This window comes from Flavobacterium sp. UM26, from assembly GCF_057922445.1.
In genome coordinates this window covers 229,830-272,610 of record NZ_JBVHCY010000004.1, presented here as the reverse complement: position 1 = coordinate 272,610, position 42,781 = coordinate 229,830, and the positions used below count along the sequence as shown (strand labels likewise).

37 protein-coding genes are annotated in these 42,781 nt (G+C 34.7%); 9 read left to right on the top strand and 28 right to left on the bottom strand.

Annotated elements, in window-relative coordinates:
- Positions 1 to 393: 393 nt before the first annotated feature.
- Together ACZ1AQ_RS07340 and ACZ1AQ_RS07335 are read right to left on the bottom strand one after the other, a co-directional pair.
- Positions 394 to 1,620 (bottom strand): ABC transporter permease, encoded by a 1,227-nt coding sequence (locus ACZ1AQ_RS07340; protein ID WP_489632276.1) that lies wholly within the window; start codon positions 1,618 to 1,620, stop codon positions 394 to 396.
- Positions 1,621 to 1,662: 42 nt separating this feature from the next.
- Positions 1,663 to 2,163, bottom strand: a complete 501-nt coding sequence (locus ACZ1AQ_RS07335; protein WP_489632275.1) for a YkgJ family cysteine cluster protein — start codon at positions 2,161 to 2,163, stop codon at positions 1,663 to 1,665.
- Positions 2,164 to 2,216: 53 nt separating this feature from the next.
- On the opposite strand from ACZ1AQ_RS07335, the gene ACZ1AQ_RS07330 reads away from it, so the two are divergent.
- Together ACZ1AQ_RS07330 and ACZ1AQ_RS07325 are read left to right on the top strand one after the other, a co-directional pair.
- Positions 2,217 to 2,921 carry a class I SAM-dependent methyltransferase gene (locus ACZ1AQ_RS07330; protein ID WP_489632274.1) on the top strand — a complete coding sequence of 235 codons (705 nt, stop codon included), beginning with the start codon at positions 2,217 to 2,219 and terminating at the stop codon, positions 2,919 to 2,921.
- A 3-nt stretch (positions 2,922 to 2,924) separates the two neighbouring features.
- Entirely contained in the window at positions 2,925 to 3,467 is a 543-nt protein-coding gene (locus ACZ1AQ_RS07325; RefSeq protein WP_489632273.1) for a YfiT family bacillithiol transferase, read from the top strand.
- A 20-nt stretch (positions 3,468 to 3,487) separates the two neighbouring features.
- Here ACZ1AQ_RS07325 and ACZ1AQ_RS07320 read toward each other — a convergent pair whose 3' ends face one another.
- From ACZ1AQ_RS07320 to ACZ1AQ_RS07285, 8 genes are all read right to left on the bottom strand, one after another.
- Entirely contained in the window at positions 3,488 to 3,883 is a 396-nt protein-coding gene (locus tag ACZ1AQ_RS07320; protein ID WP_489632272.1) for an energy transducer TonB, read from the bottom strand.
- Between the two features lie 255 nt (positions 3,884 to 4,138).
- Positions 4,139 to 4,771: a 7-carboxy-7-deazaguanine synthase QueE gene (locus ACZ1AQ_RS07315; RefSeq protein ID WP_489632271.1), complete on the bottom strand. Its 633-nt coding sequence runs from the start codon at positions 4,769 to 4,771 to the stop codon at positions 4,139 to 4,141.
- Positions 4,772 to 4,920: 149 nt separating this feature from the next.
- Positions 4,921 to 6,630 (bottom strand): tetratricopeptide repeat protein, encoded by a 1,710-nt coding sequence (locus ACZ1AQ_RS07310; RefSeq protein WP_489632270.1) that lies wholly within the window; start codon positions 6,628 to 6,630, stop codon positions 4,921 to 4,923.
- A complete protein-coding gene (locus ACZ1AQ_RS07305; protein ID WP_489632269.1) occupies positions 6,605 to 7,426 on the bottom strand; it encodes a PstS family phosphate ABC transporter substrate-binding protein in 822 nt (273 codons plus the stop codon). Before ACZ1AQ_RS07305 ends, ACZ1AQ_RS07310 begins: the two co-directional genes overlap by 26 nt.
- A 316-nt stretch (positions 7,427 to 7,742) precedes the next feature.
- A complete protein-coding gene (locus ACZ1AQ_RS07300) occupies positions 7,743 to 8,543 on the bottom strand; it encodes an energy transducer TonB (RefSeq protein ID WP_489632268.1) in 801 nt (266 codons plus the stop codon).
- 36 nt (positions 8,544 to 8,579) lie between these two features.
- Positions 8,580 to 9,140 carry an ExbD/TolR family protein gene (locus tag ACZ1AQ_RS07295; RefSeq protein ID WP_489632267.1) on the bottom strand — a complete coding sequence of 187 codons (561 nt, stop codon included), beginning with the start codon at positions 9,138 to 9,140 and terminating at the stop codon, positions 8,580 to 8,582.
- Positions 9,141 to 9,159: 19 nt separating this feature from the next.
- Entirely contained in the window at positions 9,160 to 9,777 is a 618-nt protein-coding gene (locus ACZ1AQ_RS07290; RefSeq protein ID WP_489632266.1) for an ExbD/TolR family protein, read from the bottom strand.
- Between the two features lie 62 nt (positions 9,778 to 9,839).
- Positions 9,840 to 10,667, bottom strand: a complete 828-nt coding sequence (locus ACZ1AQ_RS07285) for a MotA/TolQ/ExbB proton channel family protein (RefSeq protein WP_489632265.1) — start codon at positions 10,665 to 10,667, stop codon at positions 9,840 to 9,842.
- A gap of 367 nt (positions 10,668 to 11,034) precedes the next feature.
- On the opposite strand from ACZ1AQ_RS07285, the gene ACZ1AQ_RS07280 reads away from it, so the two are divergent.
- The 3 genes from ACZ1AQ_RS07280 (at position 11,035) to ACZ1AQ_RS07270 (ending at position 13,427) form a co-directional block, all read left to right on the top strand.
- Positions 11,035 to 12,552, top strand: a complete 1,518-nt coding sequence (locus ACZ1AQ_RS07280) for a helicase HerA-like domain-containing protein (protein WP_489632264.1) — start codon at positions 11,035 to 11,037, stop codon at positions 12,550 to 12,552.
- 3 nt (positions 12,553 to 12,555) lie between these two features.
- A complete protein-coding gene (locus tag ACZ1AQ_RS07275; protein WP_489632263.1) occupies positions 12,556 to 12,924 on the top strand; it encodes a DMT family protein in 369 nt (122 codons plus the stop codon).
- Between the two features lie 143 nt (positions 12,925 to 13,067).
- The gene (locus ACZ1AQ_RS07270; RefSeq protein WP_489632262.1) at positions 13,068 to 13,427 is read left to right on the top strand and encodes a cupin domain-containing protein; all 360 of its coding nucleotides are present in this window, start codon (positions 13,068 to 13,070) and stop codon (positions 13,425 to 13,427) included.
- A 191-nt stretch (positions 13,428 to 13,618) separates the two neighbouring features.
- On the opposite strand, the gene ACZ1AQ_RS07265 is transcribed toward ACZ1AQ_RS07270, so the two are convergent.
- Together ACZ1AQ_RS07265 and ACZ1AQ_RS07260 are read right to left on the bottom strand one after the other, a co-directional pair.
- A complete protein-coding gene (locus ACZ1AQ_RS07265) occupies positions 13,619 to 14,965 on the bottom strand; it encodes an FAD-dependent oxidoreductase (protein ID WP_489632261.1) in 1,347 nt (448 codons plus the stop codon).
- A 63-nt stretch (positions 14,966 to 15,028) separates the two neighbouring features.
- Positions 15,029 to 17,419, bottom strand: a complete 2,391-nt coding sequence (locus tag ACZ1AQ_RS07260; protein WP_489632260.1) for a penicillin acylase family protein — start codon at positions 17,417 to 17,419, stop codon at positions 15,029 to 15,031.
- A gap of 246 nt (positions 17,420 to 17,665) precedes the next feature.
- On the opposite strand from ACZ1AQ_RS07260, the gene ACZ1AQ_RS07255 reads away from it, so the two are divergent.
- The 3 genes from ACZ1AQ_RS07255 to ACZ1AQ_RS07245 all read left to right on the top strand — a co-directional run bounded on the left by ACZ1AQ_RS07255 (position 17,666) and on the right by ACZ1AQ_RS07245 (position 21,710).
- Positions 17,666 to 18,304, top strand: coding sequence for a flavin reductase family protein (locus tag ACZ1AQ_RS07255; RefSeq protein WP_489632282.1), 639 nt, complete (start codon positions 17,666 to 17,668; stop codon positions 18,302 to 18,304).
- A complete protein-coding gene (locus tag ACZ1AQ_RS07250) occupies positions 18,304 to 19,836 on the top strand; it encodes a cryptochrome/photolyase family protein (RefSeq protein WP_489632259.1) in 1,533 nt (510 codons plus the stop codon). The genes ACZ1AQ_RS07255 and ACZ1AQ_RS07250 overlap by 1 nt, the downstream gene beginning before the upstream one ends.
- A gap of 74 nt (positions 19,837 to 19,910) precedes the next feature.
- On the top strand, positions 19,911 to 21,710 hold the full coding sequence (locus tag ACZ1AQ_RS07245) for a hypothetical protein (RefSeq protein ID WP_489632258.1): 1,800 nt from the start codon (positions 19,911 to 19,913) through the stop codon (positions 21,708 to 21,710).
- A 206-nt stretch (positions 21,711 to 21,916) separates the two neighbouring features.
- On the opposite strand, the gene kynU is transcribed toward ACZ1AQ_RS07245, so the two are convergent.
- The 16 genes from kynU to ACZ1AQ_RS07165 all read right to left on the bottom strand — a co-directional run bounded on the left by kynU (position 21,917) and on the right by ACZ1AQ_RS07165 (position 41,683).
- Positions 21,917 to 23,209 (bottom strand): kynureninase, encoded by a 1,293-nt coding sequence (kynU, locus tag ACZ1AQ_RS07240; protein ID WP_489632257.1) that lies wholly within the window; start codon positions 23,207 to 23,209, stop codon positions 21,917 to 21,919.
- Positions 23,210 to 23,480: 271 nt separating this feature from the next.
- Positions 23,481 to 24,530: a tRNA preQ1(34) S-adenosylmethionine ribosyltransferase-isomerase QueA gene (gene queA / locus ACZ1AQ_RS07235; RefSeq protein WP_489632256.1), complete on the bottom strand. Its 1,050-nt coding sequence runs from the start codon at positions 24,528 to 24,530 to the stop codon at positions 23,481 to 23,483.
- 196 nt (positions 24,531 to 24,726) lie between these two features.
- Positions 24,727 to 25,971, bottom strand: a complete 1,245-nt coding sequence (gene aroA, locus ACZ1AQ_RS07230) for a 3-phosphoshikimate 1-carboxyvinyltransferase (protein ID WP_489632255.1) — start codon at positions 25,969 to 25,971, stop codon at positions 24,727 to 24,729.
- Positions 25,972 to 26,077: 106 nt separating this feature from the next.
- Positions 26,078 to 26,404: a nucleotide pyrophosphohydrolase gene (locus ACZ1AQ_RS07225; protein WP_298300343.1), complete on the bottom strand. Its 327-nt coding sequence runs from the start codon at positions 26,402 to 26,404 to the stop codon at positions 26,078 to 26,080.
- 61 nt (positions 26,405 to 26,465) lie between these two features.
- Entirely contained in the window at positions 26,466 to 28,457 is a 1,992-nt protein-coding gene (locus ACZ1AQ_RS07220; RefSeq protein ID WP_489632254.1) for a DUF3858 domain-containing protein, read from the bottom strand.
- The gene (locus ACZ1AQ_RS07215) at positions 28,457 to 30,442 is read right to left on the bottom strand and encodes a transglutaminase family protein (RefSeq protein WP_489632253.1); all 1,986 of its coding nucleotides are present in this window, start codon (positions 30,440 to 30,442) and stop codon (positions 28,457 to 28,459) included. The genes ACZ1AQ_RS07220 and ACZ1AQ_RS07215 overlap by 1 nt, the downstream gene beginning before the upstream one ends.
- A 5-nt stretch (positions 30,443 to 30,447) precedes the next feature.
- Positions 30,448 to 32,361, bottom strand: coding sequence for a DUF3858 domain-containing protein (locus ACZ1AQ_RS07210; protein ID WP_489632252.1), 1,914 nt, complete (start codon positions 32,359 to 32,361; stop codon positions 30,448 to 30,450).
- Positions 32,362 to 32,497: 136 nt separating this feature from the next.
- Positions 32,498 to 32,950: a D-aminoacyl-tRNA deacylase gene (gene dtd, locus ACZ1AQ_RS07205; protein ID WP_489632251.1), complete on the bottom strand. Its 453-nt coding sequence runs from the start codon at positions 32,948 to 32,950 to the stop codon at positions 32,498 to 32,500.
- 156 nt (positions 32,951 to 33,106) lie between these two features.
- Positions 33,107 to 34,084, bottom strand: a complete 978-nt coding sequence (rsgA, locus tag ACZ1AQ_RS07200; protein WP_489632250.1) for a ribosome small subunit-dependent GTPase A — start codon at positions 34,082 to 34,084, stop codon at positions 33,107 to 33,109.
- Positions 34,085 to 34,213: 129 nt separating this feature from the next.
- The gene (locus tag ACZ1AQ_RS07195) at positions 34,214 to 35,296 is read right to left on the bottom strand and encodes a bifunctional 3-deoxy-7-phosphoheptulonate synthase/chorismate mutase type II (RefSeq protein WP_078212664.1); all 1,083 of its coding nucleotides are present in this window, start codon (positions 35,294 to 35,296) and stop codon (positions 34,214 to 34,216) included.
- Between the two features lie 64 nt (positions 35,297 to 35,360).
- Positions 35,361 to 36,218: a prephenate dehydrogenase gene (locus ACZ1AQ_RS07190; protein WP_489632249.1), complete on the bottom strand. Its 858-nt coding sequence runs from the start codon at positions 36,216 to 36,218 to the stop codon at positions 35,361 to 35,363.
- Between the two features lie 162 nt (positions 36,219 to 36,380).
- Positions 36,381 to 37,526, bottom strand: a complete 1,146-nt coding sequence (locus ACZ1AQ_RS07185; RefSeq protein WP_489632248.1) for an aminotransferase class I/II-fold pyridoxal phosphate-dependent enzyme — start codon at positions 37,524 to 37,526, stop codon at positions 36,381 to 36,383.
- A gap of 38 nt (positions 37,527 to 37,564) precedes the next feature.
- Positions 37,565 to 38,410, bottom strand: coding sequence for a prephenate dehydratase (locus ACZ1AQ_RS07180; RefSeq protein WP_489632247.1), 846 nt, complete (start codon positions 38,408 to 38,410; stop codon positions 37,565 to 37,567).
- Positions 38,411 to 38,751: 341 nt separating this feature from the next.
- Entirely contained in the window at positions 38,752 to 39,678 is a 927-nt protein-coding gene (locus ACZ1AQ_RS07175) for a M28 family peptidase (protein WP_489632246.1), read from the bottom strand.
- Between the two features lie 17 nt (positions 39,679 to 39,695).
- Positions 39,696 to 40,946 carry a dicarboxylate/amino acid:cation symporter gene (locus ACZ1AQ_RS07170; RefSeq protein WP_489632245.1) on the bottom strand — a complete coding sequence of 417 codons (1,251 nt, stop codon included), beginning with the start codon at positions 40,944 to 40,946 and terminating at the stop codon, positions 39,696 to 39,698.
- A 146-nt stretch (positions 40,947 to 41,092) separates the two neighbouring features.
- Positions 41,093 to 41,683: an outer membrane beta-barrel protein gene (locus tag ACZ1AQ_RS07165; RefSeq protein ID WP_489632244.1), complete on the bottom strand. Its 591-nt coding sequence runs from the start codon at positions 41,681 to 41,683 to the stop codon at positions 41,093 to 41,095.
- Between the two features lie 174 nt (positions 41,684 to 41,857).
- Here ACZ1AQ_RS07165 and gldA point away from each other — a divergent pair, with 174 nt between their 5' ends.
- The gene (gene gldA / locus ACZ1AQ_RS07160) at positions 41,858 to 42,754 is read left to right on the top strand and encodes a gliding motility-associated ABC transporter ATP-binding subunit GldA (RefSeq protein ID WP_489632243.1); all 897 of its coding nucleotides are present in this window, start codon (positions 41,858 to 41,860) and stop codon (positions 42,752 to 42,754) included.
- Positions 42,755 to 42,781 lie beyond the last annotated feature (27 nt).

Genomic DNA, 42,781 nt, shown 5'->3' with positions numbered 1-42,781 from the left:
TTCTTTTATATCAATCGCTTGTCAGTATTTAAATGAACGTTGCCGTTGTTGCGGGTGCAAAAGTAACACCTTTTTCCGTTTTAACAAGCCTTTTTTAAAGCTTTTTTTGATTTATTTTTTAATACTTTAATAGTCTGCTGTTTATACTTTCTTTTTTTATGATTTCCCAAAAAAAACACATGCCAAAATATGGATTCATTAAAATTGAAACCCTAAAACAACCAAATATTACCATATATTCTTCAAATGCGTTAAAGATAGCAGTGAAAAGCCCATAGCTCCAACTTTTCGGCATGAAGACTTGTAACGGATTACCCAGCTACTTATAGATAGCTTAAAATTTCAAGTTTTAGAGGAAAATATTCTGTTACATATAAGGAGAACGCCCAAATACTACTCATAACGAATAGCCCTTACAGGAGAAATACGCGTTATTATATATGACGGCAACAGTAAAACAAAGAAACAAACCACAACAGTCATGATATTGAGTATTAGCATATAAATCAAGTTAAAATATACTGGAGCTTGGTTTACATAATAATTTTCTGGATTAAGTTTAATAACTCCAAAATAGTGCTGAACAAAAAGTATAGCAACACCAATCAAATTACCCCAGAACAAGCCCCTAATGATTAAATAGAAAGCATTATAAAGGAATATTTTCCTAATAGACCAGTTGTCTGCACCAAGCGCTTTTAATATACCAATCATTTGGGTACGCTCTAATATTAGAACTAATAATGCTACTACCATATTAATAGTTGCAACAAGAATCATAACGATTAGAATGACAATAATGTTTACGTCAAACAATTTTAACCAGTCAAAAATATAACTATACTTTTCTACAATCGTTTTACTATCTAAGGTAGATGAAGTTTCTTGATAAACTTTTTCACCTATACTTTCGATTTCATTAAAATTATTCACAAATACTTCAAAAGCACCGATTTGATTAGCTGTCCATTTATTTAATCGCTGCACATGCCTTAAATCACCAATAATATAAGAAGCATCAAATTCTTGAAACCCCGAATTAAAAATTCCAACAATTTTAAAACTCCTAACATTATACCCGTTGGATTTCATAAAATAAGCATGAAAAGAATCTCCCAACTTTAATTGCAATCTTGAAGCAATAAATTCTGAAACTACCACTTCTTGATTAAGATTACCCCTAACAATAGGCAACCGACCCTTTACCATGTATTCTTGAATATATTTCCAATCATAATCCACACCCACTCCTTTGAACATAATCCCTTCAAAAGCAGTTTCAGTCCTTATTATCCCAGCTTTTACCGCAACAGCCTGAATATGATTTACTTCAGGAATTTCTTTGAAATTTGGATAAAATGACTGCCTTAAATCAATAGGAACTAGAGTTGCCTCTGATTGATTACTATCAAAATTAGCAATTACAATATGCCCATTAAAAGCAGCAATTTTTTCCCTGATTTTTTGCTGCAAACCAATACCTGTTGCCACAGAAACCATCATCATAATGATACCAATTGCAATTGCTGCAATAGCAATGTTAATTATAGGAGCAGAAATACTACTTTTATAATCCTTGGAAGTAACTAATCGTTTGGCGATAAAATATTCTAATTTCAAGATAACGAAGGTTTAAATTAAAACAAATATTGAATTTGTTAACTACAAAGAGATTCTTTTTTTCATTTCCTCCACAATATTATATACTGCCGGACAAATAGGAATGTTTTTCAAAGTAATATTAGAAATTTGTTGAAACTTCTTTCGATCTGTGTGCGGAAATTCCCGACATGCCTTAGGACGCACATCATAAATAAAACAAGTATTATCTTGATCCAAGAAAGAACAAGGCACAGTTTGCAAGACATAATCTTGATCTTCATCTATCCGAAGATACTGAGCTATAAATTGCTGAGGCTTTAATCTCAAATGTTTTGAAATCCTCTCTATATCGGCTGATGTAAACAAAGGACCAGTTGTTTTACAGCAATTAGCACAATCCAAACAATTGGTTTTTTTAAATTCATTATCATGCATCTCTTGCATTAAATAATCAATATTTTTTGGCGCTTTCTTTTTTAGCTTATCGAAATACTTTTTGTTTTCGTTATGCTTATCTTTGGCGAGTTTCTTTATTTCTGATAAATCAGGCTTCAACTGCATGGCTTTTGGTTAAAACACAAAAGTAAACTTAAATCACTAAAAAAACGACAAAAATGAAAGACCTTTTTGGACAAGCTATATATGATTTTTATTTCAATAACTCCCCAGAAAATATAATAACTGAAACCTCTATTTCTGAAGAAGATGAAATGGACGTAAGCTATTTATTTAGAGATTACAGAAACATGCCTGAAATAGAACAAAAAGCACTAGATTTATCAAGGGGAAAAATACTTGATGTAGGTTGTGGAGCTGGAAGCCATAGTTTAGTTTTACAAAAAAATCATCTAGATATCACAGCTATTGATATATCTAAAAAAGCCATAGAAACATGTAAAGCCAGAGGCATCAAACAAACTAAAGTTTGTCATATTCTAGATTTGGAGGAAAACACAAAATACGATACCATATTATTGTTAATGAACGGTACGGGTATTTTTCAAACACTAAACGAAACAAAAAAGTACCTAACAAAACTAAAAAAACTCCTCAATAGTGGTGGACAAATTCTTATTGACTCTTCAGACATCATTTATATGTTTGATGAAGATGAGGATGGAGGGAAATGGATATCTGGTTCGAACTACTATGGTGAATTAACTTTCAAATTAAGTTACAAAAACCAAATAGAAGATGAATTCCCTTGGCTTTACATCGATTATAATACATTACAAAATATTGCTCATGCCAACCAATTAAAATGCGAATTAGTAATGGAAGGTAAGCATTTTGATTATTTAGCCCAACTAACCCTTTAAGCTATGAACCATAAAGAACTCGAAAAACTTCAATATCCTATTGGAAAATTTAAAGCCCCAGATCAATACACCAAAACTTATTTAAAAGAAAAAATAGAAGAGATAGAACTTTTTGTTGAACAAATAAAAAACGAAGTCTCTGAATTAAACGACGAACAATTGAACACACCTTATCGCCCAGAGGGATGGACTATAAGACAAGTAGTTCACCATTGCGCAGACAGTCATATGAATTGTTTCATTAGAATTAAATGGGCACTGACAGAAAACAAACCAACCATTAAATATTATGAAGAGGGTTTGTGGGGAGAAGGTTTTGACAACAAAACAATGCCAATTACTCCTACTTTGGAATTACTAAAAGGACTACACTTTCGATTAGGCTACCTATTAAAAAATTTAAAAGAAGAAGAATTAAACAAAACATTTATTCACCCTGAACACGACAAAACCTTTTCTATAAAAGAAATAATAGGCACATACGCTTGGCATTGTAAACATCATCTTGCACACATTACTGAATTAAAAAAGAGGGAAAAATGGTAATCATTTTTTCCTCTTTTCTTTTAACTTTGACTCATTAACTTCAAAGAAAACTCATAATAAACTCTCACTGGTTTTCCATTATGTTCGCCTGGTTTCCATTGAGGACACTTAGCCATAACTTTTTTTATTTCAGCCGAAGATGTAGTATCAAGGTTTTTTAACACCTTGACATTAGAAACCAATCCATTTGTCTCAATTACAAAGCCAACTTTTAAAACACCTGTAGGTCCTTCATAATCTGGTAAAGAAAAGTTTTTTGATATAAAATCCATAAAATTAGAATAAGTACCGGGAAATTCAGGCCTTATATCAACTGTATTATACTCAACAATTTCATCGTTTGCCATACTAAGATCTTGCGCAACGATATTTTGAAACGAAAAAAAACAAAACAAACAAAATAAAATTCTTTTCATATATCAGGAATTACATTTAACAAAAAAACATTTTTTTAGGCATAGTATAATTGTAAATATATCTAAAAAGAGGCTAAAAATAACAGATATAGCAAAAAAATAATGCTTTTTTTTCGTACTTCGTAAAACAAGAAAATCAAAATCCTGAATAACTGACACTTATGAATTTATAAAAAAGAATATTCTTAATAAATGTCAAATAGTGAAACAAAAAAAAGGCTGTGAGCCTTTTTGTAATTATATTAAAACTATTCATTATGGAATATTAAGATACTTATGCGTTTGTAAAGAGACACGCCATTTTGGATTATTCATTACGTAATCAACAATCAAAGGAGTCATCTCTTCTTTTTTACTCCATTCTGGTTGAAGAAAAAGTAAAGCACTACTATTCACTTTTGCAGCTTGTTCTTCTGCAAAAATAAAATCATGTTTATTAAAAATAATCACCTTTAACTCATGAGCATTATCATAGACTGTTTGTGTAGGTAATTTGTTTTTTTTGGGAGATAAACAAATCCAATCCCAAACTCCAGTCAAAGGATATGCACCAGAAGTTTCTATATGTAATTTCAAACCATGCTGTTTGAGTTTTGAAGTAAGAATACTCATGTCCCAAGTCAAAGGCTCACCACCAGTAACTACAACTGTATCAGCATATTTTACAGCATTAGCCACTATTTGATCTACAGAAGTAGGCGGATGAAGTTCAGCGTTCCAGCTTTCCTTAACATCGCACCAATGACAGCCAACATCACAACCTCCTATACGAATAAAATAAGCAGCCGTTCCTGTGTGGCATCCCTCACCTTGAATTGTATAGAACTCCTCCATCAAAGGCAACATTGTACCTTTGTTTACTTCCAACTGAATTTCTTTTGACAACATTCTTTTCTATTAAAGTCGCAAAGATACTATTTTAAACAGTATCGATCCACAAAAGGCTAAAAACTTGAATTTAAAGTAAAATAGAAATACAAAAAAAGCGACAATCATCAATAGTGATTATCGCTTTTTTATTTTTTAAAAAAGATATACTATTTTAAGGTAGCTAATGATTTTGTCGCATAATCATTAGTTGGATCAATAGATAATGTTTTATTCAAATACTCAATTGCTTTAGCTTTGTCTTTGTTTGCATAACTAGCTGCAAGATTATTATAACTCTCAACAACTTTTGTCTTATGATTAGCATTTGCTAACTCACCTTTTTCCGTAAGCTTTGCAATATAGGACTCGTAGTTCTTAATAATAAACTCTTCGTTCTCAGCTAACCTATTTACTCTAGCTTTGTATAAAAATGCATCTTGATATGATGGTGCGGCAACAATAACTTTATCCAGAGCAGCATCAGCATTTTTAAGCTCATTTACATCAGCTTTAACATCTTTTTTGCTGTTTGCATAAAAAATTGATAAAGCATAATAAATATTGTCATCAACATAGTTTTTATCCTCAGTATTTTTAGTTCCTAATTCAAAAATAGGCGCAGCTTCTTTATAAAACTTCTTAGAAAATAATTTCTTCCCAATGTCATTTAAATCTTCAGTAGCCAAAGGTTCTAACTCAAGTGCTTTTTTCAAATCAGCAAAACCTCCAGTATATAAAAACTGATCCATAGACAACCCATCAGCAGCAATGGCTTTTTTAAACTTAATTTCAGCCAAATAAATATAATCTTTAGCAATTACTTTACTATTTGGATTTGAAATAAAACTTTCCAAAGATTTTAAAGCTACATCAACATTTCCATTTTCGAATGCAGAGTAAGCCAAATAACGATAAATTCTTGGGTTTACTTTATCCAATTCAATCATTTTGTTAGCTTCTTTCTCAAGTTCAGGCCAGTTTTTTAATAAAACTAAGAAGTCAGCTCTTCTCATTCTTGATGCTAGTGAATAATCTGTTAATGACATATATTTGTCATAATTAGAAATTGCTAATTGCATGTTTTCAGCAGCTTTAGAAGGCTTATTTCTTCCCCATTTGTAATAGGTTTCAGCCAACTCTCTGTAAACAGGTCCGTAATTTGGATTAATAGCAATAACTTCATTAAATGCATTAATAGCTAAATCATATGATTTGGCACCTTTTAACAAAACACCTAATTGCATCTTGGCTCTCAACATTGTTGGATCTATTTGAAATGCATTACGGTATGATGAATACGCTTCATTTTGTTTGTTTTCTAGGTAATAAGCATCACCTAATGCTAACAATAGCTCAGCATTTTGAGGACTATCTACTTTTGCTCTTTCAAGAATAGCAATTGCATTTTTATACTCAGGCTTAGAAATATTCATGTAAGCACGAGCAATGTAAGTAGGTACCGTAGCATCTTTACGCTTAGCATCCTTAATTGCAATATCAAAATTAGCTTGAGCCGCTGATTGATTTTTAGCTTCTAAATCCAATTGACCCAACCCAATATAATTAAGTTTAGCTCCATCGGAACCATTGATACCCTTTTGATAATATATTTTTGCAGAATCCATTTCTTTTTGAGTCATATAGATATTCCCTAGCAAAAAGGAAGCTGTACCATTCGAAGGTTTAGCTTGCAAAACAGACTTCAATATCGATTTGGCTTTTTCAAACTGCTCTGCATCTATTGCTTTTTTTGCTTGATCAATATCTTGTGCATTCACAAGAGACACTGCAGCAAAAAAAGCAACACTAAAAATTTTAAATTTATTCATCTTCTTTACAATTAATTTATATTTATTCTTTTGCATTCTCAATTTCATTTCTAACATTAAGTTTTCTGCCAGGCACTCTAACTGGCAAAAGTCCAGATTTAAGCACTATTCTTTGACCAACATCACCTGCTATAAAAGATGCAAATCCCATTCCGAGACCTGAGTACCCTTGACAATTAACAATGTACAAATCCCGTGCCAACGGATAAGTACCTTCAGCAATGTTATTTTGTGTAGGACTCACAAATGATGTACTGTTTAAAGCTTTAACACTTAAAACATTTATATTGTTCAAAAAAGGAATCATCTTAGTAGATGGTTCAGAAATCCAATTCACACCAATAACCCCAATCATCCCGTTGTTTTCTGAAACGAATTTGATTACTTCTTCATTCGATTTAAAGGAATAGACACCGTTTTCTGGCAAAACTTCAACATTGGCCAAATTCTTTATAAAACTAACCGTACTTGAGTTAGGATTATCAAAAACCAAACCTTTAATAGCGTTATTAGAATTCCCTTTCATAAAATCTATAACATCTTTTAAAGCTAATAACGTATCATTCGAGGATTTATTTTTCACAAAAGCAATTGCATCAATCGCAAAATTAGTGATTTTTGGTATAATCTTTTTTTGAGAAAAGTTAATTTTTTCTTTTTCTGATAAATTTCTAGTTAAAACAGCAACACCAGTTTTACTATTAAACAGATCATTTAATGCTTCTGCTTCAGATTTAGGCACTAATTTTATGGTTGCATCATACTTGCTTTGAAAAACATCAGCTTGTGCTTCTAGTAAAGGCAAAACAGTTTCATCAACTGTAATAGCAACATTACCTTTCAAAATAGTCTCTTCGTTTTTATCATATTTACAAGAATACAAAACTATGCTAGACAAAAAAAACAACAATAAACTAACTCTATTCATGACGACTATTTATTAGAATTATAAAATCTAAGAAAACGTATAATAGCATATACTATTAACACAACACCTAAAGCAATTCGATACTTAAATTCCATTTGCAAAGGGAATTCTTTACAAAAAATTACAGCCATACCAAGAACCAAATAGACTAAAAAAAACAATAAGCCTATAACGAGAAGAAATCGCTCTTTAGGCGATTTCTTCTTCATATTATCAACTAAATTTGCAATCATTACTCAGCTGATTGAATAGTAATTGGTAGTGAGTATAATACCCTAACTTTTTTACCATTTTGTTCACCAGGTATCCATTTTGGACATTTGTTCAGAACTCTAATTGCTTCTTTTCCTGTTCCATATCCAATATCTCTCAATACTTTGATATCAGTTAACGAACCATCTTTTTCAACAACAAAAGTTACATAAACTTTTCCTTTCAAGCCTTCTTCTTCAGGAGCTTGATAGTTGTTTCCTACGAATTTGTAGAATTTTTCCATACCTCCTGGAAACTCAGGTTTTTGCTCAATACCGGCAGTGTTGTATACAGTATTATCCTCTTCAACAACAGCAGCTGTTCCAGTACCAACTGGCTCATCAACTGTTAAAATTGCATCTGGATCACCTTTAATTGTCTCAGCACCAATATTCTTGTCTTTGATTTGTTTAACCTCAACAATCTCTTCTACAACTTCTTCTGCTTTCGCCACAACTGGCTTAACAAATTTCACTTGATCCACTTTTGGTTTTGGTGGAGGTGGTGGTGGAAGATCTGGTTTCTTCTCTTCTTGTTTTTTTGGTGGTAATTTTACCGCCGTGATTTTCACATCAAGATTTTCATCTTCATCAGAAGAGCTAGGTAATAAACTTGCGATAAGAGGCGCGCTAACCGCTAAACTGAAAACAATAGCACCAAAAATAAGGGCTCTCATTGAAGTCTTACGATTAGATTTTCTTAACTCATAAGCTCCATACAATTTATTACGTCCTTCAAAAACGATATCAAGCCATTGATTTTTTAATATATCTAATTTCATTTTTATTAATTATTAGGTTATAGACAAATTAGATAACTATTTTGTCTCTAACAATTTTTGTTCTTCTGGCGAAAACTCGTTTACTATAGCATAAGTAGGTACGTCTACTATAGCCATCTCATCTAATATATCCACCAAGTTACGATATGTTGCTTTTTTACTTGGTTTAATAATTACAATAATTCCGTTTTTAGGCTTTCCTTTTGCAGCGGAATATTCTAATACTGATTGTCTTCTGGATAGTAATTCTTTACGGATACCATCTTTACCATAAGCAAAGTCTTTAGGAGCAGCAAGTGGTGCACTTATCATACCCATGTACGATACTAACTTTCCATTCTCTCCGAGTAAGATAGTCATCGTACGATTTTCATCCACTTTAATATCTTTCTCCTGCTCATTATCTTTTGCTTTATCTGGCAACCCCAAATTCATCGATTGAGGTTTTGATAGCGTTGTAGTCAACATAAAGAAGGTAATCAATAAGAAAGCCAAATCCACCATGGCAGTTAAATCTACCTTTGAGTTTTGTTTTTTACTTCTTACTTTTCCACCACCTTTTTTGCCTCCACCGCCACCGGTATTTAATTCAGCCATTATAGTGTGTCTTTATTAATTAAAAATTCTTTCCTCTTAAACCAGTAACCAAACTAAAGTTGTTGATTTTTTGATCTTGCAAAATATCCATTACTTGTTTAATTGTAGCGTATTCTTCTTTAGCATCTCCTTTGATTGCTATTTCCAACTCTTTATTGTTAATATCAATATTAGCTCTTCTTGAATTTAAAAGCCATTCTTTCAATTGGTTATCTAAAGAATCTTTTGGAATACCTGGTTGACCTGCTTTAGCTCTATCTGACGCCTTCATATCCAAAATTTGTTTTAAATTTTGAATTGGCACACCAAAACTTTCCATCAATGCAAATTTGTTTGTATCATCATCCGAAAAGTCTAATTCGTATTTGTCACCCATTAATTCAAGGGTTTTTTTACGAACTTCTCTTCCTTTTAAGTCAAAAAACACTTTCCCTTTACCAATAGTGATTGTAGCCAAATTATCTGTAGGCAATTTAGTTTGCACTGTAGATTGTGGCGTATCCACTGGTAAAACTTCAGGAGCTTTAGCTGTAGCAGTCAAAATAAAGAACGTTAGCAAAAGGAACGCAACATCACACATCGCGGTCATATCAATGGATGTGGATTTTTTTCCTCCTTTAGTATTTAATTCTGCCATTTTCTTTGTTTTATTTTAAATTAACCTAGAGTTGTAATTCTATAACTCTAATTTAATATTAATTATTGTTTTAAGCTACCTCTAAATTTTCTGTAAGTGTTAACGATAGTAGTACCAGCCTCATCGATAGAGTAAGTTAAATCGTCAATTTTAGAAGTAAAGAAGTTGTAAGAGATAATTGCCAACACTGAAGTAGAGATACCTGTAGCTGTATTGATAAGTGCCTCAGAGATACCATTTGCAAGAGCAGCTTGGTCAGGAGTACCTGCAGTTGCTAACGCACCAAACGCTTTAATCATACCTGTTACTGTTCCTAACAAACCAGCAAGAGTTCCTAAAGATACTAATGAAGAAATGATAGTCATGTTTTTCTCTAACATTGGCATTTCTAATGAAGTAGCCTCTTCGATTTCTTTGTGGATAGTTTCAGAAGCTTCTTCAGAATTGAATCCTTCTTTTTTAACGTCTTGGTATTTTACCAAAGCAGATTTAATAGCATTTGCTACAGAACCTTGTTGTTTATCACAAGCAACGATAGCTTCATCAATTTTACCTTCTTTGATATCTCCTTGTACTTTTTTCATAAAAGTATCTAAGTTACCTTTTCCAGCAGCTTTTGTGATTACCATGTATCTTTCGAAAGAAAATACAATCACCATTAATAATAATCCCATCAAAACTGGAACGATAGGACCTCCTTTATAAACCATTGCTAAGTAATTCCCTGGTAGTGGGTGACCTGTATTTACGCCTCCTTCAAAGTTAGCACCGTCTCCCATAATAAAAGTCCATACTAACCATCCTACAAAAATACATGATGCGATAATAATTCCTGAAACCATTCCTCCTCCATTTGAAGTGCTTTCTTTTTTTGCTTTAACGTTTGCCATTTTTTTTAATTTTAAAAATTTTAAATAATTTATTTTTTGTTATAATAAACTTGTAGAAAGGCAAATTTATATGTTTAGTTTAAATAAAAAAATTTTTTTGGGTCTAAAATTCAGGGTTATGATTTGAAAAACAAGCCGTCAAAATGCATTTTTAGAATTATTCTCAATAAAAAAGACTTTTTAACATTTTATTCTCCGAAAGACACTAAAAAACAAATCTAAATATAAGAATCTATCAACATTAAAAAAGCGTTAAAAAAAACAGGATTCCTACAAATTTATGACTAATGCCCCCAATATCATTAAAAATCTAAATTGAAAATTTTGAAAAAAAACTATACCTTGCAAGTACAAAAAAACGTCTAAAATGAATAGAGAATCTAAATTCAAAACCGACATAAACGAGGGGTATTCTACTAAGGGAGAAAGCATTGTATTGGGCAGCGCCATGTTAAATGGACAAACTATTGCAGATGCTTTTGTAAAAATTCCCTTAAAAACTTTGAATCGCCATGGTTTAATTGCAGGAGCTACTGGAACAGGAAAAACAAAGACAATTCAAGTGCTTTCTGAGCAATTATCCTCTAAAGGAATTCCTGTTTTGATGATGGACATAAAAGGTGACTTTAGTGGAATAGCTATGCCTGGAGAAGAAAAGTCTTTCATAACAGAACGTCATCAAAAAATAAACATTCCATTTAGCCCCTCAAGTTACCCTGTAGAACTACTTTCACTGTCTGACCAAAGTGGTGTTCGGCTAAGAGCTACGATATCTGAATTTGGTCCCGTTCTTTTCTCTAGAATACTTGATTTGAATGATACTCAAGCAGGTGTAGTTTCGGTAATTTTTAAATACTGTGATGACAATCAGATGCCGCTTTTGGACTTGAAAGACATCAAAAAAGTCATCAATTACATTACCGAAGAAGGAAAAGAAGAAATTGCCAATGCCTACGGGAAAATTTCAACAGCAACAACTGGAACTATCCTCAGAAAAATCATCGAATTAGAACAACAAGGCGCTGATTTGTTTTTTGGAGAAAAATCTTTTGAGATTGATGATTTAATGCGAATTGACGAAACTGGAAAAGGCTACATCAACATCATTCGCCTCAATGACATTCAGGATAAACCCAAATTATTCTCCACTTTTATGCTTAGCCTTTTAGCAGAAATTTACCAACAGATGCCCGAAAAAGGAGATTCGGAACAACCAGAATTGGTTTTATTCATCGACGAGGCACATTTAATTTTTAATGAAGCCAGTAAAGCGCTTTTGGACCAAATAGAAACTATTGTAAAACTAATTCGTTCTAAAGGAATAGGAATATACTTTATCACCCAAAACCCAATGGATATTCCAAGTGGCGTTTTAGCACAATTGGGTTTGAAAATTCAACATGCTTTGAGAGCCTTTACCGCCAACGACCGTAAATCTATAAAACAAACCGCAGACAATTATCCTTCTAGCGAGTTTTACAATACGGAAGAACTCTTAACCAGTTTGGGAATCGGAGAAGCTTTGGTCACTGCTTTGAACGAAAAAGGGATCCCTACTCCACTTGCAGCAACCATGATGCGAGCTCCGACAAGCCGTATGGATGTATTGACCGAAAGCGAAATACAAGCTATAAATTCTAAATCCAAATTAGTCAAAAAATACAGCGAACTCATTGATAGAGAAAGCGCTTACGAATTGCTTACTCAAAAAATAAATGCCGCACAAGAACAAGCGACACAAGAAGCAACTGAAACTAAGGAAGAAAAAACGACTTCAGGACCAAGTACAACAGAAGTCGTTACAAAATCCGTTTTGAAAGTGGTAACAAGTGCTACCTTCATTCGCGGAGCCTTTGGTATCTTATCGAAATTATTCAAAAAATAGTCTATGAAAGGCGCACTAACAATCGGTTTGTTAATTTTGTCGAATATATTTATGACGTTAGCTTGGTATGGACATTTGAAATTTAAGGAACTCAAGTGGTTTGAAAACGCAGGACTTATCACCATCATTTTCATAAGTTGGGGGCTTGCACTTTTTGAATATTTCTTTCAAGTACCTGCCAACAAAATTGGCTATCAAGAAAACGGAGGACCATTTAGTTTGATGCAGTTAAAAGTAATTCAAGAAGTCATCACTTTGGTTATTTTCGTTTTATTTTCATTGCTTTTTTTCAAAAACGAAACCTTTCGATGGAATCATGCTGTTGGCTTTTTGTTTCTAGTGCTAGCCGTTTATTTTATCTTTAAAAAGTAAATTATAATAATTAGGGCGTGACCCCATTTACAAAAAGAGGCAACTAGCAATAGTATTATTCGCCCCTTTCTGTAAATGCGGTCGGGCTATCCATGCTACTTCGGTAGCTTATTCCTATCCCTCACGCAAAAAAAAAATACAAAATGAAAAAATACACTTTACAAAAAACACCTTTTATTGTTCCTACGACCGACGGGAAACTAATCGAAGAACATCACGGCATCCCAACTACTCAAAATAGAGACGTTTCTATTGCGCATATGATTGCGCCTCCTAAATGGAGTGAACCTTTTCAAACCCCAGAGTTTGATGAATACACGTATATCATCAAAGGGAAAAAGCAATTTATAATCGAAGGAGAAACGGTAATTCTGGAAGCTGGACAATCGATACACATTCAAAAAAACACTCGTGTTCAATATTCGAATCCATTTGAGGAGCCTTGTGAATATATCGCTATTTGCACTCCCGCTTTTGATTTTAATAAAGTCCACCGCGAATAACACCAGTTATTATTGAACCATATAAGACATTGAAGGGCATGTAAATTTGGTTGGAAAATTTTTAATCATTGGAGACCTAAACGAGATTTAAGAAAAAGAACAAAATTGAAATAAATAGTATCTAACATTTATTTCCAAATCGAATAAAACAAAATCCCAAATCTAGCATCAAGTTTAGATTTGGGATTCTTTTATTTTACATTCAATAACTGAATAATTTTTTCTTCTACTTCTGGGCTGTCCCATTTTTGGGCAATATCAGGAAACTGCATGATTTCCTCCATAATTTTATTTTGAAAATCACCAATAGCCAAAGCTTCAGCATAAGGTTGCAAACTAAACGTTACGCGGCTGTACAAGGGCATCCATTTATCTGGATGCTTATCCGAAAACCATTTCTCGATTTTCTTTTGCAGTAAAAATTTGGGGTCAGCAGTTTTGGAGCTCATTTCTTCAAAATTTCGTCTTGAAAGTTCGGCAATAGCATCTGCATTGGGTTTTCTTGACTTTTGATATTCAGAAAAAATAGTTTTCCAATCGTCGCCATATTTCGAAATCATTTCATTCAGCGTGGTAATATCTTCAAAACCTGCATTCATTCCATGTCCGTAAAAAGGAACTATCGCATGAGCCGAATCTCCAATTAATGCGACTTTATCGCTGTGCGTCCAAGGAAAACATTTGGTCATCACCAAATAGCTAGTTGGGTTTCTAAAAAAATCTTCGACTAAATCTGGAATTACATCTTTAGTATCTGGAAAGTATTCTGCAAAAAAATCAACTAAAGTCCTTTCGTCTTTTAAATTTTCAAACGAGTTTTCACCTTCAAAAGGCATGAACAACGTACAAGTAAAACTTCCATCTAAATTGGCCAAGCCCATCAACATAAAATTGCCACGAGGCCAAATGTGCAGTGAGTTTTTATCGATTTTATGAGTTCCGTCTTCATTCGCTGGAATATGCAATTCCTTATAGCCAATCTTCATGAACTCTTGAGAATAATCAAATTGAGATTGACGCTGCATACGATGACGTACTCTTGAAAAAGCGCCATCGGCTCCAAAAACTATATCATACTTTAATTCCTTCCATTCCCCTTGTTCGGTTTCTCCTTCATAAAGGGAGGCATTCGCCAAAGAAACATCCCAAATTTTTCTATTAAAAAAGAATTCAGCTCCAGCTTCTTCCGCTAAATCAATCATTTTTCTGTTGAGAACTCCTCTGGAAAGCGAAAAGATGGACTCCCCTTCTTTTCCGTAAAATTGTGTGGTAAAAGTTCCATCTTTGAGATGAATCCCTCTTTTGTCTACTTGAATACCGATTTTTTTTATTTCTTCTTCAAGACCAATATCCTGAAGTGTTTTCCAACCGCGATTAGACATCACTAAATTAATAGAACGTCCAGAAAACTCAACAGTTCTGATGTCTGGACTTCTGTCATAGACATGCACTGTGTGCCCTAATTTTTTCAGGTAAATTGCCAATAAAGTTCCAACTAAACCAGAACCTACAACGGCTATTTTTTGAGGTGTTTGCATTCAAAGGATATAAAAAAGTTAAGCAAAATTAGGGATTAATATGGGTAACCCCTTTATAAAAATCTATTTTTTAATGGGATTAAAGATTAATTTTGTTGAAGTTGTAACGATTTCTGCTTTATTCATTTTCATTTTCCTGAATTTACCTTCATTATACATTTGCGTTTGGTCGGCATAATGAGCACTCATTGGGTTCCCTGATTGGCCAGTAGGAATGATACTCCAACTATTTTCTACATCCGAAAAATCGATAATTCTTCTGGTAGAAGGGCCTCCAGTTACTTTATAATTACCTGAAGCATTCAGACCAAACATCAAATTGTTAATCACTTCGTTAGTTCCCGCAATTTCGAAAGGCCCCACATTGAAAATTGGCTTCAAAGCACTGACCTTACCTAATGGATGTTGGTGTTCTACAGTATGCACTTTGTTCCAAGTCCAAGATGCAACGGTAGTACCTAATTGCTTCTCAAGAGCAGCTATAGCTTCTTTATAGGACTTTTTGAAAATAAAAGCTTGCGTTTCTTTGGTTCCTTTTGTAGTGCTATCATCCCACCAAATTGAGTTAGGATTCGCAATTAACTTTGTAGCTACTTGTTTCCCGATATGTGTTCCTAAAAACTGCTCGAATTTGTCTTTACCTAATTCATCTTCAAAGGTGTTTTTCAAATACAAATAAAGCCATTTGTTGTAAATTGTTGGAGCCACTTGATTAAGATTACTATCCCCTTTCCAATCCTTTAAGATAGTAAAAGCTTGTTTTTGATTTTCTGAAAGTGATTCCGAAGCAATAGAACCCAGCATCACTTTAAGCGTCTCTGTTACTGTTGAAGAAGTATTATCAACTATCATTTGACTTACGGCTTGTTTGTTCCATTTTTGTTTGGCATCTAAAAGCGTTGTAATTCGCTTGGCTCTATCTTCTGGTAAATAATACCCTGGATATAGGAAACCATCAACAGCTTCGGGTTGGTTATTGGCCGAATAGACATAATTCCAAGATGGATTTACAGCGGATGGATTTTTAGAAAAATCCAAATACTCAGCAATATCTTCCCTCCCTGATGCACCATTCAAAATAAAATTAGGATTTACTCCGGGCTGGTGTTTGTACAGTTTACCTGTGGCCCACCAAGCCACATTTCCTTTGGCATCACCATACATAACGTTCAATCCTGGAGCGGCTATTAATGCCACACCTTTCTGAAAATCAGTTATGTTTTGGGCGTGAGACAATCGATACACTGCATCTAAAATCTGAATGGGTTGTTGCGTATAAATCCAAGAAAGCGCAATAGGTTGCTTGGTATTCACTCCTTTGATTAAATCATTTACAATAGGCCCGTGACGGCTAATCTTGACTTTGAAATTGACCGAAGAGGAATCTTTGACTTGAATAGTTTTATTACGAATTTGGTAATTCACATATCCTTTTGGACTCAAATAGCTATTGGCATCATCAGCTTTGTTTTCTTCTTTATACAAATCCAAATCATCATTTTCGAACATCGTTAACCCATAAGCATACTTCCTGTTATGTCCTAAAAGCGGATAAGGTGTTCCAGCTAAATAATAACCGTATAATTCATAATCAGGTGTAACGATGTGGGCTTCATACCAAGTAGCTGGCTGAGAAAATCCAATATGAGGGTCGTTGGCAAAAATAACTTTACCATTCTCTGTTTTTGGAGGCGCAATAACCCAACTATTACTTCCAATAAAAGGTGGAATTGGAGATTGATCAAGCAATGCCGTTACTGATTTTGCTATAGCTGAATACTCCTTTATTTTTTCTTTCGAATTTTTGATTCTCGTAGTCCCCAAAGAACCGTCCAAACCAAAATCTTTCAGATATTCTGGTCCTAATTGATCACGAATATCAGTCAATAATGGGTCTGTTTTTTGTGCCATAGCAAAGCTGAATGACATGTATCCAAAAATATTATAGACATCTTTCAACGTAAATTTTTGTTTCTTCACTCCTACCAAATGAAACTCGATAGGTGTTTTGCCCTCTTCCAAATATTGATTAATTCCGTCTAAATAAGCCATTGCCAATTGGTAATCTTTCCCGTTTTTATCCAATTTGGCAATTGCAATCTCAGAAGCTTCTTCGATACCTAAACCCGCAAAAAACATGTCATTTTTCAATGCAACAGTACCGAAAATCTCAGATAATCGCCCTGGTGCAATGCGTCGCATCAATTCCATTTGCCATAAACGGTCTTGCGCATGCACATAACCCAAAGCTACCATCGCATCTTTTTGACTATTAGCATAAATATGAGGCACACCAAAATCATCGAAATAAACAGTGGTGGTCTTCTCTATATTTTTCAGAGCAAGTTCGCCATCATATTTAGGTTTGGTGTAAAAAGCATAGCCTACTAAAGCCAATACTAAAACAATTAAAAACAAGAAAAGAAATAGGGCAATTTTTTTAACTACTCTCATGGTGTGAATTTTATTATAGGCTATGATTTAATTGTGTTATCCTAATTGATGTCAAGCATCAAGAAAGACATTTGCAATTCATTTTTAACAAATTAGAAAAACAAATATAAAGGAATCCTAATGACATTCATCAAAGAAACAAACGAACAAAGGAATCTTTTGTCAAAAAAATCATAAATATATGCAAATTTTGTTTAATAAATATTCAAAATAGATAAACAAAAATTATCTTTGACAAAAAAAGCCATGAAGCATTTAAGCAAAGAAAATATTGTACAAATGGATAAGATTTCTAAACTAAACCTTATCAATTCGTGTACTGGTTATAAATCTGCCAATTTGATTGCCACCAAATCTATAGATGGAGACACTAATGTGGCTGTATTTAGCAGCATCACACATTTAGGGAGTAGTCCTGCTTTAATTGGTTTTATCATGCGCCCGACGACAGTTCCTAGAGACACTTACAAAAACATTATGGAGACCGGATACTTTACAGTAAATCATATAACAATAGATATGATAGCCGACGCGCACCATACTTCTGCCAACTATGATACAGGTGTTTCAGAATTTGACAAAACCAATCTCATCGAAGAATACAAAGAAAACTTTCCGATTCCTTTTGTAAAAGGGAGTCCAGTACAATTATACTGCAAATTTGTGAATGAATACTTCATTAAAGAAAATGACACCATTCATGTAATTGCCTCCATCGAGCATTTATTTTTTGAGGAAGAATTGCAACACAAAGACAGTTGGTTACAACTAGACAAAGCAAACGTAATTACACTAAATGGTTTGGATGGCTATTGTCTTCCAAAATTAGTTGATCGCTTCAAATATGCCAGAAAAGACCAACCCACTACCTCTTTTTTTGAATAATGACAAAACTACGACTCATTTTAGGGGATCAACTCAATGAACAACACTCTTGGTATACTACTCCAGAAAGCGATTGTATCTATCTGATGGCCGAAATGCTTCAGGAAACCAATTATGTAAAACATCACATTCAAAAAGTAGTCGCTTTTTTCCTTTCGATGCGTAATTTTTCAGAAGGATTACAAGCCAAAGGATACCAAGTAAAATACTATACCATCAACGACCCAGAAAATTTACAAGACTTAGATAAAATAATCAACCAGTGTATTAATCAATTTGGTATTAAAAAATTTGAATACCAATTGCCTGATGAATACCGTTTAGACCAACAACTAAAAACTATTTGTGAAGGTTTAAAAATACCATCCGAAGCATTCGATACCGAACATTTTCAAACTTCAAGAGAAGAATTAGATGCTTTTTTTCATGGTAAAAAAACACTTTTAATGGAATCGTTTTATCGCTATATGCGAAAAAAACACGATATTTTGATGAATGGAGAAACTCCCGTTGGCAATCAATGGAATTTTGACCATGAAAATCGCAAAAAATACGGTGGTGAGGTTCCTATTCCAGAAAACATTCAGTTTCAAAAAGAGGTAACTCAAGTCATTGAAGAAATCAATCGAGCAGGCGCAAGCACTTTTGGCTTCATTGATTCTGAAAAATTTGTGTGGCCGACCTCAAGAACAGAATGTCTCGAAATGCTGCAGTATTTTTGCAACCAACTGCTGAGCCATTTTGGCGATTATGAAGATGCGATGCATACCCAAGAAAAGTTTTTATTTCATTCTAGATTATCGTTTGCATTAAATAGTAAAATGCTTTCACCAAAGGAAGTAATTCAAACGGCGGTATCCTATTATCATAAAAACCAAGACACCATTAGTCTATCACAAATAGAAGGATTTGTTCGTCAAATTTTGGGTTGGCGTGAATATGTTCGGGGTATTTACTGGAAAGAAATGCCAAACTATTCATCATTAAATAAACTAGAAAACTTCAATCCTTTACCGAATTTCTTCTGGAATGGACAGACAAAAATGAACTGTATGCAGCATGCGATTCACCAAAGTTTAGAAGATGCCTATGCTCACCATATCCAACGATTAATGGTTATTGGCAATTTCTGTCTACTTACCCAAACCCACCCAGACGAAGTGGACGCTTGGTATTTGGGTGTTTACATAGATGCAATCGAATGGGTAGAATTACCTAATACCCGAGGTATGTCTCAATACGCTGATGGCGGAATACTGGCGACCAAACCCTATGTTTCCTCAGGAAATTACATCAACAAAATGAGTAACTATTGTGGAAAATGTCATTATAACGTAAAACAAAAAATAGAAGACAAAGCTTGCCCATTCAATGCTTTGTATTGGAACTTTCTTGATGTTAAAAAAGAATACTTCAAGGGCAACCAAAGAATGGCCATGATGCTAAACTTATTGAATAAAACAAACCCAGAAGAATTGTACCAAATCAAGCAAAAAGCACAAGACATCATCACCAATATCAATGATTATTAGAAGGGTATGATATTTATCAGTTTTTTAACCAATGCAATTGACAATATTTGCAGGGAATAAAATGCTATAAATAGATGACTAACACAAAATCACCACATACTTTTCACATTCCTGTGATGGGATTGGCTTATACGATAGACAGTCCTATTCGCGTAGCTCATTATGGAATTTCTTCGGTAATTTCTATTGCGGATGATGAATTGATTGAAAAAATGAATGCTTTTTACAGCGAGAAATTTGAAATCCCTTATAAAGAAATCACACAAAAAATCCATGACTACAGAGCTGAGCGAATCACATCGTATCTCAATCTTGTTGACCGTATTGTAAAGAAAAAATTTGAAGACTTCAAGACAGAATTAGTTGAGAGCAAACAGACATTGGACAATTACATCGCGCAGCTACCCAATACATCTGACCTAAAAAAAGGTTTTTTACAATTGATGGATGAAGGTATTGCTTTTAAAGAAAACCTAAAACATTATATTGAGAATCAGCTAACACCAGGTGCCATTGATGTAAATATCATGACCAAACTAGACAAGGACAATTCTGTAGGCAAAGAACAATTACCTGTTGAGTTTAATGATGCTCATGCGGCCCTTAGAGGTTTTGCAAATAGCAATTTAGCTTCTTCAGTTGTTTTAAGTGCAGGAATGAATCCAAGATTGTACAGCTATTTCGAGAACTTTTCTTGTTTCTTTCCTGATTTGAATAATACCCTAAAGAAGAAGATAACGCTAAAAGTTAGCGATTTCCGTTCCGCGATGATACAAGGTAATTTTCTAGCTAAAAAAGGCCTTTGGGTTTCAGAATATCGTATTGAATCTGGATTAAATTGTGGAGGTCATGCTTTTGCCACCGATGGTTTTTTATTAGGTCCCATTTTGGAAGAATTCAAACAAAAGAAAGAGCAACTCATCCAATCAGCACACGATTTAATGGTTAAAGCATTAGGACAAAAAGAACTTCCAGTACCAGAATCACCATTAGAATTAAAAATTACGGTTCAAGGTGGTGTAGGAACAGCCGCGGAACATAACTTTTTATTAGAGCATTATCAAGTAGACTCTGTAGGATGGGGTTCCCCATTTTTATTGGTTCCAGAAGCTACTTCTGTAGATAAAAACACGAGAAAATTATTGGCTGAAGCCAAAGAAAATGATTTTTATTTGAGCCACATTTCACCTTTAGGCGTACCGTTCAATACTTTAAGAGGCACAACCAATGAAATAGTAAGAGAAAAACGAATTCAAGCCAATAAAGCAGGCAGTTCGTGTCCAAAGAAATTCTTGGCTTTGCATAAAGACGCAGGAGGCAACGGCATTTGTACCGCTTCGAAAAAATTCCAAGACGAGAAATTGGCTACTCTTGAAGAGAAAAAGCAAACGCTCAGCCTAGAACAATATGAAAGTTGCAAAAACAGCATTACCGAAAAATCTTGCCTTTGTGTTGGATTAGCCAATGCTTCATACTTGGAGAACAACATTCCAATAAAAGGGCAAGACCAAGGAATTGTAGTATGTCCTGGACCGAATTTAGCTTATTTTGACCAAGAGGTTTCTTTGAAAAAAATGATTCAACACATTTATGGAAATGATACTGTACTTCGAGTGACTAATCGTCCAAACGTGTTCATCAAAGAGCTAAAGATGTACTTGGATTATTTCAAAAATGAATGCAAAACTGTAGCTTCAGAATCAACTGCGGCACAAGTAAAAAAACTGCAATCATTCAAGAAAAATATGTTAGAAGGAATTAGTTATTATCAAAATCTGTTGCCAAAAACAAGCTATTTTGAATCGATTACTAAAGAACTAGAAATGCAATTACACGCGTTTCAACAAGAATTAAATTTTATAGAAGTAAAATAAAGAATAGTAGAATTAGCAGCATTTGAGACAAATGAATGCTACTCAAAACACTTTTTAGTATGTACCTGTACTAGATTTTATGAGTATAGAAGCGCCTGAATTAGTTATAAGCTTCTCCCTATATTTTGTCGTTCCTGTTCATTTTATTACATAAAAAAAGTCGGCTAGATTATTCTAGCCGACTTTTGGATTTTGTGGGTATACCATTATTTTTTCTCTAAAATACCACGCTTGAGGATTTGTCCAAAATGGTACATATCTTCATAAGAAGTATACAAAGGAACAGGTGCTAAACGAATCACGTTGGGTTCTCTCCAATCTGTGATTACACCATTTTTCATCAAATAATCGAACAAACTGCGTCCTTCCCCATGTAAAAAAACAGACAATTGTGAAGCGCGTTCCTCAGGATTACTTGGAGTAATTATTTCAAAAGTGCTGTCTACTTCTTTATCTATTTCGTGCAAAATAAATTCTAAATAAGAAGTTATATGGTCACGCTTTGCAATCAATGCCTCCATCCCCACTTCGTCAAATAAATGAACCGAAGCCAAATAAGGCGCTAAGGATAAAATAGGTAAATTACTGATTTGCCAACCATCGGCTCCGTGAACAGGGTCAAATTGAGGTTCCATTTTGAAACGTCTTTCTTTGTTATGTCCCCACCAGCCTGCGAATCTAGACAGGGTACTGTCGTTGTGATGTTTTTGATGTACAAAACACCCCGAAGCATTTCCCGGACCTGAGTTCATGTATTTGTAACTGCACCAAGCGGCAAAATCCACATTCCAATCGTGTAGTTCTAGTTTGATATTTCCTGCTGCGTGTGCTAGGTCCCATCCTACTTTTGCTCCTACTTTATGACCAGCAGCAGTGATGGTTTTAATATCAAAAACTTGGCCGGTGTAATAGTTCACTCCTCCGATTAAAACCAACGCTAGCTCATCGCCTACTTCGTTTATTTTGCTAATAATGTCTTCGAGGCGAATGTTGTGTTCTCCTTCGCGACGCTTAATTTCGACTATGGCATCGTTTGCATTGATCCCGTTGTTTTGAGCGTGAAATTGCACTTGACTCTGAAACATGTATTGGTCTGAAGGAAAGGCTTTTTCTTCGCAAATGATTTTATACCTTTTAGCCGTAGGCTTATAAAAAGAAACCATCAATAAGTGAAGATTGACCGTTAGGGTATTCATCACTGTTACTTCGCTAGGTAAGGCTCCTACAATTTTACTTAATGGTGCTGAAAAGCGTTCGTGGTAATCCCACCAAGGTTTGTCGGCGTAGAAATGACCTTCAACGGCAAGATTGGCCCAATCGTTCATTACTTCATCAACATAGGTTTTGGTTCTTTTGGGTTGCAAACCAAGAGAGTTTCCAGTAAAATAAATTACTTTTTGGTTATTGACTTGCGGAAAAATAAATTCGTTTTGATAGCTTCTCAACGAATCTTGTGCATCTAATTGCTGTGCAAATTCGAGCGTATTTTTGAAATTCATAAGTATTGTTTTGAGGGGTAAATGTAGTAAAAAAAGGTTAGCTACAAATTGCAAAAATGTCTTTTGAAAAGGAGTTGCGTTAGGGATGGTAATGGAAATAAATAGTGCTGGCACTAACTATTGCCCTAACGAGGAAGCGACCAACGGAAGCTCCCGCAGTAGGAGCAATAGTTAGTGCCAGCACTATTTATTGTAATGTACAGCCCGTAATACGCCCAAAAAAAAATCTCGCCATTGCTGACGAGATTAATTGAATATGTTTTTATACGATTTAAAGAATCAACATAGCGTCTCCGTAGGAATAGAATCTGTATCCTTCTTTGATGGCTTCGTCATATGCTTTGCGCATTAGATCGTGACCACAAAAAGCAGAAATCATCATCAATAATGTTGATTTTGGCGTATGAAAATTGGTAATCATACACGACGCGATGCTAAAGTCGTAAGGTGGAAAGATAAACTTGTTGGTCCAACCATCGTATGGGTTTAAGGTGTTTTGAGAAGAAACAGAGCTTTCTATAGCACGCATACAGGTGGTTCCTACGGCACAAATTCTTTTTTTCTTTGCTTTTGCTTCGTTTACGATATCACAGGCTTCTTGTGTAATTTTTAACTCTTCAGAATCCATTTTGTGTTTGGATAAATCTTCTACCTCTACAGGGTTGAAGGTTCCTAAACCTACGTGAAGTGTAACTTCGGCAAATTTAGCGCCTTTGATTTCTAAACGTTTTAAAAGGTGTTTTGAGAAGTGTAATCCTGCAGTTGGTGCAGCGACAGCTCCTTCTTCTTTTGCGTAAATGGTTTGGTAACGCTCAGCATCTTCTGGAGTTACCTCTCTGTTGATGTATTTTGGGATTGGAGTTTCTCCTAACTCAGTCAATTTGTTTCTGAACTCTTCATAAGAACCATCATACAAGAAACGAAGGGTTCTACCACGAGAAGTAGTATTGTCAATCACCTCAGCTACTAATGAATCATCGTCACCAAAATACAATTTGTTTCCGATACGGATTTTACGCGCTGGGTCTACCAATACATCCCATAATCTTTGCTCAGCATTCAATTCTCTCAACAAGAAAACTTCGATTCTAGCTCCAGTTTTTTCTTTGTTTCCATACAAACGTGCAGGAAAAACTTTGGTATTATTTAAGATTAAAACATCGCCATCATCAAAATAATCAATCACATCTTTGAACATTTTGTGTTCGATGGTTTGTGTTTTTCTATCGATTACCATTAAACGAGATTCGTCTCTGTTTTCTGCTGGAAACTCGGCTAAAAGTTCTTTGGGTAAATTGAAGTTAAAGTGTGATAATTTCATATTTGAGTATTAAGATATTAGAATTAAGTATTAAGACTTGCTGACTTAATAAAAATCTGGCTGCAAATATACAACTGCGAGATAGGCGTTGTCAAGTGTTTTGGCGTTTATTTTGTTTATTACCACAACGACGGGCGTTTACAAGCCTTTTATCTATACCAAAGCTTGCACAAAAAATAAGAAAATGGAGTTGCAACTAAATTTGTGCAGATTGAAATCCTAAACTTTTTAAATCTGACCAAAAATCGGGATACGATTTAGAAACGACCTCAGCGTTGTTAATGATAATTGGAACACGCAAAGCCAAAGGAGCAAAAGCCATAGCCATACGATGGTCGTTATAGGTATCTATGGCAATATTAGGCAAAATGGATGTAGAAGGTTCTAAAGTCAAACTATCATTTGTAACAGTAATGGCTGCGCCTAATTTTGTTAGTTCTATACGAAGTGCTTCTAGTCTATCTGTTTCTTTAATCTTTAAGGTATGCAATCCTGTTAAATGACAACCGATACCCAATCCCAAACAAGTAACTACAATGGTTTGCGCAATATCTGGCGTGTTATTCAAATCGAAAGTAACCGATTGATACTCGAAGTTAGGCTGTTTAACCAAAGTCAGTTTGTTTGCTTCAAAGCTAGCTTCGACTCCCATTTTGGCGTAGATTTCAACTAAAGCCGAATCGCCTTGCAAACTTGATTCTTTATAGCTGCTCAATTCGATAGTAGCTTCGTTCGACAAAGCTGCCAAACTAAAAAAGTAAGACGCAGAACTCCAATCGGATTCGACTGTTACCGTTTGTTGTTTTGAGTTTGTTGTTAAAGGTTTGACTGTGATGACATTTTCTTCGAATTTAGTTTCTACACCTATTTCGTTAAGCAAAGCCAAGGTCATTTTGATATAAGGAACAGAAGTGATTTCGCCAACCAATGTCAATTCGATTCCGTTTTCTAGTTTTGGAGCTACCAACAAAAGAGCCGAAATGTATTGACTACTCACATTGGCAGGAATACTAACTTTGGATTGGGTTATTTTTTGGCCTTTGATTCGGATAGGCGGGAATCCAGGTTCATTTTCGTAAGCTATTTGGGCGCCTAATTGTTGCAAGGCTTCAACCAATACTTTTATGGGTCGCTCCGTCATGCGCTGAGAGCCTGTCAAAACCACTTCTTTTCCTTCGCTTACTGCAAAAAAAGCTGTTAAGAAACGCATGGCAGTTCCAGCGTGATGAATATCTATAAGTTGGGAATCCGAATTTGAAAATTGTGTATTCTGCAACGCTTTGGTCATCACTTCCGAATCATCAGAGTTAGAAGTGTTTTCTAGAACAAGATTGGGATATAATGCTTGCAACAATAACAATCTGTTGGTTTCGCTTTTGGAGCCTGTGATTGAGATAGTAGCATTAAGATTATAAATTGCAGATTGTAGTTGTAAATTCATAACTGTATAAAAGGTGTTGTGAGCTGTGAATTGTCTTGCCGCTCCAATAATTTAGGGGTGCAATTTACAATTCACAACTCACAATTCACAATTTAGCCTACACTAATTACTTCAGTTTTTCGTTGTTTTTGTGACGATTTTTATCTCGAACAGATTTCAAATCCATTTTTTTATCAAAAGCGGCTTGCAAATCAATTCCTGTTTGATTGGCTAAACACAATACAACAAAAACAACATCGGCCAATTCTTCGCCTAAGTCTTTATTTTTATCGCTTTCTTTCTCGGACTGTTCTCCATAACGGCGAGCGATGATTCGGGCTACCTCGCCTACTTCTTCGGTGAGTTGTGCCATATTGGTCAATTCATTAAAATAGCGAACGCCGTGTTCTTTAATCCAATTGTCTACGTCTAGTTGCGCGTTTTTTAGGTTCATAGTTTAAAATTTAATGAATGACAAAGGTAGCCAAGTCCTCCTAAAATTGCCTATAGTTGCACTATGATTTGACTTTAGATATCACAATATTTTCATTCAATTTATCGATAGATTGCTGAAAAAAACTTTTAACAACTTCATAATATGCACTATCCACTTTCACTTTATTCAATTGATTGGTGATGATGACCTGTATCGTATTTCCCTCTTGTTTAGAAAGATAAGAGAACGAAGCTATGTTGTCCTGAGCATTAATGACTATTGACTTCGGCAAATTTTCCACAGTATAGCCTTCTGGAATTTCAATATTAACAATAAAACGCTCCGTTTCGACAGGACCAAAATAGACGGGTAATTTTCGTTCCTGTTCAGTAAAAGGATTTTTTAAAGACCTTAAAAACAGTAACGGTTTTACATACCACTTTCCTTGGATGACATCAAAAGCATGTTCGTATTCAAAATCATAACTTTCGGTTACTGGCTTTGTATTATCACCTTTACCATTGATCAACACATAATTGTTGATCGTTATGCCTTTTAATCGACTTTCAATCCGATCTATATTAGCTTCGTGATTCAAGTCGGCATATCTTTCTCTGAAGTCAAGTGCGGCGAAATCCGTTTTTTGACTTTTATAATTTCCATGTATTTTTCCTTCAGGTTCCAATTTTACAACTAGTGCTACTAAATTTTTCGATTGAGAGATGTCGGTCATTTGCACCTCTTCTGAATTTCCGTCTTCTTTTATTAATCTGCCGGTCCAATTGAGCAATTTAGTCGAAAAAACAGTAGTTGTAGTGAATTTATTAGCAGCATCTAGCAAATAGCGTTTTCCATCAATATTTACCAAAGCGATTACATAATTGAAGCCCGTACGACCTGGAAAATAAGGAATGCCGTGACTGATTGTACTTACCAAAACTGGATTGGCGTTCAACCCTTCTATTTTGAGCATGTTCAACAACACAAAATTGATTTCGGCTGCATTCCCAGTAGCTGATTCATAGGCTTTTTCCACCGTTTGATCGGCATACACCCCGTTTTCTCCATTCCAACTCATACGGTCTTGCACATGCTTAAAAATGGCTTCCATTTTTTCAGTTTGTGTCGTTTTACCATGAACACAGCTGCTAACATAAGGCACAAAATACTTGCCTTTTTGCAGTTCAGCTCCAAATTCTTTCTCCTTATAAATAGTCTTAGCTACACCTTCCCAGGTGATGGAATAATCTTTGTCGGGTTTATCCGTATAGCGAATACGCTCGAGTTCTTGCTGAATTTTGGAAGTATAATTACTAAGGTTATCTACAAAATATTCTTCTTTGATAGCAGGAATATCTTTTGCTTTATAAGTTGTGATGAATTTCCTAAGTGAAATGGTTCGATGATGTAAAGAATAAGCATAATAAGTGATTATATCTTTAGCAAGTATGCTATTTGATTCTACCTCATGATACCCTCTTAAAATAGTTTTATAAATATACATCTCTGGAATGTGAGTAGCATATTCAAAAGAATTCACAGGAATATCATATTGAAAATCCATATCAGGTAATTTAAAAAAATTATCCGATGTGTGTACATATTTAAATTCAATTACAGAACCTACAGCTACGCTGGGTAAAGTGATTTTTCCCACTTTCCAATTTTTATCCACTTTTTGAATAAAAGTACCTTCGCTTTCCAATTTTGTTTTTACGATTTTACCGTTTTGTAAATTGTAAGTAACCGCATCTGAAAATTTAAGCTTGTCTGGCTCCAACTCATCATACCCAATATAGTATGGCACTTCAAAATTGGCCCATTTGAGCCCTTCCTTTTTATAAATTTTGATGCGATAGGTCACTTCGTGTACTGCAAAAAAACCATTTTCTTTATAATCGAAAGATGTTTTGGCTTTTTTAAACAAAATAGCAGCCACAGCAGCCGAATCTTTGGGATGTTGAACTTCCTTTAGTTCAGCAATTGAAACTTTTCCCAATTGAAAGTCTTGAGCTTTACCATTTATTGCAAAACTCAAGACAAATAATAATGTGACTATTTTTCTTATCATTAAGCTTTTTTCAAGACGATTTTTTCGTTTTCCTTTTCAATCATTTTTCTGTAGTATTCTTTAAGCATTTCATAATAGTCAGAAGCTACAATTGGCACTTTTATTTGATGCTGCACTGAAAGTTGAATAGTGTTTCCTACCACATTAGTCAAAAACTTGAATCCTCCTAAATCGTCTTGCATCACCACATTTACTGGTGCTGGAACACTTTCTACAACATATCCCTCAGGAATTTGAATATTTACTGCATATCGATCCATAAATGGAAAACCATAATCTATAGGATATTCTCTTGTTTCTTGCTTAAATGGATTTTCTTTGTAGGTGTAAAACAACAAAGGATTGATATAAATTTTATCCTGAATGACTTCACATAAATTAGAACCCGTAAAAGAGAAAACTTCACCTACAGGAGCATTTAATTCTTTTTCATTATGTCTTTTATAATCTTCAATTTCTATTTTGCCATTTTCGTTTTCTAATTTCTCTAAATAAGTCTCTTGATTTTCACCGATTACACGGTTTCTATACAACATCGCATTATGCTGTGTTAATTGTCGCTGCATTTTGCCACTAACTCTTCCAGTAGGCTCTACAGCATAACTCATCGTTACGACATCATTAGACAATGTTTTTGGCATCAAGTCTACTTCTGAAGAAGAACCGTCTTTTCTTATTAAACGTCCAAACCAATTTAAATCACGAGTTGGAAGTACATTTGGTATCGAATTAGCCTCTGTAGCATCTAGCAAAATCAATCCGTTGGAGCTCTCGATCGCAGCAATTACATAATCAAAAGCAGTTCTACTTGGGAATAAAGCAATACCATTATCTCTTGTACTCACCAAGACTGGATTGGCTTCTATCCCTGCAAAACGTAACATAGCCGTAAGCATCAAGTTAATATCTCCAACATTGCCTGTTTTATTTTTAAAAGCAGTTCTTACACCTTGCTCACAATAGAATCCATAAAGACCATTCCATTTTACATTATTCTTTACATAAGTAAAAATTGCCGTAATCTTTTCTTCTGGAGAATTCAAAGGAGCAATTAAGGCTTTAATTTCATCTTCAAAATAGCCTGTTTTTTTTAATTCTGGGCCAAAGTCATCATATTCATAAATTGTCTTAACCACAGAATTCCAATTGGTTGCATAAGATTTAATGGGTTCACTTGGGAATTGAATAGTTGCTAATTCTTGAACCAAACTACTTGTGTAATTATCAATATTATTGACGAAACTCTCATTTTTCATTGCTGGAAGATGTTCTGTTACATAAGTAGTAACAGTTTCCATATATGTATAAGTGTTATTTGAAAAATTCGTTTTTGATGTAAGTACTATAGACTTATTATTCTTTACTGAATTTGTTTTGGGAGTAACAAAACCTTTTGTGGTGGTGTTATAACTATAGTATTCTGGAATTGAGATCTTATACTCACAATAGTTTACTGGAATAGCAGTTTGAAAATCCCAATCTCTTGGATGCACTTTATTGGGCGTCCTAATAGTATACTCATATTCTACCACAGAACCTTCCTTCACATTAGGCATTGTGATTTTTTTTCTATTCCAATACTTATTGATTTTTTCAACAAAAATACCATCGCTTTTTAATTTTGTTTTCTCAATTTTTCCATTAACCAAATTATAAGTCACCGCATCTGAAAAATCTAATGACTCTTTGGGCGACGAATCTATTGAATAATTTATTGCTTTGTTAGCCCAATCATATCCTTCTTTTTTATAAATCTTAATCCTAACCTTTACAACAGTTTGCAACATAAAACCATTCTCTTGCGAATACTCAAAAGAAGTTTTCCCCTTTTTAAACAACATGGCTGCTACTGCCGATGTATCTTTTGGATGATGTTTTTCTTCAAGCTCAGCTATAGAAACTTTTCCTAATTCAAAGTTTTGCGCTAAACAAGTAAGATTGAGTAAGAAAACAAATGAATAGATAATAATTTTGGTAATTTTCATAAAAATTAAAGGGTTTTGGTTAGGACAATTTTGTTGTTATCGTTTTGACTCACTTTTTCCATAAAAAGACGGTATTCATCATACTCTTTGTTGGTATATTTTCCAGTATTGACCAATAAAACTCTTTTATAGATCAAAGTATGCTCCTCTTTTTTGGTTAAAGAAATGGAGTAAGTTCCAAATTTGGTTTTACTTTCAAAGGCTGGTGGAATAAATTCTAAAGCGAAATCTGAAGGTAAATGGATGGTAATTTCATCCTCATCATAAAAACCACGCGCAATTTCGAAAGGCGTTTTTCGATTTCTGATTCGTTTTACACCACTTGAAATACGATTAAAAGCATTTACAGTTACCATCATTTTATCGGCAGTAAATGTCCCATATTTTGTGGCAGATAACTTAGCAATTTGCGTAAAACGAATCTCCTGTTTATTGTTCTCATGGGTAATTTTATCAATTTTTAAATTATTGATATCGTCCCAGAATTCTTTGTAATGCTTTTCTTTTTGATCGGGTTGCAAGTGCTCTACTTGCTCTTTATCGCCATACTGGGTTCCTTGAGAGACGATTTGAATTTCGCCCGAAAAATCTCCATTAGAGGCTATCGTATAAGAACCTTTACTCAATTGCGAATTCTCATTGGCTGGATATATTTTGGTGTGAACAATTTGCCCCCCATCAGGTTTGATAATCAAAACATCTCGGTCATCTGTAAAATCGGCTTGATATCCAAAGGGCGTGGTTTGACTAGTACATTCTAACCAAGTATATTGATTGCCAACAGGAATCGTCAAAATAATGTGATTGCCTTGCATTGAAACAAAATCGGCATCGATATTAATTCGCTTTCTATCGCCGTACAAAATGGTGTAATAAGAAGGCACATCTACTGCTTTTAACAAGGCTTGAGTATAGTTGGTCAAAGCTTTACAATCCCCATATCCTAAGCGATCTACATCCGAAGCTAGCATAGGTTTCCATCCTCCAATTCCGACTTGAATACTGATATAACGTACTTTTTGCTGTACAAATTCATATACAATTTTGGCCTTTTTTATAGGGTCTTGCTCTGTTCCTACTAACTCTTTTATTTTAGCAACAGTTGTCGAGGGTAAATCAATTGTTCCTGATAAAATTTTACTAGAATACCACTTAGCAAAATCCTCCCACGTTTTGGCATTACCATCAACTCCTTCTAGATGAAAAGATTCTAATCCCATAATTACTCTTGGCAAAATATCGTAAAAATAAGGACTATAATCCTCTTGTTTCATTGCCATCAAATTGGCAGCAGTATAACTCAGTTGAGTGGCTGTGTCGAGTGTTTTTTGGATATTCTTGTTCGAAAAATTACTTTCTTTTTTCTTAAACCCTAAGTTATTTGGGAAGGTTACATTCAAAACACTTTTTTCAACACCCAATAAATAATCGGGTAAAGGAAACCATTGCGGAATAAAAGCAGTAGTAGAAGTTTCTGTTTCGCATTCAAAAACCATTGTAAACGGATAATTGATAGGTGTATACTCTAAATACAACACTCTGTTGTCCGAAAAAATTGTACCACCATCAACTGCGCTATGATCTTTGAAATCTTTTCTTTTGAACTTTTTTAGTTCATTTCCTGTAGCATCTACTATCCTTGCTTGTATGCTAGAAATACTCGTCGATTTATCATAATGAGCATAGGCATCCAAAGCACTCATTCCCGCTTCATTCAGCACAGTTACTACTCGCTTGGTTTTAATCAGCATTTTTCTTTGAGAAAGAATATCAATCGTAAGTTCGCTTAATCGAAGTACTGCATTCGCATTGGTTTTTAAACTATCAGGAATGGACGATACCTCATATTTAGCTTCTTGGGCTCGTACACAAAATGAGAAAAGGAACAAAAAAACAAACAAAAATAACTTACGATTCATAAAATCAGATGGGGTTAACAAATTAATTTAAAAATAAAAAGCCTCAACTATTTACAGCTGAAGCAATTGAATTTGTTTTTCTGATTTTAATTTGTGGTACTCAAATATATTGTAATTCTCTTAATAAAAAAATAAATTATTCTTTATTTTTTGAATCAATTTGGATAGTTACTGGCCCATCATTTAACAATAAAACCTTCATATCCGCACCAAAAATACCAGTGGGCACTTTTTTTCCTAATTTACTCTCTAAGGCTTTTACAAAACGCTCATACATAGGAATGGCGATATCGGGTTTTGCGGCTTTTATATACGAAGGGCGATTCCCTTTTTTGGTAGCCGCGTGAAGTGTAAACTGACTAACCACAAGCACATCGCCACCAATATCTTGAATAGAAAGGTTCATTACCTCATTTTCATCATTAAATATTCGAAGCTGCGTAATTTTGGTCACTAGCCAATCTAAATCTTCTTGGGTATCGGCTTCTTCTATGCCCACAAAAATCAATAGCCCTTTTTGGATTTCGGCTACTACTTTGCTCTCAACTGTTACTGAGGCATTCGTTACTCTTTGGATTACGACTCTCATAGCCCCCTAACCCCCAAAGGGGGAATTAAAGTTGCACTTACAAGTACAACTTGATTATTATTCATATAATGATTCATTTCTAAAATATTAAAAAAAATACTCAGCAAAGCGCATTTTCACAAAGATTAAAGTCCCTCCTTTTGGGGGCAGAGGGCTTTACTCCCTCGTTTTATCGCTAGCTTTTCTATCTTCATCGTACACATCGGTGCGGTAATGTTCGTCGTCGCCTTCAAGGATTTTAAGGTAACTATTATAACGTGACCAAGCGATTTCATCTTTTTCCAAAGCTGCTTTTATAGCACAATGTGGTTCTTCTTTATGCAAACAATTGTTGAACTTGCATTGTTCTTTCAATCTAAAAAACTCAGGGAAATAATCACTAATTTCCTGAGGCTCCATATCTACAATTCCAAATCCTTTGATACCTGGAGTGTCAATAATACTAGCATTAAAAGACAAATCATACATCTCTGCAAAAGTGGTGGTATGCTGACCTTGCTTGCTTTGCTCGGAGATATTCTTGGTTTTCAAATCCAAGCTCGGCTCCAAAGCATTAACCAAAGTCGATTTACCTACACCTGAATGCCCCGAGAACATACTTGTTTTCCCAATCATTAATTCCTTCAACGCTTCGACCCCTTTACCTTCAGCAGCCGAAACGCGCAAACATTGATACCCTATTTCCTGATAAACGTGTTGCATATACAATTGATCATCTAAGGTAACATCGTCTAAAGTATCAATTTTATTAAAAACCAAAATAGTCTCAATACCATAGGCTTCGGCGGTAACCAAAAATCTATCGATAAAACTAAACGTGGTTGGAGGATTGTTGATGGTAATCAACAGAAAAACACGGTCGATATTAGCAGCAATGATATGCATTTGATGCGATAAATTCACTGATTTTCGAACAATGTAATTCTTACGGTCGTGAATATGATGTATAGTACCCGTAACGGTATCCGAAGTTTGTTCCAATTCATAATCTACTACATCGCCTACTGCAATGGGATTGGTACTTTTAATTCCTTTCATTCGGAACTTCCCTTTCATCCTGCACTCAATAAAATCGCCTTGATCGGATTTCACGGTGTACCAACTTCCTGTAGATTTATAAACGGTTCCTGTCATTTTCAGATTTTAGTTTTAAATGTTTGCAAAGATAATTGAATTTAGACGACTCATAACAAACAAAAATCCCAAAACAAGGTCTTGGGATTTAAATCAGAAATTAAAAAAACTAAGCTTTATAAAATCCTTTTACGAATTCAATACTTTATCTTGTTTGTTGATACTTTCTTGGTGAATCGCTTTGAACATTTTTAAAACAAACTCTTCCGAAAGTCCTTTCTTTTCTCCTTCCAAAATCATTTTTCCTAAAATCTCATTCCAACGATTGTTTTGTAAAACCGCCACGTTCGCTTCTTTTTTCACCTGACCAATTTCTACGGCCACTTTCATTCTTTTACTCAAAAGCTCCAATAAATTAGCGTCTAACACATCGATATTCGCTCTTAATTTACTCATTTTAGTCATAAACTCATCCGAAACATCGATTTGCTTTCTTACTCTCAAATCTTTGAAGATTTGTTTCAAAGCGTCTGGCGTAACTTGTTGTGCAGCATCACTCCAAGCGTTATCAGGATCTGTGTGAGTTTCGATAATCATTCCGTCATAATTCAAATCCAAAGCTTCTTGCGTCACTTCAAGAATCATATCACGATTTCCTGTAATGTGAGAAGGGTCAATAATCAATGGCAAATCAGGGAATTTATTTTGCAATTCAATCGCAATTTGCCATTCTGGAATGTTTCTGTATTTTGTTTTTTCGTAAGTAGAAAAACCACGGTGAATCACCCCTAATTTTTCAATGCCAGCCATATGCAAACGCTCAACACCCCCCAACCACAAAGCTAAATCTGGGTTCACTGGATTCTTAATCAAAACGATTTTATCTGTGCCTTTCAAGGTATCAGCAATTTCTTGAACCGCAAACGGATTAGCTGTAGTTCTTGCTCCAACCCATAATACATCAATATCATTTTCTAAAGCCAATTTACAGTGTGCAGCAGTAGCCACTTCGGTTCCCATTAACAAACCTGTTTCAGCTTTGGCTTTTTTCAACCATTTCAATCCTATTTCTCCAACACCTTCAAATCCACCTGGACGTGTTCTTGGTTTCCAAATTCCAGCTCTAAACACACTTACATCAGAATCTTTCAATTCGTGTGCAATTTTCAATACTTGCTCTTCTGTTTCTGCGCTACAAGGTCCTGCTATCACCAATGGATGCGTCAAATTGAACGCTTCCAACCAATTTCTCATTTCTTTCTTGTTTTCCATTTTTTTAGTTTTTAATCTTTAAAATTATTCTATAGTTTCTTGTGTTAATTCTGTTCTCCTCTGGCTATTTTTTGGTATTCATTCCATTCAAAATGGCCTTAATTTTATTCACACTCTGCATTTCATCAAAAATCGCATCGTATTCTTCGCTTTTCAACAAGTCTTTGAACTGCGTCAAATTAGCAATATACTCTTCCAAACTTTTTACTACGTGCTTTTTGTTTTGTTTAAAAATAGGCGTCCACATCGCTGGTGAACTCTTGGCCAAACGCACGGTGCTCTCAAAACCAGAACCCGCCATATCAAAAATATCTTGTTCGTCCTTCTCTTTATTGATAACCGTTTTTCCTAACATAAACGAACTAATGTGCGACAAATGCGATACGTAAGCAATGTGTTTATCGTGCGACTTTGGGTCCATATAGCGAATGCGCATTCCTAACTCTTTGAACAATTCGATGGCTTTTTCTTGCAGCTTAAAGGTCGTTTTCTCCACCTCACAAATGATATTTGTTTTTCCTTGAAACAATCCTTTAATAGCCGCTGATGGTCCCGAAAATTCCGTTCCAGCAATAGGATGCGTGGCAATATAATTTCTTCTTCTTGGATGATTCGCTACCGCCTCACAAATAGGCAATTTGGTAGAACCCACTTCAAAAACAATGGTATTTTCGCCAATATGATTTAAAACTTCGGGCAACACTTGCAACGCCACATCCACAGGAACCGAAACAATAACATAATCCGCATCGGCCAAATCCTGCATCGTAGCCACTTTCTCCACAACCCCAAGCGCCATCGCCTCTTGCAAATGGGTTTCATTTTTATCCATTCCGTAAATAGTCGCTTCTGGGTGTACCGCTTTTATATCCAACACCATCGAACCTCCAATCAAACCTATTCCTATTACGTGTATATTCATTATTATTTTTATTATTAGCTAATCCTGCTATCCGCTATATCTATTGTGGCGAACCCCGCCACAATAGGATGCCGCTACTATCAGGGCTAGGGCTTCAGTTTCTTAACACAATTTCAAAAATCTTGAAGACAATCTGAAATCTAAATATCGTTAATCAACAATCTAAAATCTATTTATCGCTTCTTCAATTTTTTCTTCTTTTACACACAAAGCAAATCGGATGTACCCTTCGCCATTCGAACCAAAAATAGTTCCTGGAGTAATAAAGATGTATTTCTCATACAGTATCTTATCGATAAAATCCTCCGCCGATGTAATTCCTGCTGGAAGCTTCGCCCAAACAAACAATCCAACGCCTTCTTTGTACACCTCACAACCTAATTTCTCTGCCAATGCTTCGGTTAAAATTCTGCGTTTTGCGTAAATCGCATTCATTTCGTCGAACCAAGAAGCCTCACTCTGCAAAGCCGCAATAGCCCCTTTTTGAATGCCGTAAAACATTCCGCTATCCATATTACTTTTTACTTTCAATACGGCATCAATGCAGGCAGCATTTCCAGAAACCATTCCTACACGCCATCCTGCCATATTGAATGTTTTGGACAACGAATTCAACTCCAACGCTACTTCTTTCGCCCCTTCAACTTGCAACAAACTCATAGGTTGGTCATTCAAAACAAAACTATACGGATTATCATTGACCAAAAGAATATTGTGTTTTTGAGCAAAAGCCACCAGTTTTTCAAACAAAGCCAAATTTCCTCTGGCACCTGTAGGCATATGCGGATAACCAATCCACATTAATTTTACTTTAGACAAATCCATTTTTTCCAAAGCCTCAAAATCTGGTTCCCAATTGGTACTTTCTTTCAAGTCATAATATAGTGGCACCGCACCTACTAAATTGGTTACCGAAGTATAGGTCGGATACCCAGGATTTGGAATCAAAACACCATCGCCTTCATTCAAAAAGGCTAACGAAATGTGCATAATTCCTTCTTTAGAACCCATCAAAGGCAAAATTTCAGTAGTGCTATTTAGGCCCACTTGATAATTACGCTCATAAAAATCAGCCATAGCTTGTCTTAATTCTGGCAACCCTTGATAGCTTTGATACTGATGTGCATTTTCGTCTTGCATCGCAGCAGTCATTGCGGCAATCACGGCAGCAGCAGGTTTTAAATCAGGACTACCAATTCCCATATTGATTACAGGTTTTCCTTCGGCAGCCAATTGGCGCACTTCTCTTAACTTTGAGGAGAAGTAATATTCTTCAACTATCGATAAACGTTGGGCAGTTGTTATCATTTTTTTTAGCTTTATTCTAAATTGGAATTTTTTATTTTCTAGTTTGGAGATTCAAGTAATGGCTTTGTATTTTTATACTCACCCAGAACTTTAAAATAATGCGCCATAATCGAAACTAATGCTTTCGCCTTGGCGTAATCTTCATACTTGTCAAAAGTCACATCTACAAAAAAAGAATATTTCCAAGGAGTTTCTATTTTCGGCAAAGATTGTATTTTGGTTAAATTGAGTTTACAATCGCTCATTACATTCAAAACAGCGGCTAAACTTCCGCGTTTATGGTCCAATTCAAACTTGATGGAAGCTCTATTGATTTCGTCTTCGGAAACAAAAGAATTCTCTTTCTTGAGTATCACAAATCGAGTCATATTGTTCTCGATGGTTTGAATCGAAGGCGCGATAATCTCTAAATTATACATCTCAGCAGCCGTTTCACTAGCGATTGCCGCAATTCCTTTGATTTGATTTTCGTGGATTCTGCGAGCTGTTTCCGCCGTATCTTTATCCTCAACCAATTTGATGTTAGGGTATTTTTTCAAGAAGTCCATACATTGCAATAATGCCATCGGATGCGAATGTACTTCTTGAATATCTTCAATTTTTTGTCCTGGTAAGGCCATTAAATTTTGAATAATATCCAAGTAATGTTCCCCAATAATATGCAAATTATTCTTGTCGATTAGTGCATAATTTGGAATAATCGGTCCCGCGATGGAGTTCTCGATAGCCATTACCGCTTGATCACTATCTCCCTTCAACAAGCTATCTACTAATTCTTCAAAGGACAAGCATTCATCTACAGCCACATTTTGGTAGAAATAATCTTTAGCTACCTGATGATGAAATGACCCCTTTATCCCCTGAATTGCAATTTTTGTTCTCATATATTCAAAAAAAAAATCCTGATTTTCATCAGGATTGTATTGTAGTTTTATTTGTTTCTTTTTGTCTTTCAAATAACCATAGCACAATCCTTACTTCTCAAAGAAGAAATAAAAAGTATAGCTAAAGTAAAAACGGTTATTTAACATTTTGTGTTCTGATTTTCAATAAATTCTTTGGCAAAGATAAAAACTTATTTTAAAGGCATCAAAAAAAATAGCATTAATCCCTAACAAAAAAGGAATTCTTTGTGAAATTGATTTTCAATTAACAATTCGATAAAAAAGTTCACAGCAAAGTCTGTTTTTTTATTGATACTTCTTCTGTTTTGAAAGCCAAAAAGCTATTTTTTCATTTTTGGAACCCTTGATGGCGTATCTTTCCCACTAATTATGGTTTGAGAACTGATGGCAATCGACTTTATAATCTCCGTCATATTATCCATATCCAAAGTACTTATTTCGTCACTTAATTTATGATAATTCGGCTCCACATCCATTTTAGAAGTAGAAATAGTATGAGCAGGAACCCCTAAAGCCGCTAGTCTTGCGTTATCTGAACGGTAAAACAATTGTTCTTGTGGATACGGGTCTTGATAAAAATTGAATCCTGAACCTACCAAATTCTTTTGCAAAATAGTTCCAAAATCAGACCGCTCGAATCCTGTAATATAGGCTGAATTTTTGCCCCATTTACTATCGGTTCCAATCATTTCTATATTGAACATCGCTACCACTTCGTCTGCATTGATAGAATTTGAGAAAAAAGCAGAACCGTAACCTCCCGTTTCTTCACCCGTAAATGCTACAAAAATAAGTGTTCGTGCGTTATCGTTTTTCTTTTTAAAATATTCGGCCAAAGTAATTACGGCTGTAATTCCAGAAGCGTCATCATTTGCACCATTAAAAACTTTGTCATCGCCAGACTCTTTCATTCCTAAATGGTCGTAATGTCCTGAAAAAATAACATATTCATTTGGCTTTGATTTCCCTGGAATAATTCCAATCACATTATTGGCCTTTTTATCTTTGATTAAGAAATCTTGGCGATAGGATTGTAATTCTTTATAGTATGTCAATCCAATTCGTTTGAACTCTCCTTCGATAAAAACAGACGCTTTTTCGATACCTGGTGTAAACAAAGCACGCCCTTCCATTGCATCCGAAGACAATTCCGTTTCTATCCGAGTAACCTCGCTTTTTTGAATCCCACTCTGAGCTTGAGCCGTAAGTCCAAAAAGCACCAACAATCCTAAACTAATTTTTTTCATTTTTTGTATGATTTAATTTAATTGATTTCATTTTCACGTAAAAGCCATTTTTTACCTTCAACGATTCGAGTCACCATCATTGCCGATATTAAATCGCCATTGGCATTGAGCAAAGTCGCAATGGGATCGACTAGTGTTCCAATAATCATAGCTGCGGGCAAGGCTTGTTCCATTGGAAAACCATAAATGGTAATGGCTAAAATTTCACCGATATAACCTCCGTTTGGAATCCCTCCTTCTACAACCGAAACAATAATGGTAATAGCAATGGCTGTTAGAATCGTAATCGGATCTGTGAAATCCTTACCAAAAATAGCAAAAATTACGGCTATTTTTACAATAGACGACATACTAGAACCGTCTTTATGCAAAGGCGCTCCCAAAGGAATTACCAAATTTAGAATATAAGCAGGGATTTTCATTTGTTGAGCCCCTTCAAGATTGGCTGGAATTGTGGCAATACTACTGCAAGTTCCTATTGCTGTAAAGGAAGGTGTGATATTGTTTTTCCAAAACACTTTCACTCCTAATAGCCCTCCCGAAAAAAAAGCATAAATAGTAAAGAATACAATGAAGTAAAAAGTACACATCCCATAATAAACGGCTAGTGGTTTCGCATAAGCTCCAAAAAGCTGAGGCCCAAAAATCCCAACCTGATACGCAAAATAGGCCCCAAGCCCAACAGGAGCTCCTTTCATAATGATTACCAACAACTGTTTCATCACCTCGTTCGCCGAATGCAAAAATTTAGCAAAATCTTTACCTTTTTCGCCAGCATTCAAAGTAGCAAAACCTAATAAAAAAGAAAAAAAGATCAACGCCAACATATTCTTACGCGACAAAATTTCATAAAAATCATTCACCGTTAACAGCTGGGTAACGGGCGAATCTGTTGTACTATTATGAGTAGTGACCAAAGAAGATTTTGCTAAAAAAACAGCCTGATCAACAGGAAAAATAAAAATCCCGATAATCATTACGATGGCTGAGATAATCACTGTTACTAAAAAAACCACCAAAACAACTCCAAAAAGTTTACCAAGCTTGTCTGTTTTTTGCAAATTAGCAATTGAAGATGCTATGGTAAAAATCACCAATGGAATTATAGCAGTAAAAAGTAAATTAAGAAAGATATCGCCCAACGGTTTTATTACCTCAATGCCTTTACCAAAAAGCAATCCAGCCATACTACCAAGTACAATACCACCCAAAAGCAATAGGATACTGCTGTAATTTTCTAAAAAAGAATTTGTTTTGTCTTCGCTCATAACTTCAAGTTTAAAGTAAATATAGAAATCTTGTGAGATTTTTTTTTAAAAAAGCACAAATTATAAGTATCACTCAGATTGTGAAAGGCTGAAATAATGATTATGAATTAACAAATCAATATTTTTATGAAAATTTTTAAACTTTTTTAGAAGTTTTTTGAAATGCCAACACTAAATGCTTGCCCAAAACTAAAATTAAACCTACGTTCGTCATTTACTGAATCATCGTAGTTAATAGTACTGTAACCTATACTTCCAAGATTAAAATTTATACCAAATCCTTTATTAATATTTAAAAAAAGAGCTGGAGTGATACCAACATAAAATCCAACACCATTTTTTATAAACGTAAATGGATCAAGTCCTTCATTATATTGCCTTTGCTTTGCATTATGATAACCGATTCCTAAATCAGCATACGCAGAAAAAATTCCACCTATCGGTTTAGAATAACGGCCAAAAGCTCCAACTGAAAAATAATTCGTTTTATATTCAACATTACTAGTATTGTATGTGTTTTTTGAGTTTGTAATTGAACTTTCAACACCCACTGTTATGTTATCATTATATTGAAACCCGACTTTTGGAGAAAAATTAAAACTTTTATTCCAAGCAGTACCCGAATTTGTTAGCTTTTCAGAAAAATAACCTACATTTCCTAAAACTAAAATTGTTCCTTTTTGAGCGTTTGAATAGCTAAACATAGCCAAAGCAATAATTAGTACAGATTTTTTCATTTGTTATATTTTTAGTATTTAATAATATTTTAACAAGAATCATACCATATTACTCCATCATTCATAAAAACAAAAAATTTCAACTACCATATTGATAAAAAAAAGAAAACATTATTTATGATTTGTTTTAGGACTCCATTATTTTCTGTTTACTTTTGCAACAAAATCATTCTTATGTCTATAGAAGTTACAAATTTATCAAAAAGCTATGGTGCTCAAAAAGCATTAGACTCGATTACTTTTTCTGTAAAAAAAGGAGAAATCGTTGGTTTTCTTGGTCCAAATGGTGCAGGAAAATCTACTTTGATGAAAATATTGACCACTTATCTAGCGGCTGATGAAGGCGTAGCACTAGTAAACGATAAAAATGTCATTTCAGACACCAAAGAAGTACAAAAAATCATTGGCTATTTACCAGAACACAATCCGTTGTATTTGGATTTGTATGTTAGAGAATATCTGGCTTTCAACGCCGATGTATACAAAGTCCCCTCCTCTCGCATTCAAGAAGTAATTGAATTGACAGGATTGACTCCCGAAAGTCATAAAAAAATAGGACAACTCTCCAAAGGATATCGTCAGCGTGTGGGATTAGCCAATGCCTTATTGCACAATCCAGAAGTACTCATTCTTGACGAACCCACCACAGGTTTAGACCCGAATCAATTGGTTGAGATTCGAAATGTGATTAAAAACGTGGGGAAAGACAAAACCGTTTTTCTGTCTACTCATATTATGCAAGAAGTAGAAGCCATCTGCGACCGTGTCATTATTATTGATAAAGGAAAAATTGTCGCTGACAAAAAATTAGAAGTTTTGATTGCCGCCGACAAAGAACAAGTCATAGAAGTAGAATTTGATTTAAAAGTAACCGAAGACCAAATTAACGCCATTCCACATTTAAAATCATTCATCAAAAACAGTGATTATCTATGGGAACTGACTTTTTTATCGAGTCAAGATATGCGTCCAACCGTATTCGATTTCGCTCACGACAATGGTTTAAAAACCTTGCAACTCAACCAGAAAAACAAAAATCTAGAAGCGGTATTTAGGGAGATTACTAAGTAGTGGTTAGTCCCTAGTGATTAGTAATCA

Bases quoted from the DNA above. Each gene is read 5' to 3' on its own strand.
- ACZ1AQ_RS07265 (WP_489632261.1), bottom strand. From the start codon at position 14,965: ATGCAAACACCTCAAAAAATAGCCGTTGTAGGTTCTGGTTTAGTTGGA.
- ACZ1AQ_RS07220 (WP_489632254.1), bottom strand. From the start codon at position 28,457: ATGATAAGAAAAATAGTCACATTATTATTTGTCTTGAGTTTTGCAATA.
- ACZ1AQ_RS07190 (WP_489632249.1), bottom strand. From the start codon at position 36,218: ATGAATATACACGTAATAGGAATAGGTTTGATTGGAGGTTCGATGGTG.
- ACZ1AQ_RS07330 (WP_489632274.1), top strand. From the start codon at position 2,217: ATGAAAGACCTTTTTGGACAAGCTATATATGATTTTTATTTCAATAAC.
- ACZ1AQ_RS07320 (WP_489632272.1), bottom strand. From the start codon at position 3,883: ATGAAAAGAATTTTATTTTGTTTGTTTTGTTTTTTTTCGTTTCAAAAT.
- gldA (WP_489632243.1), top strand. From the start codon at position 41,858: ATGTCTATAGAAGTTACAAATTTATCAAAAAGCTATGGTGCTCAAAAA.
- ACZ1AQ_RS07250 (WP_489632259.1), top strand. From the start codon at position 18,304: ATGACAAAACTACGACTCATTTTAGGGGATCAACTCAATGAACAACAC.
- ACZ1AQ_RS07175 (WP_489632246.1), bottom strand. From the start codon at position 39,678: ATGAAAAAAATTAGTTTAGGATTGTTGGTGCTTTTTGGACTTACGGCT.
- ACZ1AQ_RS07325 (WP_489632273.1), top strand. From the start codon at position 2,925: ATGAACCATAAAGAACTCGAAAAACTTCAATATCCTATTGGAAAATTT.
- ACZ1AQ_RS07280 (WP_489632264.1), top strand. From the start codon at position 11,035: ATGAATAGAGAATCTAAATTCAAAACCGACATAAACGAGGGGTATTCT.
- ACZ1AQ_RS07225 (WP_298300343.1), bottom strand. From the start codon at position 26,404: ATGAACCTAAAAAACGCGCAACTAGACGTAGACAATTGGATTAAAGAA.
- ACZ1AQ_RS07310 (WP_489632270.1), bottom strand. From the start codon at position 6,630: ATGAAATTGAGAATGCAAAAGAATAAATATAAATTAATTGTAAAGAAG.
- ACZ1AQ_RS07295 (WP_489632267.1), bottom strand. From the start codon at position 9,140: ATGGCTGAATTAAATACCGGTGGCGGTGGAGGCAAAAAAGGTGGTGGA.
- ACZ1AQ_RS07275 (WP_489632263.1), top strand. From the start codon at position 12,556: ATGAAAGGCGCACTAACAATCGGTTTGTTAATTTTGTCGAATATATTT.
- ACZ1AQ_RS07185 (WP_489632248.1), bottom strand. From the start codon at position 37,526: ATGATAACAACTGCCCAACGTTTATCGATAGTTGAAGAATATTACTTC.
- ACZ1AQ_RS07180 (WP_489632247.1), bottom strand. From the start codon at position 38,410: ATGAGAACAAAAATTGCAATTCAGGGGATAAAGGGGTCATTTCATCAT.
- kynU (WP_489632257.1), bottom strand. From the start codon at position 23,209: ATGAATTTCAAAAATACGCTCGAATTTGCACAGCAATTAGATGCACAA.
- ACZ1AQ_RS07290 (WP_489632266.1), bottom strand. From the start codon at position 9,777: ATGGCAGAATTAAATACTAAAGGAGGAAAAAAATCCACATCCATTGAT.
- ACZ1AQ_RS07255 (WP_489632282.1), top strand. From the start codon at position 17,666: ATGAAGCATTTAAGCAAAGAAAATATTGTACAAATGGATAAGATTTCT.
- aroA (WP_489632255.1), bottom strand. From the start codon at position 25,971: ATGAATTTACAACTACAATCTGCAATTTATAATCTTAATGCTACTATC.
- ACZ1AQ_RS07300 (WP_489632268.1), bottom strand. From the start codon at position 8,543: ATGAAATTAGATATATTAAAAAATCAATGGCTTGATATCGTTTTTGAA.
- ACZ1AQ_RS07165 (WP_489632244.1), bottom strand. From the start codon at position 41,683: ATGAAAAAATCTGTACTAATTATTGCTTTGGCTATGTTTAGCTATTCA.
- ACZ1AQ_RS07335 (WP_489632275.1), bottom strand. From the start codon at position 2,163: ATGCAGTTGAAGCCTGATTTATCAGAAATAAAGAAACTCGCCAAAGAT.
- ACZ1AQ_RS07270 (WP_489632262.1), top strand. From the start codon at position 13,068: ATGAAAAAATACACTTTACAAAAAACACCTTTTATTGTTCCTACGACC.
- ACZ1AQ_RS07215 (WP_489632253.1), bottom strand. From the start codon at position 30,442: ATGAAAATTACCAAAATTATTATCTATTCATTTGTTTTCTTACTCAAT.
- ACZ1AQ_RS07170 (WP_489632245.1), bottom strand. From the start codon at position 40,946: ATGAGCGAAGACAAAACAAATTCTTTTTTAGAAAATTACAGCAGTATC.
- queA (WP_489632256.1), bottom strand. From the start codon at position 24,530: ATGAAATTATCACACTTTAACTTCAATTTACCCAAAGAACTTTTAGCC.
- ACZ1AQ_RS07315 (WP_489632271.1), bottom strand. From the start codon at position 4,771: ATGTTGTCAAAAGAAATTCAGTTGGAAGTAAACAAAGGTACAATGTTG.
- ACZ1AQ_RS07260 (WP_489632260.1), bottom strand. From the start codon at position 17,419: ATGAGAGTAGTTAAAAAAATTGCCCTATTTCTTTTCTTGTTTTTAATT.
- ACZ1AQ_RS07210 (WP_489632252.1), bottom strand. From the start codon at position 32,361: ATGAATCGTAAGTTATTTTTGTTTGTTTTTTTGTTCCTTTTCTCATTT.
- rsgA (WP_489632250.1), bottom strand. From the start codon at position 34,084: ATGACAGGAACCGTTTATAAATCTACAGGAAGTTGGTACACCGTGAAA.
- ACZ1AQ_RS07285 (WP_489632265.1), bottom strand. From the start codon at position 10,667: ATGGCAAACGTTAAAGCAAAAAAAGAAAGCACTTCAAATGGAGGAGGA.
- ACZ1AQ_RS07245 (WP_489632258.1), top strand. From the start codon at position 19,911: ATGACTAACACAAAATCACCACATACTTTTCACATTCCTGTGATGGGA.
- ACZ1AQ_RS07195 (WP_078212664.1), bottom strand. From the start codon at position 35,296: ATGGAAAACAAGAAAGAAATGAGAAATTGGTTGGAAGCGTTCAATTTG.
- dtd (WP_489632251.1), bottom strand. From the start codon at position 32,950: ATGAGAGTCGTAATCCAAAGAGTAACGAATGCCTCAGTAACAGTTGAG.